Origin of the sequence: Achromobacter spanius, assembly GCF_003994415.1 — a bacterium.
GTDB lineage: Bacteria > Pseudomonadota > Gammaproteobacteria > Burkholderiales > Burkholderiaceae_B > Achromobacter > Achromobacter spanius_C.
In genome coordinates, this window is sequence record NZ_CP034689.1 from 3,579,464 (window position 1) to 3,634,687 (window position 55,224).

The 55,224-nt window shown below is 65.1% G+C and carries 56 protein-coding genes and 2 pseudogenes (2 of these 58 only partly in view); 35 read left to right on the forward strand and 23 right to left on the reverse strand.

All coding sequences use genetic code 11. The features are described from left to right. Window positions 1-881 carry the 5' portion of a metallophosphoesterase family protein gene (locus ELS24_RS16250; protein ID WP_127184703.1) on the reverse strand. The gene continues 244 nt to the left of window position 1, outside the view, so 881 of the gene's 1,125 nt are visible here — the first part of the coding sequence; the start codon lies at window positions 879-881; its stop codon lies beyond the left edge, outside the window. 75 nt (window positions 882-956) lie between these two features. Continuing rightward, a complete protein-coding gene (locus ELS24_RS16255) occupies window positions 957-2,258 on the reverse strand; it encodes a D-amino acid dehydrogenase (RefSeq protein ID WP_050446962.1) in 1,302 nt (433 codons plus the stop codon). A 134-nt stretch (window positions 2,259-2,392) separates the two neighbouring features. Between ELS24_RS16255 and ELS24_RS16260 the strand changes: the two genes are divergently transcribed. The 5 genes from ELS24_RS16260 (at window position 2,393) to ELS24_RS16280 (ending at window position 4,936) form a co-directional block, all read left to right on the forward strand. Next, on the forward strand, window positions 2,393-2,860 hold the full coding sequence (locus tag ELS24_RS16260) for a winged helix-turn-helix transcriptional regulator (RefSeq protein WP_050446963.1): 468 nt from the start codon (window positions 2,393-2,395) through the stop codon (window positions 2,858-2,860). A gap of 140 nt (window positions 2,861-3,000) precedes the next feature. Further along, a complete protein-coding gene (locus ELS24_RS16265) occupies window positions 3,001-3,678 on the forward strand; it encodes a DUF502 domain-containing protein (RefSeq protein WP_050446964.1) in 678 nt (225 codons plus the stop codon). Between the two features lie 33 nt (window positions 3,679-3,711). After that, window positions 3,712-3,939 carry an RNA-binding S4 domain-containing protein gene (locus ELS24_RS16270; protein ID WP_050446965.1) on the forward strand — a complete coding sequence of 76 codons (228 nt, stop codon included), beginning with the start codon at window positions 3,712-3,714 and terminating at the stop codon, window positions 3,937-3,939. Then, complete coding sequence (locus tag ELS24_RS16275) at window positions 3,936-4,511, forward strand: restriction endonuclease (RefSeq protein WP_127184704.1); 576 nt, start codon at window positions 3,936-3,938, stop codon at window positions 4,509-4,511. The genes ELS24_RS16270 and ELS24_RS16275 overlap by 4 nt, the downstream gene beginning before the upstream one ends. Window positions 4,512-4,555: 44 nt before the next feature. Beyond that, window positions 4,556-4,936, forward strand: a complete 381-nt coding sequence (locus tag ELS24_RS16280) for a DUF2784 domain-containing protein (protein WP_127184705.1) — start codon at window positions 4,556-4,558, stop codon at window positions 4,934-4,936. 72 nt (window positions 4,937-5,008) lie between these two features. On the opposite strand, the gene ELS24_RS16285 is transcribed toward ELS24_RS16280, so the two are convergent. Then, window positions 5,009-6,136: an acyl-CoA dehydrogenase family protein gene (locus ELS24_RS16285; RefSeq protein WP_050446968.1), complete on the reverse strand. Its 1,128-nt coding sequence runs from the start codon at window positions 6,134-6,136 to the stop codon at window positions 5,009-5,011. A gap of 237 nt (window positions 6,137-6,373) precedes the next feature. On the opposite strand from ELS24_RS16285, the gene ELS24_RS16290 reads away from it, so the two are divergent. Beyond that, window positions 6,374-7,276, forward strand: a complete 903-nt coding sequence (locus ELS24_RS16290) for an NAD(P)/FAD-dependent oxidoreductase (RefSeq protein WP_127184706.1) — start codon at window positions 6,374-6,376, stop codon at window positions 7,274-7,276. 509 nt (window positions 7,277-7,785) lie between these two features. Here the strand turns inward: ELS24_RS16290 and ELS24_RS31315 are convergent. Then, window positions 7,786-8,673: an alpha/beta hydrolase family protein gene (locus ELS24_RS31315; RefSeq protein ID WP_240669320.1), complete on the reverse strand. Its 888-nt coding sequence runs from the start codon at window positions 8,671-8,673 to the stop codon at window positions 7,786-7,788. A gap of 133 nt (window positions 8,674-8,806) precedes the next feature. Between ELS24_RS31315 and ELS24_RS31320 the strand changes: the two genes are divergently transcribed. Then, on the forward strand, window positions 8,807-9,127 hold the full coding sequence (locus tag ELS24_RS31320) for a hypothetical protein (RefSeq protein WP_240669321.1): 321 nt from the start codon (window positions 8,807-8,809) through the stop codon (window positions 9,125-9,127). Window positions 9,128-9,240: 113 nt separating this feature from the next. On the opposite strand, the gene ELS24_RS16300 is transcribed toward ELS24_RS31320, so the two are convergent. From ELS24_RS16300 to ELS24_RS16325, 6 genes are all read right to left on the reverse strand, one after another. Further along, window positions 9,241-10,971, reverse strand: coding sequence for an ABC transporter substrate-binding protein (locus tag ELS24_RS16300; protein WP_050446972.1), 1,731 nt, complete (start codon window positions 10,969-10,971; stop codon window positions 9,241-9,243). A 132-nt stretch (window positions 10,972-11,103) separates the two neighbouring features. After that, on the reverse strand, window positions 11,104-11,412 hold the full coding sequence (locus ELS24_RS16305) for a DUF2160 domain-containing protein (RefSeq protein WP_050446973.1): 309 nt from the start codon (window positions 11,410-11,412) through the stop codon (window positions 11,104-11,106). Between the two features lie 12 nt (window positions 11,413-11,424). Next, a complete protein-coding gene (locus ELS24_RS16310) occupies window positions 11,425-12,237 on the reverse strand; it encodes a carbohydrate ABC transporter permease (protein ID WP_050446974.1) in 813 nt (270 codons plus the stop codon). Next, a complete protein-coding gene (locus ELS24_RS16315; RefSeq protein ID WP_050446975.1) occupies window positions 12,230-13,120 on the reverse strand; it encodes a carbohydrate ABC transporter permease in 891 nt (296 codons plus the stop codon). Before ELS24_RS16315 ends, ELS24_RS16310 begins: the two co-directional genes overlap by 8 nt. Continuing rightward, window positions 13,117-14,205 carry an ABC transporter ATP-binding protein gene (locus ELS24_RS16320; protein WP_127184707.1) on the reverse strand — a complete coding sequence of 363 codons (1,089 nt, stop codon included), beginning with the start codon at window positions 14,203-14,205 and terminating at the stop codon, window positions 13,117-13,119. Before ELS24_RS16320 ends, ELS24_RS16315 begins: the two co-directional genes overlap by 4 nt. Next, window positions 14,205-15,302 carry an ABC transporter ATP-binding protein gene (locus ELS24_RS16325; protein WP_050446977.1) on the reverse strand — a complete coding sequence of 366 codons (1,098 nt, stop codon included), beginning with the start codon at window positions 15,300-15,302 and terminating at the stop codon, window positions 14,205-14,207. The genes ELS24_RS16320 and ELS24_RS16325 overlap by 1 nt, the downstream gene beginning before the upstream one ends. Window positions 15,303-15,512: 210 nt before the next feature. Between ELS24_RS16325 and ELS24_RS16330 the strand changes: the two genes are divergently transcribed. Both ELS24_RS16330 and ELS24_RS16335 read left to right on the forward strand, forming a co-directional pair. Further along, complete coding sequence (locus ELS24_RS16330) at window positions 15,513-16,331, forward strand: DeoR/GlpR family DNA-binding transcription regulator (protein ID WP_205736910.1); 819 nt, start codon at window positions 15,513-15,515, stop codon at window positions 16,329-16,331. Then, the gene (locus tag ELS24_RS16335; RefSeq protein WP_050446979.1) at window positions 16,328-17,923 is read left to right on the forward strand and encodes a glycerol-3-phosphate dehydrogenase/oxidase; all 1,596 of its coding nucleotides are present in this window, start codon (window positions 16,328-16,330) and stop codon (window positions 17,921-17,923) included. Before ELS24_RS16330 ends, ELS24_RS16335 begins: the two co-directional genes overlap by 4 nt. 211 nt (window positions 17,924-18,134) lie before the next feature. Here the strand turns inward: ELS24_RS16335 and ELS24_RS16340 are convergent, their stop codons facing one another. The 3 genes and pseudogenes from ELS24_RS16340 to ELS24_RS16350 all read right to left on the reverse strand — a co-directional run bounded on the left by ELS24_RS16340 (window position 18,135) and on the right by ELS24_RS16350 (window position 20,642). Continuing rightward, window positions 18,135-18,734, reverse strand: a complete 600-nt coding sequence (locus ELS24_RS16340; RefSeq protein WP_127184709.1) for an HD-GYP domain-containing protein — start codon at window positions 18,732-18,734, stop codon at window positions 18,135-18,137. Between the two features lie 165 nt (window positions 18,735-18,899). After that, window positions 18,900-19,579 (reverse strand): annotated as a pseudogene (locus ELS24_RS16345) (type 1 glutamine amidotransferase domain-containing protein). A gap of 25 nt (window positions 19,580-19,604) precedes the next feature. Next, the gene (locus ELS24_RS16350; RefSeq protein WP_127184710.1) at window positions 19,605-20,642 is read right to left on the reverse strand and encodes an NADP-dependent oxidoreductase; all 1,038 of its coding nucleotides are present in this window, start codon (window positions 20,640-20,642) and stop codon (window positions 19,605-19,607) included. Between the two features lie 237 nt (window positions 20,643-20,879). On the opposite strand from ELS24_RS16350, the gene ELS24_RS16355 reads away from it, so the two are divergent. From ELS24_RS16355 to ELS24_RS16400, 10 genes and pseudogenes are all read left to right on the forward strand, one after another. Further along, window positions 20,880-21,572: a TetR/AcrR family transcriptional regulator gene (locus ELS24_RS16355; protein ID WP_232312039.1), complete on the forward strand. Its 693-nt coding sequence runs from the start codon at window positions 20,880-20,882 to the stop codon at window positions 21,570-21,572. 11 nt (window positions 21,573-21,583) lie between these two features. Further along, window positions 21,584-22,552: an HlyD family secretion protein gene (locus tag ELS24_RS16360; protein ID WP_127184711.1), complete on the forward strand. Its 969-nt coding sequence runs from the start codon at window positions 21,584-21,586 to the stop codon at window positions 22,550-22,552. Beyond that, window positions 22,549-23,526, forward strand: a complete 978-nt coding sequence (locus tag ELS24_RS16365; RefSeq protein WP_127184712.1) for an ABC transporter ATP-binding protein — start codon at window positions 22,549-22,551, stop codon at window positions 23,524-23,526. The genes ELS24_RS16360 and ELS24_RS16365 overlap by 4 nt, the downstream gene beginning before the upstream one ends. Continuing rightward, the gene (locus ELS24_RS16370; RefSeq protein ID WP_127184713.1) at window positions 23,523-24,668 is read left to right on the forward strand and encodes an ABC transporter permease; all 1,146 of its coding nucleotides are present in this window, start codon (window positions 23,523-23,525) and stop codon (window positions 24,666-24,668) included. Before ELS24_RS16365 ends, ELS24_RS16370 begins: the two co-directional genes overlap by 4 nt. Window positions 24,669-24,782: 114 nt before the next feature. Then, window positions 24,783-26,257 (forward strand): annotated as a pseudogene (locus ELS24_RS16375) (efflux transporter outer membrane subunit). 210 nt (window positions 26,258-26,467) lie between these two features. After that, window positions 26,468-27,196 (forward strand): response regulator transcription factor, encoded by a 729-nt coding sequence (locus ELS24_RS16380; protein WP_050446985.1) that lies wholly within the window; start codon window positions 26,468-26,470, stop codon window positions 27,194-27,196. 106 nt (window positions 27,197-27,302) lie between these two features. Then, the gene (locus ELS24_RS16385) at window positions 27,303-27,785 is read left to right on the forward strand and encodes a YbaK/prolyl-tRNA synthetase associated domain-containing protein (RefSeq protein WP_050446986.1); all 483 of its coding nucleotides are present in this window, start codon (window positions 27,303-27,305) and stop codon (window positions 27,783-27,785) included. Window positions 27,786-27,807: 22 nt separating this feature from the next. After that, on the forward strand, window positions 27,808-29,814 hold the full coding sequence (locus tag ELS24_RS16390) for an FUSC family protein (RefSeq protein ID WP_232312040.1): 2,007 nt from the start codon (window positions 27,808-27,810) through the stop codon (window positions 29,812-29,814). A 3-nt stretch (window positions 29,815-29,817) separates the two neighbouring features. After that, on the forward strand, window positions 29,818-30,588 hold the full coding sequence (locus tag ELS24_RS16395; RefSeq protein ID WP_050446987.1) for an NRDE family protein: 771 nt from the start codon (window positions 29,818-29,820) through the stop codon (window positions 30,586-30,588). Window positions 30,589-30,740: 152 nt separating this feature from the next. After that, window positions 30,741-31,175, forward strand: coding sequence for a carboxypeptidase-like regulatory domain-containing protein (locus ELS24_RS16400; RefSeq protein WP_050446988.1), 435 nt, complete (start codon window positions 30,741-30,743; stop codon window positions 31,173-31,175). 4 nt (window positions 31,176-31,179) lie between these two features. Here the strand turns inward: ELS24_RS16400 and ELS24_RS16405 are convergent, their stop codons facing one another. From ELS24_RS16405 to ELS24_RS31725, 5 genes are all read right to left on the reverse strand, one after another. After that, window positions 31,180-31,554: an MAPEG family protein gene (locus tag ELS24_RS16405; RefSeq protein WP_050446989.1), complete on the reverse strand. Its 375-nt coding sequence runs from the start codon at window positions 31,552-31,554 to the stop codon at window positions 31,180-31,182. A 255-nt stretch (window positions 31,555-31,809) separates the two neighbouring features. Next, window positions 31,810-32,124, reverse strand: a complete 315-nt coding sequence (locus ELS24_RS16410; protein ID WP_127184714.1) for a hypothetical protein — start codon at window positions 32,122-32,124, stop codon at window positions 31,810-31,812. A gap of 202 nt (window positions 32,125-32,326) precedes the next feature. Next, entirely contained in the window at window positions 32,327-32,602 is a 276-nt protein-coding gene (locus ELS24_RS16415; RefSeq protein WP_127184715.1) for a hypothetical protein, read from the reverse strand. Window positions 32,603-32,940: 338 nt separating this feature from the next. After that, a complete protein-coding gene (locus ELS24_RS16420) occupies window positions 32,941-33,261 on the reverse strand; it encodes a pentapeptide repeat-containing protein (protein WP_127184716.1) in 321 nt (106 codons plus the stop codon). Between the two features lie 17 nt (window positions 33,262-33,278). Next, entirely contained in the window at window positions 33,279-33,377 is a 99-nt protein-coding gene (locus ELS24_RS31725; protein WP_083447374.1) for a pentapeptide repeat-containing protein, read from the reverse strand. Window positions 33,378-33,630: 253 nt separating this feature from the next. On the opposite strand from ELS24_RS31725, the gene ELS24_RS16430 reads away from it, so the two are divergent. Beyond that, window positions 33,631-34,479 carry a CPBP family intramembrane glutamic endopeptidase gene (locus ELS24_RS16430; RefSeq protein ID WP_127184717.1) on the forward strand — a complete coding sequence of 283 codons (849 nt, stop codon included), beginning with the start codon at window positions 33,631-33,633 and terminating at the stop codon, window positions 34,477-34,479. 49 nt (window positions 34,480-34,528) lie between these two features. Here ELS24_RS16430 and ELS24_RS16435 read toward each other — a convergent pair whose 3' ends face one another. The 3 genes from ELS24_RS16435 to arfB all read right to left on the reverse strand — a co-directional run bounded on the left by ELS24_RS16435 (window position 34,529) and on the right by arfB (window position 36,527). Then, entirely contained in the window at window positions 34,529-35,581 is a 1,053-nt protein-coding gene (locus tag ELS24_RS16435) for an alkene reductase (protein ID WP_050446991.1), read from the reverse strand. Between the two features lie 94 nt (window positions 35,582-35,675). Then, entirely contained in the window at window positions 35,676-36,029 is a 354-nt protein-coding gene (locus ELS24_RS16440; RefSeq protein ID WP_050446992.1) for an ArsR/SmtB family transcription factor, read from the reverse strand. Window positions 36,030-36,110: 81 nt separating this feature from the next. Then, a complete protein-coding gene (gene arfB, locus ELS24_RS16445; RefSeq protein ID WP_050446993.1) occupies window positions 36,111-36,527 on the reverse strand; it encodes an alternative ribosome rescue aminoacyl-tRNA hydrolase ArfB in 417 nt (138 codons plus the stop codon). Between the two features lie 76 nt (window positions 36,528-36,603). Between arfB and queE the strand changes: the two genes are divergently transcribed. The 11 genes from queE (at window position 36,604) to ELS24_RS16500 (ending at window position 47,893) form a co-directional block, all read left to right on the forward strand. Next, window positions 36,604-37,236 (forward strand): 7-carboxy-7-deazaguanine synthase, encoded by a 633-nt coding sequence (gene queE / locus ELS24_RS16450; protein WP_050446994.1) that lies wholly within the window; start codon window positions 36,604-36,606, stop codon window positions 37,234-37,236. 28 nt (window positions 37,237-37,264) lie between these two features. Beyond that, entirely contained in the window at window positions 37,265-37,708 is a 444-nt protein-coding gene (queD, locus tag ELS24_RS16455) for a 6-carboxytetrahydropterin synthase QueD (protein ID WP_050446995.1), read from the forward strand. Between the two features lie 361 nt (window positions 37,709-38,069). Then, window positions 38,070-38,555 carry a MarR family winged helix-turn-helix transcriptional regulator gene (locus tag ELS24_RS16460; RefSeq protein WP_127184718.1) on the forward strand — a complete coding sequence of 162 codons (486 nt, stop codon included), beginning with the start codon at window positions 38,070-38,072 and terminating at the stop codon, window positions 38,553-38,555. Next, entirely contained in the window at window positions 38,552-40,615 is a 2,064-nt protein-coding gene (locus ELS24_RS16465) for an FUSC family protein (RefSeq protein WP_127184719.1), read from the forward strand. Before ELS24_RS16460 ends, ELS24_RS16465 begins: the two co-directional genes overlap by 4 nt. Next, window positions 40,612-40,824, forward strand: coding sequence for a DUF1656 domain-containing protein (locus ELS24_RS16470; RefSeq protein WP_127184720.1), 213 nt, complete (start codon window positions 40,612-40,614; stop codon window positions 40,822-40,824). Before ELS24_RS16465 ends, ELS24_RS16470 begins: the two co-directional genes overlap by 4 nt. Window positions 40,825-40,826: 2 nt before the next feature. Then, entirely contained in the window at window positions 40,827-41,705 is an 879-nt protein-coding gene (locus ELS24_RS16475; RefSeq protein ID WP_127184721.1) for an efflux RND transporter periplasmic adaptor subunit, read from the forward strand. Further along, the gene (locus tag ELS24_RS16480) at window positions 41,702-43,129 is read left to right on the forward strand and encodes an efflux transporter outer membrane subunit (protein ID WP_127184722.1); all 1,428 of its coding nucleotides are present in this window, start codon (window positions 41,702-41,704) and stop codon (window positions 43,127-43,129) included. The genes ELS24_RS16475 and ELS24_RS16480 overlap by 4 nt, the downstream gene beginning before the upstream one ends. 250 nt (window positions 43,130-43,379) lie before the next feature. Next, complete coding sequence (locus ELS24_RS16485; RefSeq protein WP_127184723.1) at window positions 43,380-44,285, forward strand: hypothetical protein; 906 nt, start codon at window positions 43,380-43,382, stop codon at window positions 44,283-44,285. A gap of 44 nt (window positions 44,286-44,329) precedes the next feature. Next, window positions 44,330-46,057 carry a thiamine pyrophosphate-binding protein gene (locus tag ELS24_RS16490; protein WP_127184724.1) on the forward strand — a complete coding sequence of 576 codons (1,728 nt, stop codon included), beginning with the start codon at window positions 44,330-44,332 and terminating at the stop codon, window positions 46,055-46,057. Window positions 46,058-46,119: 62 nt separating this feature from the next. Beyond that, a complete protein-coding gene (locus ELS24_RS16495; RefSeq protein WP_127184725.1) occupies window positions 46,120-47,097 on the forward strand; it encodes a Bug family tripartite tricarboxylate transporter substrate binding protein in 978 nt (325 codons plus the stop codon). A gap of 1 nt (window position 47,098) precedes the next feature. Next, window positions 47,099-47,893, forward strand: a complete 795-nt coding sequence (locus tag ELS24_RS16500; RefSeq protein ID WP_100855990.1) for an SDR family NAD(P)-dependent oxidoreductase — start codon at window positions 47,099-47,101, stop codon at window positions 47,891-47,893. A 16-nt stretch (window positions 47,894-47,909) separates the two neighbouring features. Here ELS24_RS16500 and ELS24_RS16505 read toward each other — a convergent pair whose 3' ends face one another. Together ELS24_RS16505 and ypfH are read right to left on the reverse strand one after the other, a co-directional pair. Continuing rightward, complete coding sequence (locus ELS24_RS16505) at window positions 47,910-48,719, reverse strand: IclR family transcriptional regulator (protein WP_127184726.1); 810 nt, start codon at window positions 48,717-48,719, stop codon at window positions 47,910-47,912. Between the two features lie 93 nt (window positions 48,720-48,812). Continuing rightward, the gene (gene ypfH / locus ELS24_RS16510; RefSeq protein ID WP_127184727.1) at window positions 48,813-49,517 is read right to left on the reverse strand and encodes an esterase; all 705 of its coding nucleotides are present in this window, start codon (window positions 49,515-49,517) and stop codon (window positions 48,813-48,815) included. 176 nt (window positions 49,518-49,693) lie between these two features. On the opposite strand from ypfH, the gene ELS24_RS16515 reads away from it, so the two are divergent. The 4 genes from ELS24_RS16515 to ELS24_RS16530 form a co-directional block, all read left to right on the forward strand. Continuing rightward, the gene (locus tag ELS24_RS16515) at window positions 49,694-51,184 is read left to right on the forward strand and encodes an amino acid permease (protein ID WP_127184728.1); all 1,491 of its coding nucleotides are present in this window, start codon (window positions 49,694-49,696) and stop codon (window positions 51,182-51,184) included. An 84-nt stretch (window positions 51,185-51,268) separates the two neighbouring features. Next, window positions 51,269-51,973: a translesion DNA synthesis-associated protein ImuA gene (gene imuA / locus ELS24_RS16520; protein WP_127184729.1), complete on the forward strand. Its 705-nt coding sequence runs from the start codon at window positions 51,269-51,271 to the stop codon at window positions 51,971-51,973. Further along, on the forward strand, window positions 51,903-53,372 hold the full coding sequence (locus tag ELS24_RS16525) for a Y-family DNA polymerase (protein WP_127184730.1): 1,470 nt from the start codon (window positions 51,903-51,905) through the stop codon (window positions 53,370-53,372). Before imuA ends, ELS24_RS16525 begins: the two co-directional genes overlap by 71 nt. A gap of 10 nt (window positions 53,373-53,382) precedes the next feature. Next, window positions 53,383-55,224: the 5' portion of an error-prone DNA polymerase gene (locus tag ELS24_RS16530; protein WP_127184731.1), read on the forward strand. Its footprint extends 1,392 nt past the window's final position; only the first 1,842 of its 3,234 coding nucleotides appear in the window; its start codon is at window positions 53,383-53,385; its stop codon lies beyond the right edge, outside the window.

The window sequence follows — 55,224 nt, forward strand, 5'->3', positions numbered from 1 at the left end:
ACATCAAACGTTTCCATATTGACGTGGCCTTGCACGTCCAGCCGCAGCACCTCGTCAGCGCGCAAGGCCGCCAGGCGTTCGGCCAGGGCCTGCGCGTCGGTGGGCAGGCTGATGGTTTCCGTCCACGCCGACCAGCGGTACTTGCCGACGGCGATGCGTTCGACCACGGGCGCCGCCCCCGGCGCATCAATCTGCACGTCCAGCACGTAGCCGGGCTCGTTGCCGCGAAAGCGATCTTGTTCGGGCGTGCCGGCGTACCAGGTGTGCGCGTCAATGGACAGGCAGCCGTGCCAATCGCCCAGCGCCAGGTAGTCCAGGCGGGCACGGGCGGCGCGGTCGGGCGCGATGGGGTTGGTGGCGTCGATGGTGTCCGGCAAACGGCCCGCCACGCTGCCATGGGCCAGGCCCACGCGCACGCGGCCGGCTTCGGTGTCCAGCGTATCGAAGGACTGGGTCACGTCGTCGTAGGTATGGCGTTGGGTCAGCGGCGCGGCCAGCACGGCAAGGTTTATGGCAGGCAAGTCCACCACGCCGATGCGCGTGGGCATGTGTACGTTGGCGGGTATGCAGCCCAATTGCGCGGCGCGGCTCCAGACGCTGTCGGCCAAGGCGGCGTCGTGGTTGCCGGCGATCATGACCCAGGGGCCGGCATAGGCGGCCATGGCGGCGAAGAGCCGGCGGATAGTGCGATCGGACACGCCTTGCGTATCGAAGACATCGCCTGCGACCAGCACGGCATCCACGCGGCGTTCGGCGGCAAGCGCCGCGATACGCGCCACCACATCAAAGCGCGCCTCGGCCAGGATGGCGGCGTCGTCGGTTTCAAACTGGCCGTATTGACGGCCGATCTGCCAGTCGGCGGTATGCAGGAAATGAGTCATGCGCCGATTTTGGCATAAGCCGGCACCCGCGAAAGCAGCAGAGTGCCGAATCCGTCACGCCGTATCAGCGCCCGTTCAAGCGCCCTTGCCGTCCAACACCAAGGACGGGCTCGATGCCGCGCCGCGCTCGTAGCGCGAAATGCCCAGGCCGTCGGTGCGGATGGCGGGGCGCTGCCCCATCACCTGGTCGGCCACCAGCTTGCCGGAGCCGCAAGCCATGGTCCAACCCAGCGTGCCGTGGCCGGTGTTCAGGAACAGGTTGCCGTAACGGGTGGGCCCGACGATGGGCGTGCTGTCCGGCGTCATCGGGCGCAGGCCGGTCCAGAATTCAGCCTGGGCCACGTGGCCGCTGCCGGGGAACAGGTCGTTCACGACCAGTTCCAGCGTCTTGCGGCGCGCGTCCTTCAAGCGCAGGTCGAAACCGGACAGTTCGGCCATGCCGCCCACCCGGATGCGGTCGTCGAACCGGGTCACCGCGATCTTGTAGGTTTCGTCCAGGATGGTGGACACAGGCGCGGCGGCCTCGTCTTTCATGGGGATGGTCAGCGAATAGCCCTTGACCGGATAAACCGGCAGGTCCAGGCCCAGCGGTTCGAGCAGACCGCGCGAGTAGCTGCCGAAGGCGGCCACGTAGCGGTCGGCCGTCAGGACCTCGTTGCCCACGCGCACGCCGGTGATCTGGCCCCCTGCGGTGTTCAAGCCCGAGACCGTCTGGTTGAAGCGGAAGTCCACGCCCAGGGCAGCGGCCATCTCGGCCAGCCGTGTCGTGAACAGGCGGCAGTCGCCGGTTTCGTCGTTGGGCAGGCGCAGGCCGCCGGCCAGCTTGTGGATCGAGCGCGCCAGGGCGGGTTCGGCCGTGACCAGGCGGTTGCGGTCCAGCAGTTCGTAGGGCACGCCTACTTCTTCCAGCACCGCGATGTCACGCCGGGCGGCTTCCAATTGGGCGTCGGTGCGGAACAGCTGCAAGGTGCCCCGCGCACGCTCTTCATAATGAATGCCCGTGGACGTGCGCAGTTCGCGCAGGCAATCGCGGCTGTATTCGGCCAGGCGCAGCATGCGCTCTTTATTGACCGAATAGCGGTCGGCCGAACAGTTGGCCAGCATGGCGGCCATCCACTTCAATTGGTACAGGCTACCGTCCAGGCGTATCGCCAAGGGCGCATGCTTCTTGAACAGCCATTTGATGGCTTTTAGCGGAATGCCGGGCGCGGCCCAGGGCGTGGAATAGCCCGGCGAAACCTGGCCGGCATTGGCGTAGCTGGTTTCCTGGGCGGCGGCGGGCTGGCGGTCCAGGACCGTCACGCGGGCTCCCTGACGGGCGAGATAATACGCGGTCGTGGTGCCGATCACGCCGCTGCCAAGGACGATTACATGCATGATTCTTTCCGTATTTGGATTTACTCAGTTATTTCGGTAGTCTATGACTCCAATCGCAGTGAAAAGCACTGATTATTTTGCTTTAGCAGCGCTTTTTCTGGGGTGCCCCCTGTTTTCCGATCGGCAAAAGTGAAATGCGCGACCTAGACCGAATTGACCTGAAAATCCTGGAAATCCTGCAGCGCGAAGGCCGCATTTCCGTTACCGATCTGGCCGAGCGGGTCAGCCTGTCGGCCACCCCCTGTTCGGACCGGGTCAAACGGATGGAACGCGAGGGCGTCATCACGGGTTACCATGCGCGCGTCAATCCGGCGGCCTTGGGCAAGAACCTGCTGGTGTTTCTAGAGATCAAGCTGTCGGCGAAGTCCGGCGACGTGTTCGACAAGGTAAAGAAAGAGCTGCTGTACGTGCCCGAAGTGATGGAATGCCATCTGGTGTCTGGCGATTTCGATTACCTCGTGAAGGCCCGCCTGACGGAAATGAACGAATATCGGCGCCTGTTGGGCGAAATTCTTAAGCGCTTGCCGGCGTCGGCGGAATCCCGCAGTTACATCGTCATGGAAGAAATCAAGGAAACGCTGTATCTGCCGGTGGATCGGTAATTGACACACTGGCCTTGGGGCAAGCGCCCCACCGGATACGCGGATTGTTACGGGCGCGCGCGTGCGCGGCTGCTATGCTGGCGGCCCTCCGACCCGTGCCGCCCAGTTCTGGTCCGACCCCAATTCTTTAGTCCCAACCTATGACTCGCCTTTACAAATACTTCTTCCGCGGCCTGATTACCGTGCTGCCGCTGGCCCTGACCATCTACCTGCTCTACATCTTTCTGGCGTGGACGGAGGCCGTGGCGCTGACGTTTCTGCGCCCCTTCATTGGTGGCTTCTACGTGCCGGGCATGGGGCTGGCGCTGGGCATTCTGGGCATTTTGGCCATCGGCTATCTGGTGTCCAAGCAACGCGTGCAGAAGTTCCTGACCGTGGTGGAAATGCCCTTTACCAACCTGCCGGTGGTGAAGAGCATTTATTCGTCGCTGAAGAGCTTTGCCGACTATTTTTCGCCCAGTTCCAAGAACACGGCGCAACAGGTCGTTGTCCTGCGCTTGCCGGGGCAGCAACTCGAACTGGTGGGCCTGGTGACGCGGCGCAGCCTGGAAGGCCTGCCCGAAGGGTTTACACAGGGCGATCGCGTGGCCGTCTACCTGCCCATGGGCTACATGATTGGCGGCTACACCGTATTTGTGCCGCAAGACTGGGTACAGCCCATCCAGATGTCGGTCGAGGAAGCCATGCGCTCATCGCTGATCGCCTGGATGGCGCGCGCCGAGAACAACAGCCGCCCCACGGCCCCGCCCGTGCCGGACACGCCCGTGGCGCCCCCGCCGCCGCCGCCCGCCAACACGAATGGCGGCGACCCGGCCTGACCGGTTTTTCATCTATCCCTTTCCGCGCAATCCATGCCCATTATTGAATTCACGCTTGCCGAAGGCAGCCCCTATATTGAAATCAACCAGCTCCTGAAAGCCACCGGCGTCTGCGACAGTGGCGGCGCGGGCAAGATGATGGTGGCCGACGGCCAGGTCAGCGTGGGCGGCGTCATCGAAACGCGCAAGACCGCGAAGATCCGCGACGGCCAGATCGTCACTTGCGGCGACATCCGCATCGTTGTGCGAGGCCCGCAATGAAACTCAAGATGGCCAAGAACTCCATCTTCGCCGTGCTGCTGCGCTCGCCCTGGTGGATGAGCGCGGGCGTGGCCGTGCTGCTTAGCGCCGGCGGTTTCGCCGCGCTGCCGCTGGACTATGCGGCGATGGGCGTGTTCGCGGCGGTGCCGTTCGCGGTCATTGCCATCATGGCGGCCTACAAGCAGTTGCGGGCACCGTCGGAAACGCGCGTGCAGGCCGTGGCCGAAGCCGCCGCGGCCATGACGTGGGTCGAGTTCGCCAATACCGTTGAAGCCGGTTTCAAACGCGACGGCTGCGAGGTCCAACGCCTGCAGACACCCGGCGCCGACTTCGCCTTGAGCAAAGACGGCCACGTGGCGATCGTCAGCGCCAAACGCTGGAAAGCCGCGCGCGTGGGGGTGGAGCCGCTGCGTGAACTGCAAGCCGCGCGTGAAAAACGCGGCGCGCGCGAAGCCATCTACATCGCCCTGGGCGACGTCTCCGACAACGCCTGGCAGTACGCGAAGGCGCAAGGCGTGTCGCTGATGACGGCGCCGGAACTGGCCAAGTTGCTGCGCGACCTGAAGGTCTGAGCGGGCCGACATTTCGCGCCTTTCTGTTCGATCCGGATCTTTCGATGACCTATCGCATCCTTGCCGATCTGGTGCTTGTCGTGCACGGGCTGTTCGTTGCCTTCGTTGTATTCGGCGGGCTGCTGGCGCTATGGCGGCCGCGCATCGCTTACTGGCATCTGCCGGCGCTGGTGTGGGGCGCGGTGGTGGTGGGCATGGGCTGGATCTGCCCCTTGACGCCGCTGGAAGTGTCGCTGCGCCAACAGGCGGGCCAGCAAGGCTATGCGGGTGGTTTTATCGAACACTATCTACTGGGCCTCATCTACCCCGATAGCATCACCCGAACCACGCAGATGGTGCTGGCCGCGCTGCTGATCATCGGCAATATCATGGTGTATGCCCTGTGGGTGCGCCGACGCCGGCGTGCCAGGCGCGCCGCGCCGTAACGCCGGCACGCGCTACAAGCCAAGCCATCGCGCCAGGCTGATAAAGCACGCATCAAGGCCCAGCGCCCAAGCTTACAGACCGCGCGCGATCACCAGCCGCTGGATGTCGCTGGTGCCTTCGTAGATCTGACACACGCGCACGTCGCGGTAAATGCGTTCAACCGGAAAGTCTTTCAGATAGCCGTATCCGCCCAAGGTCTGGATGGCGGCCGAACACACTTTCTCGGCCATTTCCGACGCAAACAGCTTGGCCATGGACGCTTCCATCAACGCAGGTTTGCCGGCTTCGCGCAGCGCGGCCGCATGCAGCACCATCTGGCGCGCGGCGTGGATCTGCGTCGCCATGTCGGCCAGGCGAAACGCCACGGCCTGATGTTCCATGATGGGCTTGCCGAATGCCTGGCGGTCGCGGGCGTAGTCGCGCGCGCATTCAAAGGCGGCCCGCGCCATGCCCACCGATTGCGACGCGATGCCGATGCGCCCGCCTTCCAGGTTGGCCAACGCAATCTTGTAGCCCTGCCCTTCATCACCCAGCCGGTAGGCGGCGGGGATGCGCATGTCTTCAAACGCGATCTGGCAGGTGTCCGAAGCATGCTGACCCAGCTTGTCTTCGACCCGCAGCACTTGATAGCCCGGGGTGTCGGTGGGCACGATGAAGGCCGAGATGCCGCGCTTGCCGGCGTCGGGGTCGGTGACCGCGAAGACGATCACGGTTTGGCCGCTCTTGCCCGACGTAATGAATTGCTTGGCGCCGTTCAAGACGTAGTCGTCGCCGTCGCGGCGGGCGCGGGTGCGCAGACTGCTGGCGTCGGAACCCGCTTGCGGCTCGGTCAGGGCAAAGCCGCCGATGTGCTCGCCGCTTGCGAGCGGCCGCAGGAATTGCTCTTTCTGCGCGTCGTTGCCGAACTTCAGGATGGGCATGCAGGCCACCGAATTATGCACGCTCATGATGGTGGAGCACGCGCCGCTGCCGGCCGCGATTTCTTCCAGCGCCACGGCGTACGACACGTAACCGCTGTCGTTGCCGTCCCATTCCTCGGGCACCAGCATGCCGAAGAAACCCAACTGCGCCATTTCTTGAATGGCGTCGGCGGGATAGTGGTGGTCACGATCCCAGCGCTCGGCGTTGGGCGTCAGGCGTTCCGTGGCGAAACGGCGCGCCATCTCTTGAATACTGAGTTGCTCTTCGGTCAACAGCATGTTTTGTCTCCTGGGTTGCGCGGGCGGGCGGGCGCCGGATGGGCGCCGCTTGCCTTGTTCTGTCGTGCCGCGTTGGCGGGGTACGGACGAGGCACGGCATCGAGAATACACCGTCGTTCCCATGCGCGCGGGAAGGTTGTTCGCTTCAAGAACCTTTTAGTGTTGCGTGAAAACCGAGGATCGAATTATCATGCAACTTATTAAGTATCTTGATGAGACATGGAAAGGAGTTTGCGCATGAATTACGACGTGATCATTGTGGGCGGCAGCTTTGCCGGCCTATCGGCCGCCATGCAACTGGCGCGTGCCAGAAGGCGTATCGCGCTGATCGATGGCGGCCAGCCCCGCAACCGTTACGCTGCCCACTCGCACGGCTTCCTTGGCCAGGACGGCAAGACGCCGCAGGACATCGTGCAGCAGGCCCGCGAGCAGTTGGCCCACTATCCCACCGTGACATTCCTGGATGGCAACGCCGTAACGGCCAGTGGTTCAATCGGCCGCTTTGCAGTAACGATGGCGGACGGGCAGCAGGTGCAAGGCAAGCGCCTGATTTTGGCCACGGGGCTGCGCGACGAACTCCCCGCCCTGCCCGGCTTGAACGAGCGTTGGGGCAAGACGGTCTTGCACTGCCCTTACTGCCATGGCTATGAAGTGGCCGGCAGCCCGCTGGGCGTGATGGCGGCGCATCCGATGTCGGCGCACCAGGCCATGCTGCTGCCGGACTGGGGTCCCACTACGTTCTTCACACAAGGTGAATTTGAACCGGATGAGGAACAGGCCGCTTTGATGGCCAAGCGCGGCGTGCGTATCGAGCGCAGCCCTATCGTTGAATTGATGGGCACGTCCCCTAGCCTGGACGCTGTCAAGCTGGCCGACGGGCGGCGCATGGCAGTCCACGCGCTGTTCGTGGCCAGCAAGACGCACATGACCAGCCCGCTGGCTGCGCAGTTGGGTTGCGCGTTCAGCGACGGCCCCCTGGGTCCGTTGATACGTGTGGATGATCTGCGGCAGACAAGCGTCGAAGGCGTCTTCGCCGCAGGCGACGCCGCCATTCCCATGAGCAACGCCACGCTAGCCAGCGCGTCCGGCGTGATGGCGGGCGTGTGCGCGCATCGTTCGCTGGTGATGGATTGCTCGTAGTATGGGTGTAGCGCGCGATGCGTGGCGCAAGAACCCTGCCGAAGATCGCGCGCAACCCATCGCGCGGACGTTGCCGATGGGTTACGCGCGGCAGGCGCCGGTTTTCGCGGGCAGGCGGTGCCGCGCTACACCCATCCTACGCATCTTGGACAGCACGCCGGCCCGGCTCGTAGGATGGGTGTAGCGCGCGATGCGTGGCGCAAGAACCCTGCCGAAGATCGCGCGCAACCCATCGCGCGGACGTTGCCGATGGGTTACGCGCGGCAGGCGCCGGTTTTCGCGGGCAGGCGGTGCCGCGCTACACCCATCCTACGCATATTGGACGGCACGCCGGTCCCGGCTCGTAGGATGGGTGTAGCGCGCGATGCGTGGCGCAAGAACCCTGCCGAGAATCGCGCGCAACTCATCGCGCGGACGTTGCCGATGGGTTGCGCGCGGCAGGCGCCGGTTTTCGCGGGCAGGCATTGCCGCGCTACACCCATCCTACGCATCTTGGGCAGGAGGCCGGGTCACCGGTTGGCGGGCGTCGGTGTCGGCGGGATCACGGTATCGCGGATGCGCGCCTTGAAGAACGCCGCCATGCGGGCGTTCCAGGCTTGATGGAATTGGCGGCGGTCGAAGCCGGGCGCGTCCTGGCAGATGTCGGCTTGTGCCTGGTCGGGCGGGCAAGGTGCCAGGAACGCGAAGTGGCCCGCGCCTGCCACCACCTGATAATCCGGAGTGTGGCCCTGGCCCTGATCCTTATCCTTATCCTGATCCTGATCCTGATCCTTATCCTTATCCTTATCCTTATCCTGGCTTTGCTCCTGGGTCTGATCGTGGGTCTGCTCCCGGCTCTGATCCTGGCTCTGATCCTGGCCCTCACCCTGCCTTCGACCCAGCGCCAGCCCCACCGCTTCCACATCGGCCAGGCTTACACCGTCTCCGCCCAGCGCCGACGCCCAAAGCTGCACGGGGATCTTCACCGCTTGCAACGCATTGCCTGGAAAAACATTCAGCGGATCTGCAATGACCACCGCCTTGATGCGCGCATCTTGCACATAGGGCTGCTGAGGAATTTTCCCGGATGCGATATCTCGGCACATGGGAAGCGTCGGCGCTTCCTGACAAACCTCCAAGCCCGCCTGAAAATCTGGCTTGGCGCCGGCCAACACCAAGGCGGTATACGCGCCGCGCGAAAAACCGAAGGCGCCGATCTTGGTGGCGTCCACGCGCGCTTGCTGTGGCCAGGCGGTCGTCATGTAGTCGATTACGCGCCGTATCTCACGCGGGCGCGTCGAGAAGATTGACAGGTATCCCTGCCGCGAGCGGTCCTGCGCGTTGTCGCCCACGTGGTTGATGGCGACCACCACGAAGCCCGCATCCGCCAGCGCCGCGGCGGTGTCGTGATGGCTCAAGAATGAACCGGCCGACCCATGCGACATCACGATCAAGGGATGCCGACCGTCGGGCACGGCGCAGTTCAAGACGCCAGGGATGGTGGCGCGACCCAGTTTGATCTCCGTGGCGGGGGCGTTGCAAGGCGTCCAGATGCCGCCCGTGAGCGCCGGGCCGTTCATGTCCACGGGTATCGTCAGGCGCTGGAAGCCGGCAGCCCGGGCGGCGCTCGGCGTCAGGGTGCCGGCAAGACCTAGGGCAAGGACGGAAACAACAGCGGCGGCAGTGGTGGACGCGGTCGTGCAGCGCGCGCGCAAGAGGGAAAGAAAAGTCATGGTCGAACGGAACAAGGAAAAGGACGACGGGGCAAGCCGCACACCCATACCTGCGCAGCACGGTATCGACAATACCGGTCACGCACCCATACCGGTGCAGCGGGGTATCGACAATACCGGATTCGAACATGTCTTGTAGCGGCTACGGCGCGACGCAACCATGCGCTCGTGCATCAAACAACGGGATGGATGGGAATGCCGTAGCGCCACGGCCCACGCGGCGGCGCTACGGCTATCCATGGCATTGCCCCCTTACCGAACCTTGCCCTCCTTCCAAGCCGCCAGCAGTTGCTCATACGGAATGGTTTCGCCCTTGGGCTTCTCGTTGGTCAGCTTCTTCCACGGCGCGTGCTGGTCCGACAGCCACTTGCTGGGGTTGCTCTTCGGGTTCAGCTTGGGCGCGCATTGCGCCATGCCTGCCCGCTCCAGCCGCGCCATCACCTGATCCATTTCATTGGCCAGGCTGTCCATGGCGGCCTGCGGGGTCTTTTCACCGGTAACCGCCGTGGCCACGTTCTTCCACCACAACTGCGCCAGCTTCGGATAATCCGGCACGTTGTTGCCGGTGGGCGTCCATGCCACGCGGGCCGGGCTGCGGTAGAACTCGATCAGCCCGCCGTAGTTGGCGGCGTTCTTGGTGAAGAACTCGCTGTTGATGTCGCTGTCGCGGATGAAGGTCAGGCCGGTGATGGATTTTTTCAGCGATACCGACTTCGACGTGACGAACTGCGCATACAGCCAGGCCGCGGCCATCTTGTCGGGGTTGGTGGATTTGAAGAACGTCCACGAACCTACGTCCTGATAGCCGTTCTGCATGCCGTCCTTCCAGTACGGGCCGTAGGGCGACGGCGCCATGCGCCATTTCGGCGTGCCGTCGTCGTTCACCACCGGCAGGCCCTTCTTGGTCATGTCGGCGGTGAAGGCCGTGTACCAGAAGATCTGCTGGGCGATCTGCCCTTGGGCGGGCACCGGGCCGGACTCCGAAAACGTCATGCCCATGGCCTGCTGCGGCGCGTACTTCTTCATCCAGTCGATGTATTTCGTCAGCGCATAGACGGCGGCCGGGCTGTTGGTGGCCCCGCCGCGAGATACCGACGCACCGACCGGCGTGCACTTGTCATCCGCCACGCGGATGCCCCATTCATCCACCGGCATGCCGTTGGGCAGGCCCTTGTCGGCCGCGCCGGCCATGGACAGCCACGCATCGGTAAAGCGCCAGCCCAGCGACGGGTCTTTCTTGCCGTAGTCCATGTGGCCATAGACCTTCTTGCCGTCGATTTCCTTGACGTCGTTCGAGAAGAAGTCGGCAATGTCTTCGTAGGCGGACCAATTGGTGGGCACGCCCAGGTCATAGCCGTACTTGGCTTTGAACTTGTCCTTAAGATCTTGCCGGGCGAACCAATCCGCGCGGAACCAGTAGACGTTGGCAAACTGCTGGTCGGGCAATTGATACAGCTTGCCGTCGGGCGCGGTGGTGAATTTGGTGCCGATGAAGTCCTTGATGTCCAGGTCGGGGTTGGTCCATTCCTTGCCCGCGCCGGCCATGTAGTCCGACAGCGGCAGAATGGCGCCGTAACGGTAGTGGGTGCCGATCAGATCGGAGTCCGAGATCCAGCCGTCGTAGATCGACTTGCCCGACTGCATGGACGTCTGCAGTTTCTCGACCACGTCGCCTTCCTGGATCAGGTCGTGGTTGACCTTGATGCCGGTGATTTCACTGAACGCCTTGGCCAGTGTCTTGGATTCGTACTCGTGCGTGGTGATGGTTTCCGACACGACGTTGATTTCATTGACGCCCTTGGCCTTCAGCTTGGCCGCGGCGTCCATGAACCACTTCATCTCGGCCATCTGCTGGTCCTTGGACAGCGTGGAAGGCTGGAACTCGGAATCCACCCACTTCTTCGCCTCCGGTTCGCCGGCCCAAGCCCCTGATGTGCCGATCAGGGCGATAGCGGCCGCCATGGCGTGCATGCGCAATTTCATGACCTGTCTCCTCGAATACCCTTCCCCTTCTGTTCTGCTGCGGACCTCTGGCCGGGGAAGATGCGGGCCGCAGTCCTTCAAAACCATCCATCCCAACCTGCCAGGGGTCGACGCGCCCCTTCAGCCCTTTCTTCAGCCTTTTTTCATGATGAAAGCCAGCAACAGCATGGACACCACGAAGCTGATCCACACCGACGGCGGCTCGTCCAGTGACAGCCACTCCATCACCTTTTCGCCAAACCCCAGAAACGCCAGGTTGACCCAGGCCGCGGCCATCAATCCAATAAACAGCCTGTCGCCGCGCGTGGTGCGCAGCGGCAGAAAGCCCTTGCGTTCGACCGTGGGCGATTTCAATTCCCATACGGTCATGCCGATCAGCATCAGCACGATGCAGGTGAAAAACACGGCGACCGGCGTGGTCCATACCATCCAACTGAACATGTCGGCCCCCTTCTACACGCGGCCCATCGCGAAGCCCTTCGCGATGTAGTGGCGCACGAACCAGATGACGATGCCGCCGGGCACGATGGTCAACACGCCGGCCGCCGCCAGCACGCCCCAATCCATGCCGGACGCCGACACGGTTCGGGTCATGGTGGCCACGATGGGTTTGGCGTTGACGGACGTAAGCGTGCGCGCCAGCAGCAATTCCACCCAACTGAACATGAAGCAGAAAAACGCCGCCACGCCCACGCCCGACTTGATCAGCGGCAGGAAGATCGTGAGGAAAAACCGGGGAAAGGAATAGCCGTCGACATAGGCGGTTTCGTCGATTTCGCGCGGCACGCCGGACATGAAGCCTTCCAGAATCCACACGGCCAGCGGCACGTTGAACACCAGGTGCGCCAGCGCCACGGCCAGGTGCGTATCCATCAGCCCGAACGAACTGTAGAGCTGAAAGAACGGCAGCAGGAACACGGCGGGCGGCGTCATGCGGTTGGTCAGCAGCCAGAAGAACACGTGCTTGTCGCCGATGAAGCGGTAGCGCGAAAACGCGTAGGCCGCTGGCAGCGCCACCGCCAGCGAAATCACCGTATTGATGACGACGTAGATCAGGGAATTGATGTAGCCCGAATACCAGGCGGGGTCGGTGAAGATGGTGCGGTAATGCTCGAAGGTGAAGTCGCGCGGCCACAGCGTCAGTGTGCTGACGATTTCGGTATTGGTCTTGAACGACATGTTCAGCATCCAGTACAGCGGCAGCAGCGCGAACACCAGGTACAGGATCAGGAAGGCGGTACGCCACCAGGTGGATTGGTCACGCATGGGGATGCTCCTCGTCGACGCCGCCGGTCGTGCCCGCGCGCTGCATCCAGTTGTAGAGGATGAAGCACAGCAGCAGGATGATCAGGAAGTAAATGATGGAGAACGCCGCGGCGGGGCCCAGGTCGAACTGGCCCACGGCCTTTTGCGTCAGGTACTGCGAGAGGAACGTCGTGGCGTTACCCGGCCCGCCGCCCGTCAGCACGAAGGGCTCGGTGTAGATCATGAAGCTGTCCATGAAGCGCAGCAGCACCGCAATCATCAACACGCCGCGCATCTTGGGCAGTTGGATGTAGCGGAACACCGCCAGCCGCGACGCCCCATCGATGCGCGCGGCCTGGTAGTAGGCGTCGGGAATGGCGCGCAGGCCCGCATAGCACAGCAGCGCGACCAGCGGCGTCCAGTGCCACACGTCCATGACCAGCACGGTCACCCAGGCGTCCACGTCGTTGCCGGTGTAGTTGTAGTCCACCCCCAGCCACGACAAGGTCGCGCCCAGCAGGCCGATGTCGGTGCGGCCGAACACCTGCCAGATGGTGCCCACCACGTTCCAGGGAATCAGCAAGGACAGCGCAATGATCACCAACACGGCCGACGCGCGCCAACCACTGGCGGGCATGGACAAGGCCAGCAAGATGCCCAGCGGAATCTCTATGGCCAGCACCGCCAGCGAAAACCCGATCTGGCGGAACAAGGCGCCATGCAGTTCTTCGTCTTGCAGCACGGCGGCAAACCACTCCGTGCCCACGAAGACGCGGCGGTCCGGGGCAATGATGTCTTGCACGGAGTAGTTGACGATGGTCATCAGCGGCAAGATGGCCGAGAACGCCACGCACAACACCACGGGTAAAACCAGGAACCAGGCCCGGTGATCAATGGGTTTCATGGGATCAGCACCTCGTCGCGATAAAAGCAGGTGTGCGGATTCAGCACCGACAACCAGACGGTGCCGCCGACGGCGGCGGGCACGATATTGCTGCCCAAGCGGGCGCGCACGGGCGTGCCTTCGAAGTCGGCCACCAGCAAGGTGTAGGTGCCCACGTCCTGCACGCGCTCTACCCGCATGGGTACAGCGCCCGCCGTGTTCGCGTCTGTCAGGCGCAGGTATTCGGGGCGCACGCCCAGCTTGATGGGGCCGGCGTTAGCCAGCTTTGCGGCCACTTCGGGCGTGGCGCCTTGCACGCGCGTCTGCCCCACCCACAGCGCATCGTCGCGCCATTGCGCCGGCAGGAAGTTCATGCCGGGCGACCCGATGAAATGGCCCACGAAGGTATGCGCCGGCCGTTCGAAGAGATCGTCCGCGCTGCCCACCTGCACGGCGCGTCCGCGCGCCATCACCATGACCTGGTCGGCAAACGTCAGCGCTTCGGTCTGGTCGTGCGTCACGTAGATCAGCGTCAGCTTGAATTCGTGATGAATTTCCTTGAGCTTGCGCCGCAGCTCCCACTTCAGTTGCGGGTCGATCACCGTCAAGGGTTCGTCGAACAGAATGGCCGACACGTCATTGCGCACCAGGCCACGGCCCAGCGATATTTTTTGTTTGGCGTCGGCCGTCAGGCCGCTGGCGCGGCGGTCCAGCACGTGCGACATCTCCAGCATTTCGGCAATGCGGCCCACCCGTTCGCGGATGTGTTCGGGCGCAACGCCCCGGTTGCGCAGCGGAAAGGCCAGGTTGTCGGCCACCGTCATCGTGTCGTAGACCACGGGAAACTGGAACACCTGCGCGATGTTGCGCGCCTGCGGGGATTTGGCCGTGACGTCCTGGCCGTCAAACAAAATGCGCCCGTGCGAGGGGCGCAACAAACCCGATACGCAGTTGAGCAAGGTGGTCTTGCCGCAGCCCGACGGGCCCAGCAAGGCATAGGCGCCGCCGTCGCGAAAGGTGAATTGCAGCGGTAGCAGCGCGTAGTCGTCGTCGGTCTTGGGGTCGGCCACGTAGGAATGGGAAAGGTCCAGCTCGATCTGCGCCATCAGGCCGCCTCCCCGTTCATGCCCGGATGGCGCGGTGCGGCCAGAGGGGCGGCCAACAGCGCGCCGCCGGTGTTGAATGCATAGGTGTTGGCCGGGTCGAAATACAGTTGCACGCGCTCGTCCAAGGTATAGCGATGCACGCCCGGCAGTTGCGCCACCACGTCGCCCGCGGCCGTTTCCGCATGCACGAAGGTGTCGGAACCTGAAATTTCAGCTAGCTTCACCACGCCGGCCAGGCCCACATGACCGGGGCGCGGTTCCACGTCCAGCGCGCCCGCGCGCAGGCCCGCGGTGATGTCGGCGCCTGCCTGCGCAGGCAGGTCGCGGTCAACCGCCACCTGACCTTGCAGGACGAAACCCGTGTCCGTGCGCCGGGCCGCGAACAGGTTCATGGGCGGATCGCTGAATGCGCGCGCCACGCGTATGGAATTGGGGCGGTGAAAGACCTGGGCCGTGGGGCCGTATTGCAGCAGCTCGCCCGCATCCAGCACGGCGGTGTGGCCTCCCAGCAACAGGGCTTCGCCCGGTTCGGTCGTGGCGTAGACCACGGTGGAACGCCCTTCGGCAAACAATTCCGAAAGCTCGTCGCGCAGTTCTTCGCGCAGCTTGTAGTCCAGGTTGACCAGGGGTTCGTCCAGCAGGATCAGGGGCGCGTCCTTCACCAAAGCCCGGGCCAGCGCCACCCGCTGCTGCTGCCCGCCAGACAGTTCCGACGGGTAGCGCGCCAGCAGATGGTCGATGTGCAGCCGGGCCGCCATGGCGCGGACTTTTTCGCGGATGTCCTTTTCGCCGCGCAGCTTGAGCGGCGACGCGATGTTGTCGTAGACCGACATCGACGGGTAATTGATGAATTGCTGGTACACCATGGCGACGTTGCGCTGGCGCACGGGCACGCCCGTGACATCCACGCCGTCAACCAGTACGCGGCCTTCGGTGGGTCGGTCCAGCCCGGCCATGATGCGCATCAACGAGGTTTTGCCCGCCAGGGTCACCCCCAGCAGCACCGTCATGGCTCCCGGCACGGGGGCCAGGCTCATGGGAGTCAGGTGCGTTTGCGAGCCGGCCCGCAAACCTATCCTGTCCAAGGTCAGCTGCATCTAGTCTCCTCAACCTACTTATATGTCCCTGTTTTAAAACGGACTTCGGTATTCGGTACAGCGCCCCAGCCGCTACGCGCAATGGCGTAACAGGATGAGCATACTCTTTCAGGTATCTTTCGTTTTTTTTGCGTTTTACCCAAGAAGCGAACAAAAAACAATCTTGCAGTGCGGCATTATTTTTCGCTTTTGTTGTTTTATCATGCGAATATGACACTGAATCCACGACAGAGCGCGTTGGTCGAAATGGTGCGGGCCCAAGGCTCGGCCACGATCGAAGAGCTCGCCAAACGCTTTGACGTCACGCTGCAGACCGTGCGGCGCGACGTCAACATTCTTTCCGAAGCCGGCATGCTGTCGCGCTTTCATGGTGGCGTGCGCATTGAAGCGTCCACCATCGAGAACATTGCCTACCGCAAGCGCCAGGGGCTGCACGCCGCGGGCAAGCAACGCATTGCCGAAGCCGTGGCGCGCGCCGTGCCGGACGGCTGTTCGCTGATCCTGAACATCGGCACCACCACCGAGGCCATCGCGCGCGCCCTGCTGCGCCATCGCGGCCTGCGCGTCATTACCAACAACCTGCATGTGGCGGACATCCTGTCCGACAACCCGGATTGCGAAGTCATCGTGGCCGGCGGCGTGGTGCGTTCGCGCGACCGCGGCATCGTGGGCGAAGCCACCATGGATTTCATCCGCCAGTTCAAGGTGGATATCGGCCTGATCGGCATTTCGGGCATCGAAGCCGACGGCACGCTGCGCGATTACGACTTCCGCGAAGTGCGTGTGGCGCGAACCATCATCGAACAATCGCGCGAAGTCTGGCTAGCCGCCGACAGCAGCAAATTCAAACGCCAGGCCATGGTGGAACTGGCGCATATCTCGCAAATCGACCGATTCTTTACCGACGCGCACCCGCAGGAACCCCTGGCGCAGGTGCTGCTGGATTCCGGCGTGCGCTGCGAAGTCGCGGCCGCGCCCAATGGAGCCGGCGTAGAGACCCCCACGAATAATTCCGCATCCAACTTATGAACCAACCGCTCGCCAACGTCACCCCGCCCGATCGCAACCGCCTGCTGTCCACGCTGGACAACACGCCGTCCTGGGACGTCATCGTCATCGGTGGCGGCGCAACGGGCCTGGGCACCGCCGTGGACGCCGCCGCGCGTGGCTACCGCACCTTGCTGATCGAAGGCGCCGACTTTGCCAAGGGCACGTCCAGCAAGGCTACGAAACTGGTGCATGGCGGCGTGCGCTATCTCGCCCAAGGCAATGTCAGTCTGGTGCGCGAAGCGCTGCACGAACGCGGTCTGCTCAATCGCAACGCGCCGCACCTGGTGTGGCCGCTGGGTTTCGTGGTGCCCGCCTACAACCTGTTCGACCAGCCTTTCTATGGCATCGGCCTGAAGATGTACGACATGCTGGCCGGCAAGCTGAACCTGGCGCCCAGCCGCTGGTTGTCGCGCCGCGACACGCTGGCCAATGCGCCCACGCTGGCGGAAAACGTCAACGGGCGTGGCTTGAAGGGTGGCGTGCTGTATTACGACGGCCAATTCGACGACGCGCGCCTGGCGATGAGCCTGATGCGCACGCTGTTCGACCTGGGCGGCACGGCCGTGAACTACGTGCGCGCCACGGGCCTTAGCACCAGCAACGGCAAAATTGACGGCGTGACCGCGCAAGACGTGATCGGCGGCGCCAGCTTCTCGTTGCGCGCGCGTTGCGTGATCAACGCCACCGGTGTCTGGGTGGACGCCGTGCGCCGCATGGAAGACAAGAACGCGGCCACGATGGTGGCGCCCAGCCAGGGCGTGCACCTGACCTTGCCGCAAGAGTTCCTGCCCGGCAAACGCGCCATTCTTATCCCGAAGACCGACGACGGCCGCGTGCTGTTCGTGGTGCCATGGAACGGCCACACCATCGTGGGCACCACCGACACGCCGCGCGGCGATCTGCCGCTGGACCCGGAAGCCGGCGCGCAGGATGTGGACTTCATCCTGAGCACCGCCGCGCGCTACCTCAGCCGCAAGCCGACCCGCGACGACGTCACCAGCGTCTGGTCGGGCCTGCGTCCGCTGGTCAAGGCCACGGGCGAAGCGTCGACCAAGCAGTTGTCGCGCGAGCACACGATTTTGGTGTCCAACGCCGGGCTGGTGACGGTAACGGGCGGCAAGTGGACGACCTACCGCCGCATGGCGCAGGACGTGGTGGACACGGCGATTCAACATCACTTGCTGACGCAGGCGTCGTGCCGGACCGAATCGCTGCCGTTGCACGGCGCGGCGGGCCTGGCGCCGTCCGAAGAGCATGCGGGCACGCCAGACAGTTACTACGGCAGCGATCTTGCAGTGTTGAAGGCGTTGCCGGGCGCCGACCGCATGCTGGTCAAGGCCAGTGGTTTGTCGGAAGCGCACGTACGTTTCGCGGCACGCTTTGAGCTGGCGCGCAGCGCCGAAGACGTGTTGGCCCGCCGCAACCGCGCGCTGTTCCTGGACGCGGAAGCCGCAATGCTGGCCGCCCCCGAAGTCGCCCGCATACTGGCCGAAGAGCTGGGCCACGACGCCGCGTGGCAACAACGCACGCTGCAAGAGCTGGCTACGGTAGCGAAGACGTATCGGCTGTAGGATGGGTGCAGCGCGGGGACGCCTTCAAAAGAAACCAGGCGTACTACGCGCGAAACCCATCAGCACCCGTGAAGTTCTTGCCAACGTTGGAATGCATCCACGCTTGCTTGATGGGTTGCGCGCGGCATGGGCTGGCTTTCTATTGGCTGATTTCTCGCGCTACACCCATCCTACGAGCATCGATGCACGTTGCCCGCATGCCCGCAGCGATTCACGGCACCCGCAGCGTGCTCGTTTCTATCATCGCGTCGAACACGCGCAGCAAATCCGGGTCGCATTTTGAACCGGCTTCGCGATGCAGGATCCGCATGATCTCGCTATGCCCGCGCGCAGGGTGATACGGGCGCGCGTCGCCCAGCGCATCATACGAATCGGCCAGCGAAATAATGCGCGATAGCATCGGAATATCGTGGCCGTGCAGGCCAGCCGGATAACCCGAGCCGTCGAAATGCTCGTGATGGTGGCGCACCGCTTGCGCGATCAGGTCGCGTTGCGGCATCGCGCTATGCATGATGATATCGGCGCCAACCGCCGCGTGGGACTTCATGATTTCCCAGTCTTCGCCTTCCAGGCGATGCGGTGAAAACAGCACGCGGTCCGGCGTGCCGACCTTGCCCACGTCGTGCAGCCGCGCGGCCACGGCGGCGGCCTGTTGTTCGTTTTCGGACAGGCCACAGGCCTGTGCCAGCGCCACGCTTAGCGCGACCACACGGCCGCAATGTCGACCGGTGGCGGGGTCACGCGCCTGCATGGCGGCGAACAGCGCGGCCTCGCAGGAACTTGCTGGATACTCGGGTACGTCGGGAGGCATCAGGAAACGCGCGGCGCCTCGCTTGAGCGGCGCGCTTATGTCGGAAAGTCGCAATTCTGACACAATGCGCACCAATCTTTACGACACCAACGACCCGCTGGCCAGCGGCACCGGGGTTGGCTCAGCTTTCCCTGCCCCCCGCGCCGCGCGGCTATCCGAACAATTTCATTGCTTCAAGCGCGCCAACAGCGCTTCTGCCACGCCCACCGACGACGCCGGGTTCTGCCCCGTTACCAACAAGCCGTCGCAAAGCACATGGGGCTGCCAGTCCGGCCCACGGCTATACAAACCGCCCAACTGCGTCAGTTCGTCTTCCACCAAAAACGGCACCACATCGGTCAACTGCACCGCTGCCTCTTCGCTGTTGGAAAAGCCCGTTACCTGCCGCCCTTGCACCAGCGGCTTGCCATCGGCCGTCTTGGCATGGCGGAGTACGCCGGGCGCATGGCAGACGGCGGACACCGGCTTGCCGGCGGCCAGCATGGTTTCGATCAGCGCAACCGACTTGGCGTCTTCCGCCAGATCCCACAGCGGGCCATGGCCGCCGGGATAGAACACCGCGTCGAAGTCCGCCGCCTGCATGTCGGCCAGCGGCTGCGTGTTGGCCAAAACGCGCTGGGCGTCGGCATCCTGGCGAAAACCGCGCGTGGCGTCGGTCTGTGCGTCGGGATCATCACTCTTGGGGTCCAACGGCGGCTGGCCCCCTTGGGCGAGGCCAGCGTAACCGCCGCTCCCGCGTCGATAAAGGCGTAGTAAGGCGCTGCGAACTCTTCCAGCCAGAAGCCCGTCTTGCGGCCGGTGTCGCCCAGCGTGTCATGGGAAGTCAGCACGATCAGGATTTTCATGTTTCGCTCCGATTGCGGTACGCGCTTATTCATCCGAACCGACGCGCACGATGCGCTTGCCGGCGTTTTCGCCCTTGAGCAAACCGATCAGGCCGCGTGGCGCGTTTTCCAGGCCCTCGACCACGTCTTCGCGATACTTGATGCGGCCCTGCGCAACCAGCCCTTCCATGGCTTCGCGGAATTCACCATAGCGGTGGGCGTATTCGTTGAAGATGATGAAGCCCTGCACCTTCAGCCGCTTGGTCAGGATGTTGCGCATCAACAGCGCCAGGCGGTCCGGGCCATCGGGCAGGCTGGTCGCGTTGTAGGCCGAGATCAAGCCGCAGACCGGCACGCGGGCGCGTGGGTTCAGCAGCGGCAGCACGGCATCAAACACCGCGCCACCCACGTTTTCGAAATAAACATCAATGCCTTGCGGCACGGCGCGCGCCAGACGGCCAGGCAAGTCGGGCGACTTGTGGTCCAGGCAGTCGTCAAAGCCCAATTCGTCGACCACGTAGCGGCATTTGTCCGCGCCGCCCGCAATGCCAACCACCTTGCAGCCATGGATCTTGGCGATCTGCCCCACCACCGCGCCCACCGCGCCGCTGGCCGCGGCCACCACCACGGTTTCACCGGCCTTGGGCTGGCCGATGTCCAGCAGCCCCATGTAGCCCGTAAAGCCGGGCATGCCCAGCACGCCCAGCGAATACGACGGATGCTGCGGCTTGGGGCCCAGGCGCAACAGGCCGGCGCCGTCGGACAAGGCGTAGTCCTGCCAGCCGGACTGGGCCAATACCCATTCGCCTGGCTTGAAATCGGGGTGATTGGACGCTTGCACGCGGGTCACCGTGCCGCCCACCATGGTCTGGCCGATCTGCACGGGTTCGGCGTAGGACGGCGCGTCGCTCATGCGGCCGCGCATATAGGGGTCGAGCGACAGGTACACGGTGCGCAGTAATACCTGGCCGGGACCGGGCTGCGGGACCTCGCCCGTTTCCAGGCGGAAATCGCTATCGGTGGGCTCGCCATGCGGGCGAGCGGCAAGCACGATGCGGCGGTTGATCGACGGGGATTGCGTCATGAAGTCCAGCCTCCTGGGGAAGCCGCCCAGGCCTTGCAGGCAAGGCCCGGGCGGCGGATTGGGAAACCGATCCATTACACCATCGATGCCCGCTGCCCCGCGTTGCAACATTTAACGCCGACCCTGTTTTAATTAATTAAATACTTAATTAAACTGCGCGCCATGTGCCCGATTCCGCCTGCCCCCACCCGTCGCCCCGGCCGCCCCGCGCGTGCTTCGGGTCCTGACAACGCCGCCATGCGCGCCCAATTGCTGGACATCGCCACCGGCCTGTTCGCTGCGCAGGGTGTGGCGGCCACCACCATTGCGCAGATCGCCCAGCGCGCCAACGTCACGCCGGCGATGCTGCACTACTACTTCAGAAGCCGCGACCAACTGATCGATGCCGTGGTGCTGGAACGGGTGGTGCCGGTCATCGCCTATGTCTGGGCGCCGGTGCGACTGGCCTCGGAGTCGGACCCTGCTACCGCCATTGACCCCGACGCCGCGCCCGACACGGACCCCGCCACGGCGGCGCGCACCTACCTGACGGAAATCGTGAATCGCATCGTGCAAAGCGCCACGCAACGGCCGTGGCTGCCGGCGTTGTGGATGCATGAAGTGGTGAATGAAGGCGGGCAACTGCGTGAACGGGTGCTGCCCCACCTGCCGACCGACCGGCTGGCCGCCTTTGCCGGGATGATCGGCCAGGCCCAGCATCAGGGCGCCATCACGGCCGGCGTTGAACCCCGCTTGGTGTTTCTTTCCATTCTTGGCCTGACCCTGCTGCCGCTTGCCACGTCCAACCTGTGGCGCCGCATCTGGCAAGGAGACGCGCAGGCGCAAGCCATCGATACCCAAGCGATCGCGGCGCACGCCATTGCCATGCTGACCGGCGGCCTGTTCTCGCCGGCCGCCCCGCTTTCCCCGCCCCATTCCGCTGCCCGATAAGGATGCCGACCATGCGCACCCGCCCTGCTCTGCTTCGATTCCTGCCCGGTCTGCCGGTGCTGACGCTGCTATTGGCCGGCTGCGGCCCGGACAGCACGCCGTTCTACCAGGGGTATGTGGAAGGCGACTACGTCTACGTGGCCTCCTCCGAAGCCGGCCGCCTGGATGCGCTGGCAGTCAAGCGCGGGCAGCAGGTCAGCGCCGACGCGCCACTGTTTACGCTGGAGGCCACGCGCGAACGCGCCGCCCGCGATGAGGCCAGCGCGCAGTTGGCGGCCGCCACCGCGCAATTGGAAGACATCGCCACGGGCAAGCGGCCGGCGGAAATCGACGTCAGCCGCGCGCAACTGGCGCAAGCCGAGGCCGCCAGCCGCCGCTCGGCCGCGCAACTGCAACGCGATACGGCGCAGTTCCGCATCGGCGGCATAGCGCGCGCGCAGTTGGACGACAGCCGTGAACAGGCGCAGTCGGACGCCGCCCGCGTGCGCGAACTGCGCGCCCAACTGGAAGTGGCCAACCTGCCCGGCCGCGACGACCAGCGCCGCGCGCAGGCCGCCCAAGTCGCCGCCGCGCGCGCCGCGCTGGCGCAGGCGGAATGGACCTTGGCGCAAAAGCAGTTGGGCGCGCCGGCCGCGGGCCAAGTGTTCGACACGATGTACCGCGTGGGCGAATGGGTGCCCGCGGGCAGCCCCGTGGTCAGCCTGCTGCCACCCGGCAATGTGAAGGTGCGCTTCTTCGTGCCCGAAACCGTGGTGGGCACACTGAAGACCGGCCAAACGGCCACGCTGCGCTGCGACGGCTGCGGCGACCCGATACCCGTAAATATCGACTACGTGTCTGACCAGGCCGAATACACGCCGCCCGTCATCTACAGCCGCGAAAGCCGCAGCAAGCTGGTCTACATGGTGGAAGCGCGCCCCGCGCCGGACGCCGCCGCGCGGCTGCATCCTGGGCAACCGGTCGAGGCGACGCTGCCATGAACGCGACCGCCTCGTCCGACACGCAAAACGGTGCACCCGAACCCGGCAAGGCCGTGATTGACGTGCGCGGCCTGAACAAGCGCTTTGGCGACAAGCATGTGGTCAACGACGTATCGCTGCGTGTTCAAGAAGGCGAGATCTTCGGCTTTCTAGGCCCCAACGGCAGCGGCAAGACCACCTGCATCCGCCTGATGTGCGGCTTGCTGACGCCGGACTCCGGCAGCGGCACCTGCCTGGGCTACGACATTGTTCAAGACAGTGCCCAGATCAAGCGCCACGTGGGCTACATGACGCAGAAGTTTTCGTACTGGGATGACCTGACCATCCGCGAAAACCTGGACTTTGTGGCGCGCATGTACGGCATGCCGCAACGCAGGCAGGCGGTGGACCGCGCGCTGGAAGACCTGGGCCTGCACACTCGCGCCAACCAGTTGACGGGTTCGTTGTCGGGCGGCTGGAAGCAGCGCATGGCGCTGGCCGCCTGCCTGCTGCACGAGCCGCGCCTGCTGCTGCTGGACGAACCCACCGCGGGCGTGGACCCGACCGCGCGGCGCGACTTCTGGGAGCAACTGCACGAGCTGGCCGCGCGCGGCATCTCGGTGCTGGTCAGCACGCACTACATGGACGAAGCCGAACGCTGCCACAAGCTGGCTTATATCTCGTACGGCAAGCTGCTGACGCAAGGCACGGCCGAACAGGTGATTGCCGAACAGCGCCTGTCCACCTGGGCGATCCACGGCCACAACCTGGTGCCGCTGGGCCAGCGCCTGCGCAGCGCGCCGGGCGTGGACCAGACCGTGGCGTTCGGGTCGGCGCTGCACATCAGCGGCCAGGACGCCGATCTGCTGGAACGCACGCTGCGCGACGCCATCCGTGGCCAAGACCTGCGCCTGGAACGCATCGACACCAGCCTGGAAGACGTATTCATCTACCTGATGAACCGGTCCACCGACAACTTCGCGAGCCCCCCATGATGCGCGCCATGCAAGGCTTTTCCTGGGCGCGCTGGTGGAGCATGGTGCTGAAGGAATTTCTGCAACTGCGCCGCGACCGCATCACGTTCGGCATGATCGTGGGCCTGCCCATCATGCAGTTGGCGCTGTTCGGCTACGCCATCAACACCGACCCCAAGCAGATGCCCACGGCGGTCATCACGGCCGATCACAGCCCGTTCACGCGCAGCTTCATCGCGGCGATGAAGTCGTCCGACTACTTCCATATCACCGAAGAACTGGACTCCGAGGAAGCCGGCCGCGCCGCGCTGGCGCAAGGCCGTGTGCTGTTCGTGGTGACCATTCCGCCGGACTTTTCGCGACGGCTGTTGCGCGGGGAGCGCCCAGCGCTGCTGATCGAGGCCGACGCCACCGACCCCATGGCCACCGGCATGGCGATTGGCGCGGCCACACAACTGACGCAAGCCGTGGCGCAAAAAGACCTGACCGGGCCGCTAGCCGGCTTGGCGGGCGGGCAGCCGGCTTTCGACGTGCGCGTGCACCAGCTCTACAACGAAGAGCAGATCTCGCAATACAACACGGTGCCCGGCCTGATGGGCGTGATATTGACGATGACCTTGGTGATGATGACGGGCCTGGCCATGACGCGCGAACGCGAGCGCGGCACGATGGAAAACCTGCTGTCGATGCCGGTGCGCCCGCTGGAGGTCATGACCGGCAAGATCGTGCCCTACATCGCCATCGGGTTGATTCAGGCCACCATCATCCTGCTGGCCGCGCATTTCGTTTTTCATGTGCCGATCCTGGGCAGCCTGCTGTCTGTGTATCTGGCGGCGCTGCTGTTCGTGGCGGCGAACCTGACGGTGGGCATCACGCTGTCGTCGCTGGCGCAGAACCAGTTGCAAGCCATGCAACTGACCATGTTCTATTTTCTGCCCAACTTGCTGCTGTCCGGGTTCATGTTCCCGTTTCAGGGCATGCCGATGTGGGCGCAGTACCTGGGCAACCTGCTGCCGTTGACGCACTTCAACCGGCTGATTCGCGGCATCCTGCTCAAGGGCAACGGCTGGTGGGACTTGTGGCCCAGCATCTGGCCGCTGATGCTGTTCACCGCGGTCGTCATGACCGCCGCCGTGAAGTTCTACCGCCGAACTTTGGATTGATGCGCCATGCCACGCCTAGCCCTGAACCCTGTTTCATCGTTGCCCGCGACTGTCGGCCTGGCCTTGAGCCGGTGTGCCGCGCCGCACCGCCGCATCAAGCGCCTTCACATTGCCATGCTGGCCATCGGCCTGCCCGCCCTGATCGCAGGCTGCGCCGTCGGGCCAGACTTCAAGCTCCCCCCGGCGCCCGACGCCACGTCCTACACTGCCCACGACACCGATCCCTCCCCCCCGGCGCGCAACGCTTGCAGGCTGGCGTCGACATTCCCGCGCAATGGTGGCGGCTGTTCCAGTCCGACGCACTGGACCAACTGGTGCGCCAGGCGCTAGAAGCCAGCCCCACGCTGGCCCAGGCGCGCGCCAGGCTGCGCCAGGCCAGCGAAGACCTGGATGCCGAAACCGGCGGCCGGCTGTTGCCGTCAGTGGATGCGGACCTTTCCGTCAAACGGCAAAAGGTGGACCCATCGGCCTACGGTGTGCCGGTGGCGGAATTGCCGCCGCCCTTCACGCTCTACAACGCTTCGATCAATGTGTCCTACACGCTGGACGTGTTCGGCGGCAACCGACGGGCACTGGAAGGCATGGCGGCGCAGGTGGACTACCAGGCGCACGAATTGCAGGCCGCGCGCATGTCGCTGGCCGCCAATGTCGTCACCGCCGCCATCCGCCAGGCCGACCTGTCCGAACGTCTGGCCGCCACCCGCGACCTGCTGGCCGCGCAGGTGCGCCAGCAAGACATCATGCGGCAGCGCGTGGCAGCGGGCGGCGCCGCCCAGGCCGACCTGAGCAACCAGGAACTGCTGGTGGCCCAGACCCGCGCCACGCTGCCGCCGCTGGAAAAGCAGTTGTCGCAAACCACGCATCAGTTGGCGGTGTACCTGGGCCTGCCTCCCGCCGCGCTGCGCACGCCGCCCTTGCGGCTGGCCGACCTGAGCTTGCCCGCCGATATTCCCACCGGCGTGCCGTCCGCGCTGACGCGCCTGCGCCCGGACATCCTGGCCGCCGAGGCGCTGTGGCGCCAGGCGTCGGCCGATGTGGGCGTGGCCACCGCCAACCAGTACCCGCAGTTCACGCTGACGGCCAGCTTTGGCTCACAACGCACACGCGCGGGCGATTTGTCCGACGGCGTGAATGTGTGGAGCTTGGGGCTGGGGCTGGTGCAACCGCTGTTTCGCGGCGGTGAGCTACGGGCGCGCAAGCGTTCCGCCGAAGCGGCCTACGAGGCCGCGGCGGCCGCCTACCAGCAAACGGTACTGGACGGATTCCGCCAGGTGGCCGACGCCCTGCGCGCGGTGCAGACCGATGCCGACAGTTACGCCGCCTATGACGACGCCTGGCGCCGCGCCACCGACGCCGAACGCATCGCGCAAGGCCGCTACCAGGCAGGCGGCATCAGCCACCTAAGCCTGCTGGACAGCCAGCGCCAGCTGCTGCAAACGCAGATTTCTCGCACCGAGGCGGACGCGGCCCGCTACGCCGACACCGCGGCGCTGTTGCAAGCCTTGGGCGGCGGCTGGTGGAACGAGCCCGCCGCCGGACCGAGGGCAGCGCAATCCAGCGTGTCGCCCCCCCTGACCGCGAGCCCCTGACGAGCCCCGACGTTCAATTGAAGGTCAGGGTTGTAGCAGCAACCGCCGAATTCAAACATTGTTCGGTAACCACCCGACAATTGACCGCGATAGGCCGCCTGTAATCATGTCTGAGAATTCGGGTACGAAAGTGTCGTTGAGCGGGGTTAGGGAAACCGCCAATTCGTAGCATCATGCAAGCGCTCAAGCTGCACAGATCACTACGATTTCATGAATGACCTACTAGACCTGATCGTCTTCTCTCCCGATCCCGACCAACGCGTGCGCCGCAGCGACGCACTGGCCGAGATGGGATTCTCGCCACGCCGGTGCGAGGACTCCAATGGCCTGTTCCGCCTGTTTCAGGCGCGCCGCACGCCATTGCTAGTGATGGAGGCCGACCTTACCGATCTCTGCATGGCCGTCGCTGGTCTGCGCGCCATGGACACGACGGCGGGCATCATCGCCGTGTCCAACTTTGATACGCCTGAAAACCGCATTCTAGGCCTGCATTGCGGCGCCGACGCCTGCTTTCAGCACGACGTGGCCACCGCGGAAATCGCCGCCGCCTTGCAGGCGCTGGTACGCCGCGTGCCCGCCACCGGACGCCGCCCCCTGCTGACCGAGGCCGAGCCACGCGCCATTGCCACGCCACCGGCAGGCGACGTCGCGGGCAAGTGGCAGTTCCACGACGCCGCCTGGACGCTGGTCAGCCCGCAAGGCACGCGCGTGTCGCTTACCCTGGCGGAACGGGAATTCCTGCTGAAGCTGACCACATCGGCCGACAAGCGCCTGCCGCGCGGCGATGCGTCCGGCTCCGACGCGCAGGTCGGCCGTGAATCCGTCCGACGCACCGATGTGGTGGTCAGCCGGCTGCGGCGCAAGGCGCAGGACCTGAACGTGGAACTGCCGATCCGCACCGTCTGGGGTTGGGGCTACGCCTTCACGGGCGAGATCTGACGGCGGCTGGCGGGCGTATCATGCGTAGCGGGGCCGATGCCAGACATCTTGCGTCTGGCGCCCGTTGTTTGCATTCCCCCTTGTTCCCTACGCCACCGCCACCGATATGGAAGTTTTCGAACGCCTGCAAGCGCTGCTTGCCCAGCACCACGCGCGCCACCGCCTGATCAACCATCCCGCCGCTGGCCGCTCGGTGGAAGTGGCCGCCATCCGTGGCACCGACGTCAGCCAGGGCGCCAAGGCGCTGGTCTGCCGAGTGAAAATTTCGTCGAACGTGCGCAAGAACGTGCTGGCCGTTTTCCCCGCCGACAAGCAGGCCGACCTGGACGCTATCGCGCGCGCCGCGGGCGGCAAAAAGGCGTCGCTGGCCTCGCAGGACCTGGCCCGCGAGCTGACCGGCTGCGAAATTGGCGCCATCCCGCCGTTTTCCTTCAACCCTGACTTGCACCTGCTGGTGGACCCCAGCCTGCGCACGCGCCACGATGAAATCGTGTTCAACGCGGGGCGGCTGGATGCGTCCATTCTGCTGAACACGGAAGACTACTTCCGGCTGGCGGCGCCCCAGGAAGCGCCGCTGATCAAGGCCTGACTCCCGCCGCCACCACCCCACCATGACGCCCGCCGTGTTCCGCTCCAAGATTGCACGCGGCGCCAACATGCGCTGGCTGATGAGCCTGGCGCACATGGAGCCGTCGCCCGTCAGCCCGTGGGTGGCGCTGCGGGCGGCGCTGGCCATCGGCCTGCCCACGGCCGTGGGCCTGGCGCTGGACCAGATCGGGCCCGCCGCCTTGGTCGCCTTGGGCGCGCTGCCCGCCATCACCGGCGACAACGGCGGCCCTTACCGCAACCGGGCGCTGTCCATCGGCTGCACGGTGTTCGGCGGCGCCTTGGGTTACCTGCTGGGCAACCTGGTGGCCGGACACGGGCTGTGGACGTCCGCCGCCATGACCCTGCTGGTGCTCATCGCCAGCCTGGTGGGCACCTTCAACAACATCGCGGCGGTCGCCACGCTGCAATTCGCGGTGTACGTCATCGTGGGTTCCAGCCTGACGTCCACCCTGCCCGCCTGGCTGCCTTCGGTGCTGGTAGGCATGGGCGGGCTGTTTGGCCTGGCGCTGACGCTCGCGGGCTGGGTGGTGCACCCGATTGCGCCCGAACGCGCCGCCGTGGCGCAGGCGTATCGCAAGCTGGCCGCCTTGTTCGCCGCCATCGGCACATCGCGCACCATGGTTGCCCGGCGCGACATGGAAGCGGCCATGGCCACCGCCTACGACACGGTCTTGGCGGCCCGTGGCCGCGCCGCCGGGCCGTCGCCGCGCCTGGCCCGCCTGGCGGCCCAACTCCAGGCCTGCACTCCGCTGACCAATACGGCGCTGGCGCTGGCCCGCGCCGGCCGCGTCCTGCCGCCGGCCTGCGCGCGCGTCATGAACCATCTGGCGGACCGGGTCGAGCATGATCAGCCCCCCGCCCCCGGCGACGACATCACGGCCTTGCGCCAAGCCGGCATGCTGGAACTGGCGGATGCGCTGGCGCAGGCCGAACCCTTGCTGACGGGCGCCAAGACGCCCGACGCCGACCCCATGGCCCAGCTTGCGCCGGCGCCTCCGCGCACACCATGGCGGGTGCTTGCACGCACCTACCGCCCCGGTCGGACCACCGTGCGATATCTGATCCGGCTGGGCCTGTGCCTGATCGCCGCCGAGGCCGTGGCGCTGGCCGCGTCGCTGCCGCGTTCGTATTGGGTGCCCTTGATTGTGGTGGTGATCTTCAAGCCAAACTTCGGTTCGGTATTCGCGCGGGCGCTGCAAAGCTGCGGCGGCAGCGTGGTGGGCGTGGCCATCAGCGCCACCGTGCTGGCGGTGGACCAGAACGGCATTGCAAGCGTGTTGACGGTGGCGGCGCTGGCGGCCTTGCTGCCCTGGTCCATCCGCCGCAATTACGGGCTGTTTTCCGCCATTCTGGTGCCTATCCTGATGCTGCTGATCGGCGCCTTGCAGCCCGGCACCTGGGCTATCGCGCTGGCGCGCCTGCTTGATGTGGGCGTGGCGGCCGGCATCGTGCTGCTGGTGGGCTACCTGCCGTGGATCCGCATCGAACGCAATAACCTGGACCAGGCCGTGGCCACGGCGATGTCCACGCTGGCTGCTTACGTCAATACGGTGTTCCAGGCGGACCCCGCCAAGCGCCACGCCCTGCGCGCCCGCGCCTATGCAAGCTTGTCGGACCTGCGCATCGCGTTGCAGCGCGGCCTGTCCGAACCGCGTTTGGTCAGCCGCCGCGCGCTGGCCTGGTGGCCGGTGGAGGTGGCGCTGGAGCGCGTGGCCAACGCCGTGTCGGACACGGCCTGGTCGCTGCCTGCCGACCAGCCCACCCCCAGCGCCGCCGAAGTCGGCCAACTGGCGCACGCCTTGCACGCCATGAGCGTCGCGGTGGTGGGAGGCACGGCCGTACCGACCGCGGCCATCTCCGCCCCCATCCCGGCGCTGGCCGACGTGGCCGCCGAAATCGAAAGCTTGCGCGCCGCGCTGGCTGGGCCGGATTTTGCCGCCGCGCCCCTCGCCGCTTTGCCCAAGCGTCGCTCCACCCATCCCCTTACCCCTCCATCCAACCAGGTCTGAACCATGTGTCTTGCCGTATTGGCCCTGCACGCCTTGCCGGGCATTCCCGTCCTGATCGCCGCCAACCGCGACGAATTCCACGCACGCCCCACGCTCCCAGCCGCGCAATGGGCGGATGCGCCCGGCCTTTACGCAGGCCGCGACGGCCTGGCCGGCGGCAGCTGGATGGGCGTGACGGCGCAAGGCCGCTTTGCGCTGGTCACCAATTTCCGCGAACCCGGCAGGCACCTGGACCCTGCCCCGTCACGCGGCGCGCTGGTTGAAGATTATTTGCGCGGCAGCGATTCGCCGCAGGCATACCTGGCGCGCACGCACGAATCGGATCAGGCTTACAACGGCTTCAACCTGATCGTGGGCGACACCCGTCAGGCCTGGTATCTGAGCAACCGCGATGGCGCGCCGCGCCCGCTTGCACCCGGCATCTATGCCCTGTCCAACCATTTGCTGGACACGCCCTGGCCCAAGCTGGCCCGCACCAAGACGGCGTTTACCGAGGTACTGGGGCGTACGCCGCAACCTGACCTGCCCGCCTTGTTCGACGCGCTGGCGGATAGGCAGACGGCCACCGATGACGAGATGCCCGCAACCGGCCTGCCCCAAGACCGCGAAAGACTGTTGAGCAGCCCGTTCATCGTCAGCCCCGACTACGGCACCCGCGCCTCCAGCGTGCTGGTGCTGCGCGAGGGCGGCGCGGGCCAATTGGATGAAAGGCGCTTTGCGCCCGACGGCACGGTCAGCGGGGAAAGCCGGCTGGCTTTTTCCTGGCAAGGCTGAACGCGCGGGAATATGCTGTTTTGCGAGGCGGCAAGAAAACCAGCGGCAGAATCACGGTCACGGAAACAATCGGTTGATCTCCGAGACGCGCTGCCGCGAACTCCGTGCCGTCGCCCAGGTCGAAGCTCAATCATTCACGTCTGGAGAATCAGATGAAAAAACGCATTGAACGCTGCACCCTGTCCGCCATGATGGCCTTGGGCAGCATGGCCATTGCCGGCGTGCTGTCCACCGCGCAGGCGGCATTACCACCGGTCAAGCACCAGGGCTCGGTGCAATACGTCAGCGGCGGTATCGGCATCGATGAATCCGAAGCCATGAAAGCCGCCGCAAAAGATTATCCGCTGGCGCTGACTTTCGCGGCCCAGCGTGATGGCAAGGCCGATTATGTGGCCAGCGTCGGCGTCACCATCCTCGACGCGCAAGGCAAGGAAGTCTTGAAGGCCACGTCCGAAGGTCCCTACATGCTGGTCAAGCTGCCCGCGGGCAGCTACAAGATTTCAGCGACGTTTGAGGGCAAGAAGCAGGAACGCGCAGTGACCGTGCAAGGCACCGGCACCGCGCGCGCCGTCTTTGAATGGAAGTAAGCGCCTAGACCCCTGAAAACAGGATGGCGATGATGAAGCCCACGCTGATCGCCCAAGCCAGGGACCGCAGCGCTCCCCAGCCTGCCAGATACATCGCCAGATAGCCCAGGCGCACGCCCAACCAGCACGCCATCAGGGTGGCCACATGCGCGGGCGACGCCTGCGTATACAGCGCGAACAGCACCGCCGCAAAGAAGAACGGCAGCGCTTCAAAGGCATTGATCTGCGCCGCGTTGGCGCGCGCCCGCCAGCCTTCCTGGCGAGCAAGCCACGCGCGAGGGTCATTGTTGTCGAACTTCTTTCCCCCCGCCTTGGCGATGATTGTCGACACCAGCGGCAGCAGTGCCGCTGCCAACATCAACCACGCGATCATTTTCATACTGACTCCAGGTGCGCAAGATAAGGCGGCTCGCGTTTGGCGCCGCTGCGGCAGCGGTCGCCTGAAAGCGGAAGAAATGAAAAACCAGGCACATTGAACTGACCCGTAAGCACCCCTGTCAAGCAGGCATTGGCGGATAGATGATCGGAGTCAGGGTTAACCGAGGGATGAATTGCACCGGCGGGAGGCCACACAGCGACCGGAGGGCAGTCGATATGGATTGGGATTGACCAACCTTCTTCCCGAGCACATCTGTCACTTCGATCCATTTGAATCATATTCTTTCTCTTCACTTTTCGGCTGGCGCCCTTTAAACCACCCGCGAGGATATGAAGAAGCCTCAAACGGGCGAATGCCCAATTGATGTGCCCTAGCGGCATAACCACCGACACCCCCGACCACAAAACCGACTATATATAACCAACCCGTCCGCCAGATATCCAGATCGAGGAAAACCAATCCACCGCCAACGATCACAAAAACAAATCGAAATATGGACCGGAAATTTCCATCATGAATAAATACTATTTTTAGTGCTTTTAAAATTCTCGCAAACCAATTAATTTTCATAATGAGCAGGAGTTATATCCCTCTGAGGCCCAGCAGCGCAAGGCGCAGTAATACAGTACTGAGTCGTCGGAGATCGTTCCTTAGCGGCCAACCCGAGTCTGCCATTGAGTGGCCGCGCTGGGGCTATCAATGTAGGAATACCCACTCGGAATCGGGCCTCCGCTATCGTGGGAAACGATAGAGCTCTGAATCTGCCCGGAACTCACTTGCTTTCCTTGCGTACGTCAGGCTCGCTGGCCTGAGTTGGCTTTCTTTCGGCCAGCCATTCCGGCGGATATGGCGGCTTATCAAATGGGCGAATTTTTAAAACATAAGCTTGCGCGGAGTAGCCACCAAAAGCCCCAATACCCAAACCCACGATATACAACCACCCGGTGTGCCAGTGATACAGATCGATCAACAGCATCCACACCCCTACAAAAGCGCAAATCAGAACATATACGTAGCGCAAATGACCGTCGCGGACTGCATATTTCATAAATAATTCTTCTAGTCTATGCTTCACTTCGCGCACCTTGATTTCAATTACTCGCCAATTTCATTAAGCTCTGCGGCGCGATCCCATATATGGCGTGGGCCTTAGCTCGATATTCGCCAGACTTGGCATCATACAGACGAATGACTACGCGCACGTTCGGTGAATATTGCTGATAGCCGGCAAATTCATTGGGATCATTGACCTAACCCACCCTCAGTGCAGTCGATAGACAGTCTATTCAGACTATTTATGCTGATGTCCATTTAATAACTTCCTATATACCTAGGTGGTATGGAAACGATATACCTCTACCGCTGTGCTGGACCCGCGCGATATATCTATGGCATTTTTTTGGACCCTGCCTCTCCCGGATCGGGGTTTGACGGCCAAATAGTGTTTTCGTCATCAGGCGCACCATGCCATGATGCATCTTCCGCATTTTTTACTCTAACGTCTGCCCCAACAAGCTTCGTCCTTTCCAGACTGGCAAAACGAACATCTAAGTTGCAAAGCGTTGCCCCCGTAAAATCTCCATTTGAAAAATCAGCACAAATCGCAATTGCGTTTGTAAAATCGGAGTTTCTGGCAATCACACGCATGAAGTATGAATTGATAAGCCAGGCTTCCACCATTTTCACGCCAGACAGTTTGGATCCCACAAACCCAATATCCTGAATTAAGAACGGGAAAAATCGGCGGCCTGCAAATCCATATCATCAAACATCAAGCGATGGAAGTTCGCGCCACGAAAATCTGCCCGAACCAAGGCATCCATATTCAGAGCAAGTCACTTGCCCGTTTGATATTTAAGAACAATCAATGCCCCCCCAAAATCTGCAGAATCAAATTCCGACACCTTAAATAGGATCCAGGTGCGCCGCCCCAAGGTGGGGCCGGACAGGGTGACGGGCATTTCGCCGCCGCTGCGGCATGGTCGCCTGAAAGCAAAAAAATGAAAAGCCGCGCGCTGGGACGAACCGCCATGCGCGCTTACACTTTGCGCTCCAAGTTTTGCGCCCGCTTGCCTGATGACCTTGCTGAGCCCCTGGCCCCCGTTATTTCTTGCCGCCGCCCTGCTCTGGCCCCCCGCAACGCGGCGCTGGGCGCTGGCGCCGTTGATGCTTGCCTGGGCGTGGGGCTGGGCCGATGGCGTGATAGACCCCGTGGCGTTCGTCGCGCCGGCGCTGCTGGTGTTGGCGGCGGCCTGGGTGCGGCCGGGGTCTGGTGATGCCGTGCGGATGGCCGGCCACGGCTTGTTCCTGCTTCTAGCCGCAGCGCTCTTCCTGCATCTGCTGCCGGGCTTTCACAACCCGCTGGTGATTGCGCCCGCCCCGCTGAGCGCGGACGCCGTGGCGTTTGGCATGTATCTGAACCTGGACAAGCCGCTGGTTGCCTTCTGGGTGATCTTAGCCCTGGCCCCGCCCATGTCGGGCGTCGACCTGCGGCGCACGGTGCTGGCGGCCAGCCTGGCTTGCGGCGCGGCGGTGCTGGCCTGCCTGGGCATTGCGCTGGCGTTGGGCGTGGTGGGCTGGGCGCCCAAGTGGCCGGACTCGGGCTGGATCTGGCTCATCAACAATGCGTTGCTGGTCACGCTGGCTGAAGAAGCGCTGTTTCGCGGCTATGTGCAGCAGCAGTTGGCCACGCGCTGGCGGCATCATCCCTGGGGCGCCTGGGCCGCGCTGGGCGTGGCTGCGGTGCTGTTCGGGCTGGCGCATTTTGCGGGCGGCTGGCAATGGATGTTGCTGGCCGCCATCGCCGGCGCCGCCTATGGCGTGGCTTACCGCTACGGCGGACTGGCGGCGGCGGTGCTGGCGCATCTGGGCTTGAACGCCGCGCACTTCGGTTTATTTACCTACCCGATGCGCGCGGTGTTCTAGCGTGACGTTCTGGTGCGCAGCCGCGCCGTATTCCCGCACGGCAGGTGGCTTACGCCAGCGCCGGATAGTCGGTGTACCCCGTCGGACCCTGCGCGTAGAACGTGGACGGTTCGGGCTTGTTCAGCTCGGCGTTCAATTCAAACCGGCGCGCCAGATCGGGGTTGGCGATGTAGGGCACGCCAAACGCCACGGCGTCGGCGCGGCCGGCCTTGATGGCGGCTTCGGCCGATTCCCGCGTGTAGCCCTCGTTGCCGATGTAGACGCCGCCAAAGGCCGCCTTCAAGCGCGGGCCCAGGCTGTCTTCCGCTTCACGCTCGCGCACGCAAAGAAAGGCGATGCCGCGCTTGCCCAGTTCGGTGGCCACATACAGGAAGGTGGTGGCCAGATCGGAATCGCCCATGGTGTGAATATCGCCGCGCGGCGACAGGTGCACGCCCACGCGGTCCGCGCCCCAGACGGCCACGCACGCATCCACCACTTCCAGCAGCAGGCGGGCGCGGTTTTCCAGCGATCCGCCGTATTGGTCGGTGCGCTGGTTGGTGCTGTCTTGCAAGAACTGATCCAGCAGGTAGCCGTTGGCGGCGTGCACTTCCACGCCGTCGAAACCCGCTTCCATGGCCATTTGCGCGCCATGGCGGTAGGCCTCGACCACGCCAGGCAGCTCGGCCGTTTCCAGCGCGCGCGGGGTGACGTAGGCACGCTTGGGACGCACATGGCTGACATGGCCGCCGGCCGCGATGGCGCTGGGCGCAACGGGCAGTTCGCCGTTCAGGAAGATGGGGTCGGAAATGCGGCCCACGTGCCAAAGCTGGGCCGCGATCAGGCCGCCTTTTTCGTGGACGGCGGCGGTCACTTTGCGCCAGCCCTTCACTTGTTCGGTGGACCACAGGCCGGGAGTGTCGGCGTAGCCCACGCCTTGCGGGGTCACGGCGGTGGCTTCGGTCAAGATCAGGCCCGCGCCGGCGCGCTGGGTGTAGTACTCGACCATCAAATCATTGGGAACGCGGCCTTCGCTGGCGCGTTGGCGCGTCAAGGGGGCCATGACAATGCGGTTGCGCAGCGTCAGCGCGCCAACGCGCAGGGGTTCAAACAGGGTGCTCATGCAAAGTCCTTCCGCCCCGGGGCGATGGGGCGCGATGTGCAGCGGCATACAAGGTGGCGTAGTGCGGTGTGGGGGGCACACGCCTGCCGGCTGACTACATATCCTGGTTCAACTGCCGCAGGAACGCGGCAATCGTGGCTTCATTGCGACGGAAAAAGACCCACTGCCCCACTTTGGTCGACGTAATCAGGCCCGCGCGTTGCAAGACGGCCAGGTGCGAAGACACGGTCGACTGCGACAGCCCGCAGCGGTCATCGATGTGGCCCGCGCACACCCCATGTTCAAAGGAGTGGCCCGGACGTTCCTCGAAATACGCATGCGGCGTCTTCAGCCATGCAAGGATGTCACGCCGCACCGGATTGGCCAGCGCCTTGATGATGGCGTCGGTATCAATCCCGGGTTCTGCGCCGGTCTGATCGGAGGACGAAGCGGAAGCGGAGCGAGTCATATTTGTATATCGCAATTTATCGAATCTTAAATCGAAAGTATTCGATATATAGTCATGCCCCTGAGGACAACGAGGTTTTGCCTAGTCGCCTTGCACCTTCCCACGCAGACGCTTGACCTCGCCGTGCAGGACTTTGCGTTGCACGCGGCGGCGTTGGGAAGATCGTGTGGGCTTGGTGGCGCGGCGCGGCTTGTCGACCTGGATGGCGTTGCGAACCATGGTCACCAGCCGTTCGATGGCTTCGGCCCGGTTTTTCTCCTGGCTGCGAAACGACTGCGACTTGATGACAATAACGCCCTCTTTCGAGATGCGGTGATCGCTCAGGGCGCACACGGCGTCCTGCACCTCGGGCGGCAGGCGTGAAGCCCGCACGTCAAAGCGCAGGTGGACGGCGCTGGACACCTTGTTGACGTTCTGGCCGCCCGCGCCCTGGGCGCGGATCATGCTGAACGTCAGGTCGCGTTCGTCGATATACAGGGAATCTTGGACATGAAACATAGGGCGGGAGTCTATACCAAGTAAAATAATCCGCTTTTGCCCGATTTTCGCGGCGCCTCCGGCCGCCAGCAACCTTATGACCTACTCCGCCAAAGAAATTTTCAAGACCCTGCAAGGCGAAGGCGCCCACGCAGGCCGCGCGGCGGTATTTTGCCGGTTTGCGGGCTGTAACCTCTGGACCGGCCGCGAAAGCGACCGCGCCAGCGCCGCCTGCACGTTCTGCGACACCGACTTCATCGGCACCGATGGCGAAGGCGGCGGCAAGTTCGCCACGGCCGACCTCTTGGCCGACACCATCGCCACCACCTGGGGCCCGGGCACGCAAGACCGCTACGTGGTCTTCACGGGCGGCGAACCCCTGCTGCAACTGGACGCGGCGCTGCTCACCGCCATCCATGCGCGCGGCTTCACCGTTGCCATTGAAACCAATGGCACCGTCAAGCCGCCCGCCGGCATCGACTGGATCTGCGTCAGCCCCAAGGGCACGGCGCCGCTGGTCATCGAACGCGGCGACGAGTTAAAGCTGGTCTACCCCCAGTTGAACGCCTTGCCCGAGACCTTCGCCCACCTGGATTTCGAGCATTTTTTCCTGCAACCCATGGACGGCCCCGCGCGCGTGGCCAACACCGAGCGTGCCGTTCAGTACTGTATGCAGCATCCGCAATGGCGGCTGAGTTTGCAGACCCATAAATACATAGGCATTCCATGATGACCCCCCACGCGCGGCGGATCGCGCGATGATTTCCGTTACCCGCAGGCTGGAATTCGACGCCGGCCACCGTATCCCCGATCACCGCAGCCAATGCCGCAATCTGCATGGCCACCGCTATGTGCTTGAAATCACCCTGACGGGCGACGTGGTGCAAGCCCCCGGCGAATCCGACAACGGCATGTTGATGGATTTTTCCGAGATCAAGCACATCGCCAAGACCCACATCGTGGACGTCTGGGACCATGCTTTCCTGGTGTACGAAGGCGACGCCGCCGTGCGCGGCTTTTTGGACACCCTGCCCGACCACAAGACCGTGGTGCTGGACCGCATTCCCACGGCGGAAAACCTGGCCAAGATCGTGTTCGACACGCTGGCGCCGCACTACCACGGCCACTACGGCGCCGACCTGCGCCTGTCCCGCGTACGCTTGTACGAAACCCCGAATTGCTGGGCAGACTGCAACGGCTGAGGGTTGGCGGCGAGATGGGCCGCGGATAGATCGCGGATGGATCCCCCCATCGTAGGATGGGTGCAGCGCGCAAGAAAAGGCACAAGAACCCAATTGCCGTTCGCGCGAAACCCATCAATCAACCCCGGAACCCGAAATAATCCGGCCACATCCTGGCGGTGGTTCGATGGGTTACGCGCGATCAACGGAGGCGTCCTTGCCACGGGTCATTTCGCGCTGCACCCATCCTACGTGCCTTGCCGCGTGATCAGTACAGCGCGCGCAAGAAAAGACACAAGAACCCACCGATTAAAAATTCCTATCGACCCATTCGGCACATTCAATCATTAGTAAGCTAATAGATAGGATACAATCGATTTCCATGAACCCTCCTTCAGACTCCCAACTCATGGCCACCACCGCTCACTTGATGGTGCTGTCGCGTGCCTATCGCGGGGCGGCTGACAAAGCCCTGGCCGACTACGGTTTATCGCAAGCCACCGCCTGGCCCGTCATCCTGGCCGGACGCCTGGGCGACGGCGTACGCCAAGGCGCGTTGGCCGAGGCGCTGGGCGTCGAAGGCCCCTCCCTGGTTCGCGTGCTTGACCAACTCGTCGCCGCCAGCCTGATGGAACGCCGCGAAGACGCCCATGACCGCCGCGCCAAGACCCTGCACCTGACCGACGCCGGCCATGCCTTGCGCGCCCAGGTTGAAGACGTGCTGGTGGAACTGCGCCGGCGCTTGTTCAGCGGCGTCAGCGAAGCCGACCTGCAAGCCTGCCTGCGCGTCTTCGACGCCTTGAATGTGTCCTTGGGACGCGGCGCGGCCAGCGCGCAGCCACAGCAGCAACAGGACAACGCATCGTGAAATTGCCCAACGTCCGCGAAACCCTTTTTTCGCTCAAGAGCTACCTAAGCGCCATCATGGCGCTTTATCTGGCCTACAGCATGGGTTTGCCGCGTCCGTTCTGGGCGATGACCACCGCCTACGTCGTGGCGCAACCTTGGTCTGGCGCCGTGCGTTCCAAAGCGCTGTACCGGCTGGTGGGCACCTTTGCCGGGTCGGCCGCCACCGTCTACCTGGTGCCGCGCCTGTCGAATTCACCCGTCATCATGACCGCTGCCATGGTGCTGTGGGTGGGCGTCTGCCTGTATATGTCGGTGCTGGACCGCACGCCGCGTTCGTACCTCTTCATGCTGGCGGGCTACACCGCCGCCATGATCGGCTTTCCCAGCGTGACCGACCCGTCGTTGGTCTTCGACACCGCGCTTGCCCGCGTCGAGGAAATCACCCTGGGCATCGTCTGCGCCACGCTGGTCCACAGCATTGTGCTGCCGCGTGGACTGGCGCCTGCCTTGACGCTGCAACTGGACAAGGCCGTGCGCGACGCTCGCAACTGGATGCACGACACGCTTAGCGGCAAGACCGCCGAACAGCGCGACCGCGACCGCCGCGTGCTGGCCAACGACATCACCCAATTGCGGCTCTTGTCCACCCATGTGCCGTTCGACACCAGCAACCTGCGCTGGACGTCCGGCGCCGTGCGCGCCATGCAGGACCAGATTTCAGCATTGACGCCAGCGGTGTCGGCCGTGGAAGACCGCCTGCGGGCGCTTCAGGCCAATGACCAAGCGTTGCCCGAACCCGTGTCCGCGCTGCTGAACGATATATCGGAATGGATCAATGCTGGCGCCCAGGCTTCGCACGACACCGCCGTAGCATTGCGTGCCGCCGTATCGCGGCTGACCCCCGCCATCGACAGCCATTCCCCCTGGCGCGACGCGCTGCTGGCCAGCCTGATGACGCGGCTGCGCGAGTTGATCGACACCTATGACGAATGCCTGGCCCTGCGCCGCGAAATCCACGCCGGCTTGGCGGGCGCACCACAACGGGCTTCGGCACATAAAGCCCACGCTGCCCGCGACCCCAACGCCGCGCTGCACCGCGACCATGGCATGGCGCTGCTGTCCGCGCTGGCCGCGGGTGTGGCCATTTCGGTGTGCTGCGCGTTCTGGATCGGCACGGCCTGGAGCAACGGCGCCACCGCCGCGTTGATGGCCGCCATCTTCAGCTGCTTCTTTGCGTCGCAAGACAACCCCGTGCCGGGCATCATGCAGTTTCTGACGTACACGGTGTATTCGATTCCGCTGTCGGCGCTGTACCTGCTGGGGATCATGCCGGCCATCCATTCCTTTGAAATGCTGGCCCTGGCGATGCTGCCCACCGCCTTCGTGCTGGGCATTTTCATTGCGCGGCCCGCCAGCACCGGCAAGGGCATGGCGATGCTGTTCGGTTTTCTGGGCACCATGGCGCTGCAAGACACCCACACCGCCAACGTGGTGTCGTTCATCGACACGCAGGTGGCGCAGTGCATGGGCGTGGCCACCGCCGCCATCATTGCCGCCGTGTTCCGCACCGTCAGCGTCGACTGGAGCGCCCGCCGCATCCAGGCCGCCAACTGGAAGGAACTGGCGACGCTGGCCGCCTCGCCGCGCGCGCCGTCGCGCCACACCTACACCGCCCGCATGCTGGACCGCATCGGCCTGTTGCAACCGCGCCTGGCGCTGGCCCAGCGGCCCGATGACCTGGTGGCCGCCGATGCGCTGAAAGACCTGCGCGTGGGCCGTGACATTACCGAATTGCAGCGCGCCCGCCGCCATCTGCCGATGGCCGAGGCCACCATCCAACCCGTGCTGACCAGCCTGGCGCAGTTCTTCCGCGCCCGCTCGGCGTGGCGCGTCGGCGAAAAAACGCCCGAGTTCCTGGCGCAGATCGACCGCGCACTGTGCAGCGTGGCCGCCACGCCGCAAGGCCTGGCCGCCCGTGACCGCGCGGTGGTGGCGCTGGTGGGCATCCGCCGTGCCTTCTTTCCCGACGCCCCCGACTACCAACCCGCCCATCCCGCCATGGAGGGCCACGCATCATGATCGGTGAATTCAATTTCTACGGCATTTACTTCCCCTGGCTGCTGGTGCTGGGCGTCGTCACGCTCGGCGTGGCCTGGGCGGTGCGCCGCGTGCTGGCCCGCGCCGGCCTGTACCGCCTGGTATGGCACCCCGCGCTGTTTGATCTGGCGCTGTTCGTGGTGCTGCTGTATGGCGTGTCCCTGATTTCCCCATATTTTTTACAGAGATAGGTATGAAACTCCCCAACGCCCTTCGCCCTGCTGCTATCGGCAAGTTCGCGGTGACGGCCATCGTCGTCGCCGCCGCCGCTTACGCCGGCTGGCAGCTTTGGGTGCACTATGAAGTTGAACCCTGGACGCGCGATGGCCGCGTCAAGGCCTATGTGGTGCAGGTGGCGCCCGACGTCTCGGGCCTGGTGACGAGCGTGCCCGTGCACGACAACCAGGACGTGAAGGCCGGCGACCTGCTGTTTGAAATCGACCGCGCCCGCTTCCAGTTGGCGTTCGACCAAGCGCAGGCAGCTGTGCGATCGCAGCAAGTGGCGCACGACCAGGCGCTGCGCGACGCCAAGCGCAACCGTTCGCTGGGCCAACTGGTGGCTGCCGAAGCGGTCGAGCAAAGCCAGACCAAGGTGCAGCAGACCGAAGCCGCGCTGGCGCAGGCGCAAGTGCAACTGAACACCGCGCGCCTGAACCTGGAACGCAGCCGCGTGCTGGCCGTAAGCGACGGCCGCATTACCAACCTGGACTTGCGCGCGGGTTCCTACGCCACCGCCGGGCGCGGTGTAATGGCTTTGGTCGACGCCGGCAGCTTCTACGTGGAAGGCTATTTTGAAGAAACCAAGCTGCCTGGCATCCACGAAGGCGCCCCCGTCACGGTGACGCTGATGGGCGATACGCACCACATCCGTGGCCATGTGGAAAGCATCGCCATGGGCATTGCCGATCGCGACCGCAGCACGGGCGCCAATCTGCTGCCCAACGTGAACCCCACCTTCAACTGGGTGCGCCTGGCCCAACGCATTCCGGTGCGCGTGAAGATCGACGCCGTGCCCGACGGCGTGCGCCTGGTCGCTGGCCAAACGGCCACCGTGTCGGTGGACCCGGCATGAACGCCCGGCACTTTCTACCCCCGCTGTTGGCTGTGGCGATAGCGCTGGCCGGCTGCACCACCGTGGGCCCGGACTATCAAACGCCCGCCGGGTCCGCCGTGCAACGGCCCAGCGCGCAAGGCGCCTTCATCGAAGCGCAGCCCGGCGTGTATCAGCAAGAGCCGGTAGCCGGGCACTGGTGGCGGCTGTATAACGACCCGGTGCTGGACGGCCTGATCGACAAGGCCCTGTCGGCCAACACCGACCTGCGCGTGGCCAGCGCCAACCTGGAACGCGCGCAGGCCGCCGTGCAGGAGTCCCAGGCGCAGCAGCAGCCCAGCATCGGCGTGAACGCATCGCCCACCTTTGGCCACGTATCGGGCTTGCAGGAACTGCAACCGGGCGTCAACCCGCCCAGCCGCTGGTCGTATTCCACCGGCGCCAGCGTGTCGTACCAACTGGACCTGTTCGGCCAGATTCGCCGCGCCATCGAAGCCGCCAGCGGCGACGCCCAGGCTGCGCAAGCCGCCTACGACGCCACCCGCGTCACCGTCGCGGCCGAAACCGCGCGCGCCTACGCCAATATGTGCGCGGCGGGCATGCAGTTGGCCTCGGCCCAGCATTCGGTGCAGGTGCAAAAAGAATCGCTGGATGCCGTCAGCCGCTTGCAACGCGCCGGCCGTGGCACCACGCTGGACGTCACGCGCGCGCGCAGCCAGCTTGAACAGTTGCAGGCCAACCTGCCGCCGTTCCAGGCGCAGCAGCGCACGGCGCTGTACCGTCTGGCCACGCTGACGGGGCAGACGCCGAACGACATACCCGCGTCGCTGCTGCAATGCGCCGCCGCGCCGCGCCTGACCCGCACCATTCCCGTGGGCGACGGCGCCGCGCTGTTGCGCCGCCGGCCCGACATCCGCCAGGCCGAGCGCACCTTGGCCGCGTCCACCGCCCGCATCGGCGTGGCCACCGCCGACCTGTACCCCAAGGTCACGCTGGGTTTGTCCGCCGCGTCGGGCGGCCCCGCCGCCATGTTGGGCGATCGGGGCACCTTCAGCTGGAGCGTGGGTCCGCTGATCTCGTGGACGATTCCGAACACGGGCGCGGTGCAGGCCCGCATTGCCCAGGCCGAAGCCAACACCAAGGCCGCCGTGGCGCGCTTTGATGCCACCGTGTTGAATGCGCTGCGCGAAACCGAAAGCGCGCTGGTGGTCTACGCGCGGCAACTGGATCGCGACGCCGCCTTGCGCGCCGCCCGCGACCAAAGCGCCGAAGCCGCCTCGCAAGCGCGGCGGCTATTCCAGTACGGCAAGACCGACTACCTGACCGTGCTGGACGCCGAACGCACGCTGGCCAGCAATGAGAGTGCACTGGCGGCCTCGCAAGCCGAACTCAGCAACGACCAGATCGCGGTGTTTCTGGCGCTGGGCGGTGGCTGGGAAGACTAGCCAGCGGATGCCCCGCATCGGCGCCCCTACGCGGGGCGCTTTTTTTTTGCTTGGCGTTTGACGCTTCAGTTTCTTTTCGCGGCCTCTTTGCTAAATCCATTTCCATAATATGGATGCCGCATTGCGGTGCATGTTTCCCGGCCCTTAGAATAATTCCGAGACAAATCAGTTGAAACCAATTGAGCGCAAATGCTCAACGCCGTCCGCAGGCACACATGGCCGGCAAACGCACAAAACAAAAATCCATAATATGGAATACACAGAACGCGTCGACGCACGAGTGCTCGACAGCATTACCAAGCTTGGCGACGCGGATATCGGCCGGGTCGTGATCGCGGGATCCCATGGCGGCCGCTATGCGGCTTATTGCGCCGCCCGGGGTCGGGTTCACGCCGTGGTGCTCAACGATGCGGGCGTGGGCTGGCAAGAAGCCGGCATCGCAGGCCTGCAAGACCTGGAACTCTGGGGCGTGCCCGCCGCCACGGCCGATTACCGCAGTTGCCGCATCGGCGACGGCGCCGACATGCTGCGCCGTGGCGTCATCAGCCATTCCAACCCGCTGGCTCAGGCCTTGGGTTGCCAGGCCGGCATGCGCGTTGCCGAATGCGCCGCGCTTTTGGGTCAGTCTTTGGGTCAGTCTTTGGGTCAGTCTTTGGGTCAGTCTTTGGGTCACCCTTTGCACCAATCCTCTTCACCGCATTCCCCAGCACGGCCCGCACCGCCCGCCGAGCGCGAAGAATCCCGCATGGTGCTGCGCACCGCCGCCGACGGCACGCCGTGCGTCATCGGCGTGGACTCGGTGTCGCTGCTGGACGAACGCGACAACGGCCTGATTGCCGTCACGGCATCGCATGGCGAGCGCCTGGCCGGGCTGCCGACCGACGGCGTCAAGGCCACGCCCAGGCTGGTGACGTTCAACGACGCGGGCATGGGCCAGGACGGCGCGGGCGTCGGCCGCCTGCCGCTGCTGCAACAGCGTGGCATTGCGGCATTGACGGTGTCGGCCCATAGCGCCTGCATTGGCGACGCCAGATCCTGCTACGACGAGGGCGTGATTTCCTGCGCGAACGCGCGCGCCCGCGAACTCGGCTGCCGTGTCGGCACGCCATTGAAGACCTTTATCGACGCCCTCTTGAACGGGCGCGTCAATCAATAGAACCGATCACTAAAACAAACACGAGAAACGAGGAGCACATCCGCATGTCGGAAAAACTGGAAATCACAGGCGGCGAGGCCATCGCCCGCATGTTCGCCGCGCATGACGTCGGCCTGATGTTCGGCATGGGCGGCTTTCAACTGCTGCCCTTCTACGACGCCGTGCGGCGCTTGAAGCTGAATCACAACCTGATCAACGACGAGCGCTGCGCCGTGTTCGCGGCAGACGCCTACACCAAGGTCAGCGGGCGGCCCGGCGTGTGCGACGCCACCTTGGGGCCGGGCGCCACCAATCTGGTCACCGGCCTGGCCGAAGCCTTCAACGCCGGCACGCCGCTGGTGGCGCTGGTGGGCGATTCGCACCGCCTGCATTCGTGGAAGAACATGACGCAGGAAGCGCGCCAGCTTGAAGTGCTGCGCCCCGTGGTCAAGGACGTGCTGCGCGTGGAGATGATCGAGCGCATTCCCGAACTGGTGCGTCGCGCCTTCGCGGTGGCCACCAGCGGCCGCCCCGGCCCCGTGGTGCTGGACGTGCCCGAAGACATCGCGCACGCCATCCACGCCTTTGACGCCGACGAGTTCTATTCCAGCGCCAACGCCCGCCGCGCCCCCGCGTTGCGCTGCCGCCCCGCCGCCGATGACCTGGCCCAAGCCGCCAGCATGTTGGCCGGCGCCGCGCGCCCCCTGATGCTGTGTGGCGGCGGCGTGCACATCAGCGAGGCCGCCTTGGCCGTCGAAGCCTTCGCGCGCCGCTTCAACATCCCCGTGGCGCACACCATGAGCGGCAAGGGCGCCATTGCTTGCAGCGACCCGCTGAACGCCGGCCTCTTCGGCCGCTATAGCCGCATCGCCAACGACCTGATCGCCAAGGCCGACTGCCTGTTCGTCGTCGGCTGCAAGCTGGGTGAAGTGGCCACCCGGCGCTATGACCTGCTGAACGCGGGCGTGCCGGTCATTCATCTGGACATCGTGGCCGAAGAGTTCGACCGCACCACCACCCCTGCCCTGCGGCTATGGGGCGACGCGCGCGCCACGCTTGAAGAATTGGGCGAACGCATGGCGGCGCAAGCCTCGCAAGCCGACCGCCAGGCATACGCGGATGAAGTCGGGCAAGCCATGCACGCCTGGCGCGAATCCGTGCAGGGCAAGCTGACGTCTTCCGACAGCCCCATCGGCATGGCGCGCCTGATGCATGAGATCAACGCCACGCTGCCCGAAGACGGCATCCTGGTGGCCGACGGCGGCTTTGCGGCGCATTGGGGCGGCCTGCTGTTTGACACCAAGCGCGCGGGCCGGGGCTTTGTGCCCGACCGCGGCTTTGCCTCCATCGGCTACGGCATTCCGGGTGCAATCGGCGCCGCCGCCGCCGCGCCCGGGCGGCAAGTCGTCAGCCTGACGGGTGACGGTGGCTGCAATATGTCGCTGGGTGAATTGGAAACGGCGGTGCGCATGGGCCTGGCCTTCACGCTGGTGGTGGTGAACAACGCGGCGTCGGGCTATATCAAGGCGTTGCAACACCTGATGTACGGTGGCGGCAACTATCAATCATCCGATCTGGTGGAAACCAACTACGCCAACGTAGCGCGCGCGCTGGGCTGCAACGGCATCCGCGTGGAAGACCCCGCCGACATCAAGGCGGCCCTGGCCAGCGCCTACGCCTGCAAGGACCGCCCCACCATCCTGGACGTCGTGGTCACGCGCGACCCGGCACACATGTTGCCGGGCGTGGACAGCCGCGCCGCCAAGATCAAGCCGGGCGACCGCATCGCCTGATATCAGTCAGCAACTACAACAACGACAACACGCACAACAAACCAAAGCGAGGAGACAACACCATGAAGAGAAGAACCTGGATGAACTTGGCGGCCGCAACGCTGGCCCTGTCGCTGACGGGCGCCGCCACGGCGCAAGGCAGCTACCCCGACCGCCCCATTCGCCTGATCGTGCCCTTTCCACCGGGCGGCACGTCCGACGTGGTGGGCCGCATCTTTGCCGAGGCGCTGGGCAAGCAGTTGGGCCAGACGGTGGTCGTGGAAAACCGGGGCGGCGCGGGCGGCACCGTCGGCACGCGCGCGGTGGCGTCCGCCGCGCCCGACGGCTACACGCTGCTGCTGGGCACATCCAGCACCAACGGCACCAATTCGGCGGTGTACAAGAACCTGTCTTACGACGCCGTGAAAGACTTCACGCCGGTCACGCAGATCATCCGCGTGCCGGGCGTGATTGTGGTCAACAAGGATTTCCCGGCCAAGGACTACGCGCAATTCTTCGCGCTGGTCAAAGGCGCGCCGGGCAAGTATTCGTATGCGTCCTCGGGCAATGGCGGCGCCACGCACATGGCCATGGAGTACTACAAGTCGCTGTCGGGGCTGGACATGATGCATGTACCGTATCGCGGCACCGGCCCGGCATTGAACGACGTCATCGCAGGCCAGGTACCCATCTTGTGGGACACGGCGGCGTCGTCCATGGCGCACATCCAGTCGGGCAATTTGCGGGCGATCGTGGTGGCGGCCAAGACGCGCTTGCCGCAACTGCCCGACGTACCCACCTTCGCGGAAATGGGCCTGCCTGACTACGACGCCGAAATGTGGAATGGCCTGCTGGCCCCAGCCGGCCTGCCCAAGGACGTGCTGGCCAAGCTGAGCGACGCATCGCGCAAGGCCCTGGCGGACCCGGACGTGCAGGCCAAGTATGCGGGCGTGGGCGCCTATGTGGTGGCCGACACGCCCGAGGAGTTTGGCGCGATGATCAAAGCCGACGTGGCCAAGTGGAAGAAGGTGGCCGACTTCGCCAACATCTCGGTGCAATAGCATGGGCCAGCGCGTAAAAGACAAGGTCGCGCTGGTGTTCGGCGCGGGGTCGTCGGGGCCGGGCTGGGGCAACGGCAAGGCGGCCGCCGCGCTGTATGCCCGCGAGGGCGCGCGGGTCTACGCCGTGGATGTGCGCGCGGAAGCGGCCGAGGAAACCCGGCGCGTCATCGAAGCCGAAGGCGGGCAATGCGCCGCGCTGGTGGCCGACGTGACGCAGTCCGCGCAGATTCAGGCGGTGGTGGCGCGCGTGCTGGACGAAGCCGGCCGCATCGACATCCTGCACAACAATGTGGGCATCACCGAAATGGGCGGCCCCATCGAGGCCAGCGAGGAAAGCTGGCACCGCGTGCTGGACACCAACCTGACCGGCGTGTTCCTGACCTGCAAGCACGTGCTGCCCGCCATGCTGGCGCAAGGCGGCGGCAGCATCATCAATATCTCGTCGCTGGCGTCCATACAGGTCAACACCTACCCGTACACGTCCTATTACGCGGCCAAGGCGGGGTTGAACCATCTGACCCGGTCTCTGGCCGTGCGCTATGCGCCGGACAACATCCGGGTCAACGCGGTGCTGCCGGGCGTGATCGATACGCCCTTGATCTACCAGCAAATTGCCGGCCAGTTCCAGGACGTGGAAGCGATGCGCCAGCGTCGCAACGCCGCCAGCCCGATGGGCCGCATGGGCGATGCCTGGGACGTGGCGCACGCCGCGCTGTTCCTGGCCAGCGACGAAGCCAAGTACATCACCGGCGTGTGCCTGCCGGTGGATGGCGGCAAGGCCTGCGCGGGGCGCTAGTCCCTCCGGCGCACGTTCAAGGACGCGGCAGCAGGTCCGCCGACAACTCGGCCGCCGCGCGTTGCAATGCCGCCACCACGTCATGCAGGCGCGCGCCGGACAGGCGTGAGCGGATGGCCGCCACGCTCAAGGCGGCCACCACGTTCTGCTCGCGGTCCAACACCGGCACGCCCACGCCCAGCATGTCGGGAATGATGCGACCCGGGTTCAGCGCATAGCCCTGTTTGCGGGCGGCGGCAATGTCGTCGCGCAGCATGTCGGTGGATGGCAGGTCGGGCGCGGTGGTGGCGTCATAGCGGGCCAGCACCCGCTCGATATCGTCATTGGGCAGAAACGCCAGCAGCGCCAAGCTGCCCGCCCCCACGCCCAAGGGCCGCCTGTGCCCCACTTCCAAGGTCAGGATCTTGATGGGAAAGTCGCCCGTCTTGCGGTCCACGCACACGGCCTCGTGGCCGGAACGCACCGACAGGAAACTGGTGTCGCCGGTGGATTGGGCCAGCCGCAGCACGGCGGATTCGGCAATCGCCTTGATGCCGTGGCGGCTTTCGGCGGCCAGGCCCAGGATGTAGGACTCACGCCCCAGGCTGTACGTTTTCAGCTTGGCGTTCAGCGACAGAAAGCCTTCCTGCAACAAGGCCGCCAACATGCGATGCGCCGTGGGCGGGGTCAGGCCCAGGTCGCGTACGACGTCGCTCAAGGCCACGCCACGCGCGGGCGCGGCTCCCACATATTTCAGCAGGCGCAGCACGCGGAAAATGCTTTGCGCGCCACCGACCGCATCGGCGGCGCGCGGCGGAGCCGGCACGGAAGAACGGGCGGTGCTCATTGGATGCGGATCATCGGGGCATGGGTCATCGGGCTGTGGGTCATCGGGCTGCGGGTCATCGGGCTCTGCTCACGGGCTGTGTTCATCCCGCAATCAATGCACGGTGGTGCCATCGGGCGGTGTCTGGTTCAGCCCCAGGGCCGCTTCCCAGCTTCGCAGCGGCACGCAGGTCTGCAAGCGGACGATGGCGCGTTCGATCAGGGCGGGATGCAGTTCGTGGCCGACGTGGCTGGCGATGTCGATGGTGGAATCTCCGTGCAGCGCTTCCAGCCGGGCTTGCGCGGCCTGGATGTGGGACACGTTCATGACCGGGTCGTCGGCGCCGTGCAGCAGGTGCAAGGTGGTGAATTGCGGCGCAGCCTTTGGCAATTGCGCGTAGCGGCCCGAAAACGCGATGACGCGCCCGGCCATGCCGTCGTGGGCCTGCACCAGTTCCAGCGCCATGATGGCGCCCTGCGAAAAGCCCGCCACCGCGGTGTCCGATTGCAGCAGATTGAAGCGCGCTTGCGCCTCGCGCACATAGGCTTCCAGGGGCGGCATGGCCGCCGCCACGCGCTCGGCGCGGTTGTCTTCGCTGATGCCGCGTACCGAAAACCACTGGCGCCCCGCGCCGCCGCCATCAAAGGGTTCGAAGCCTTCGGGCGCCAGCACCGCCGCCATCGGGAAGGCCGCGCGCACGGCGTTGGCCAATGGCCGCAGGTTATCGGGTGACCCGCCCACACCGTGCAGCAGGATGAACAACTGGCGCACGTCGACGCCCGCCTCGGGTAGGAATTCAAGTGAACCGGTAGATGCCATGAAACTGCTCCGTGCTGGCTGGGGCTGCGGGACTGCGCCGCTGTCACAGCATTGTAAAATGCGCGGCGTTGGCCCTGGCCCCCTTTTGTTCCCGGGGGATGCCCTTGCCCCTCTTGGCAGCCCCCATAGCGGACCCTGCCTGAATGCCGCCGCGGCGGCCACTTTTCCCCCTTGCAATGCAAACACCGATTTCCGATTCTGGCGCCACCCCCGCCAGCCAGAATCAGCTGCACCGCGTGCTCAAGGCGCGCCACCTGACGATGATAGCGCTGGGCGGAGCCATCGGCACCGGCCTGTTCGTGGCCTCCGGCGCGGCCATTGCCGAAGCGGGTCCGGGCGGCGCCCTGCTCGTGTACCTGGTAATTGGCCTGATGGTCTACTTCATCATGACGAGCCTGGGCGAACTGGCCACCTTCATGCCAGTGTCGGGCTCGTTCTGCACCTATGCGTCGCGCTACGTAGACCCCGGCTTCGGCTTCGCGCTGGGGTGGAATTTCTGGGTCAGTTGGGCCACGGTCGTTGCCGTGGACGTGGTGGCCGCCCAACTGGTCATGGCGTACTGGCTGCCGGATACGCCGGGCTGGATCTGGAGCGTGGCGTTTTTAGCGCTGACATTCGGGCTGAACGCCTTTTCGGCGCGCAGCTTCGGCGAAGCCGAATACTGGTTCGCCCTGATCAAAGTGGTGGCCGTGCTGTGCTTCATTGCCGTTGGCCTGGGCATGCTGGTGGGCATCATCCACGGCGGCGACCAGGTCGGGCTGGCGAACTGGACCATCGGCGACGCGCCTTTCGTGGGCAACGCGGCCACCTGGGTGGGCGTGGCGATGGTGGTGGCCTATTCCTTCCAGGGCACCGAATTGGTGGGCGTGGCAGCAGGCGAATCCGAAAACCCGCGCCGCAACGTGCCACGCGCCATCAATAGCGTGTTCTGGCGCATCCTGCTGTTCTACGTGCTGGCCATTCTGATCATCGGCCTGCTGCTGCCCTATACCGACCCGCAATTGCTGCGCAACGACGTCGAAGACATCGCTGTCAGCCCGTTCACGCTGGTGTTCCAGCATGCGGGGCTGCTGTCGGCCGCCACCGTGATGAACGCGGTGATCCTGACGTCGGTGCTGTCGGCCGGCAATTCGGGCATGTACGCCGCCACCCGCATGCTGTTCAACATGGCGGCCGAAGGCCAGGCCCCGGCAGTGTTCAAGCGGCTGACGTCCAGGGGCGTGCCGCTGTACGCGCTGCTGGCCACCACGGCGCTGGCCTGCCTGTGCCTGTTCAGCGTGGTGTACAGCCCGAAGGCCGTCTATATCTGGCTGCTGAATTTTGCGGGCATGACGGAATTCATCGTGTGGCTGAGCATCGCGATGAGCCATTACCGGTTTCGCCAGGGCTACGTCAGGCACGGCTACGACACGGCCGACCTGCCCTACAAGGCCGGCCTGTTTCCCTTCGGCCCGGTGCTGGCCTTTGTGCTGTGCCTGGTGGTGACGCTGGGGCAGAACTACCAGGCGTTCCTGCAAGATCGCATTGATTGGATCGGGGTGGTGTCCACGTATCTGGCCATTCCGCTGTTCCTGGCGTTGTGGATCGGGCACCGCCTGGTGAAGAAGTCGCGCTGGGTGCGCTACGGAGACATGCGCTTTTATGGGCTGGATCGGGGCCACGGCTAGGCGCTGCTCCGCCCTTTCTGGTCACAAAGTCGCTACAAAAGCAGCGACAAAAACAGGGCTACAATACTGTATATTCATACAGTAATGATGACCCCTGAACGCATCCATCCCGCGTTGTGGCGCGCCACCCAGTTGGCCAAAGGCGCCGCGCGCACCCTGCCCACCGGGCACGCTTCGCTTTCCGCCGAGCTGCCGGACGGCGGCTGGCCGCTGGGATCCCTGATCGAACTGCTGACCCCGCACCCCGGCGTGGGCGAAATCCGCCTGTTGCGCCCAGCGTTGGCCCAATTGGAAACGCGTCGCCCCATTGCGCTGGTGCAACCGCCGCACGTGCCCCACATCGCCAGTTGGATGAGCTGGCGGCTGGATCCCCGGCAATTGCTGTGGGTGGCGCCGCAAAAACCCGTCGACACCCTCTGGGCCACGGAACAAATCCTGAAAAACGGCAGTTGCGGCGCGCTGATCTGCTGGCTGCCGCATGTGCGCCCTGAATCCCTGCGGCGGCTGCATCTGGCGGCCCAGGCCAGCGACCTGCTCTTCATTGCCATCCGCCCGGCCAAGGCCGCGCAGAATGCCACCGCCGCCCCCTTGCGGCTGGCGCTTGCGCCCGCCCCGGGCGGTTTGTCCGTCCATATTCTGAAGCGCCGGGGGCCCGTCTGCGACACCCCGCTGTACGTGGGCCTGGAGCCCGGCGCGCCGACACCGTCTTCCCCCCACCATGCGCCTCTGGATCGCCGCCTTCCTGCGCTGCCTGCCGCTGGACGTACTACGCCCGCACTGGCCGCATGAGGAACACGCCTTCGCCGTCCTGGACCAGGAACGCGTTGCCGCCCTCACCCCCGCCGCCCGCCAGGCTGGCGTCAAGCCGAGCATGCGCCGCGCCGGCGCCGCGGCCATCGCCCCGCAGGTGGAACTCTTGCCGCGCCAGCCGCAAGCCGAAGCCGACACCCTGCACGGCGCGGCGCTGGCGCTGCTGCAATACACCCCTGAAATTGCCTTGGGCGATAACGACACCGTGCTCTTGAACGTGGGCGCCAGCCTGATGTTCTTTGGCGGCCCACGCGCGCTGGCCCGGCGCATACGCGCCACCCTGCAAGCGCTGGACCTGCGTGTGTCCCTGGGCATGGCGTCCACCGCCCGGGGCGCCTGGCTGCTGGCGCACCGCCCCGGTCGCCGCGTGCCCCGGCGCACGCTCACCCTGCCCACTCTGGCCCGTCGGCTGGACGCACTGCCGTTGGCGCTGCTGCCCCAGGCCCAGGCGCGGCTGGACTGGCTGGGCGACATCGGCTGCCACACGCTGGCCGACCTGCGCGCCCTGCCGCGCGCCGGCCTGCAACGCCGCAGCACGCCGGATCTACTCCCCGCCCTGGACGCCGCCTACGGCCAGGCGCCCGAACTGTATCGCTGGATTGAACCGCCCAACCAGTTCTCCCGGCGCATCGAACTCATGGATTACGTCGAGCACACCGACGCCGTGCTGGCGGTGGCGCGCCGCCTGGCCGAACAACTGGGCGGCTGGCTCACCGCGCGGCAACTGGCGGTGCGGCGCGTGGTGCTCAGCATGGAACACGAACGCGGCCGCCATGCCCGCCCGCCCACCGAACTGGAACTGGCGCTGGCGCAACCGGTCTGGCAGGCGCCGCAAATCCTGCACCTGCTGCGCGAAAAACTGAACCACGTCACGCTGGAAGCCCCCGTCATCGCCGTGTCCCTATTGGCGCCCGACACCGTTGAGCAACCCGCCGTCAGCACCACGCTGTTTCCCGAACCCGGTGGCACCGCGGCCGACCACGCTCGGCTGCTGGACCTGCTGGTGGCCCGGCTGGGCCGCGATCAGGTGCGCCACGCCCATCCCACGCCCGACCACCGCCCCGAAGCCGCGAATTCCTGGGGCGACGCGTTGACTGCCCCGCGCCCGCCCCAGCCCCTGCCCCCCTTGCTGGACCGCCCCTTCTGGCTGCTGGAAACGCCGCTGGCCCTGAAGCTGTCGGGCCATCGCCCCCAATACGGCGGCCAGCCGCTGCGGTTGGTGCGCGGGCCGGAACGCATCGAAAGCGGTTGGTGGGACCCGGCCCTGACCGTGCGCGACTATTTCGTTGCCGAAGACGCGGCGGCCGCGCGCTACTGGATCTACCGCGAACGCGACGCGGAACACGCGCGCTGGTTCCTGCACGGGCTCTACGCCTGAGGCTGGCCACATGCAAGACGATCCCTACGACGCCCCCGATCCGTCCGAACTTTTGGCAACGCTACCCGGCTACGCCGAGCTGCAATGCCAGTCGAACTTTTCCTTCCTGCAAGGCGCCTCGCACCCGGAAGAGCTGGTCGCGCACGCCGCCGAACTGGGCTACGCCGCGCTGGCGCTGACCGACGAATGCTCGCTGGCCGGCGTGGTGCGCGCCCACATGGAAGCCAAGACCCAGAAGCTACCGCTGATCATCGGCGCCACGTTCCAGTTGCGCGCCGCGCCCGACGCCGCCCCGCTGGGGCTGACCCTGTTGGCGCAAACCCGCGAAGGCTACGGCAACCTGTCCGAACTCATCACGCTGGCCCGCACCCGCGCCCCCAAGGGCGAATACCGCTTGGCCCCCGACGACCTGACCCATCCGCCCCAGGGCTCCGAGCACCTGCGCCAAGTACCGGAATGCCTGGCCATCCTGACCCCCGCCTATGGCACCGACACCGACCGCCTGGCCGAGCAGGCACGCTGGTTGGCGCGTGTATTTCCCAACCGCGCCTGGGTCGGGCTGAACCTGCTGTACCGGTCACGCGACGACCAGCACCGCGCCGCCGTCGAACACGCCGCGCGCCAGGCCGATCTGCCCATCGTGGCGGTGGGCCAGGTGCAGATGCATGTGCGATCGCGCAAGCCCCTGCACGACACGCTGGCCGGCATCCGCACGCGCCAGCCCGTGGCTCAATGCGGCTACGAATTGTCTGAAAACGCCGAACAGCATCTGCGCACCCGCATGCGCCTGGCCAACCTGTATCCGCCCGACGCGCTGGCGCAAACGCTGGTGGTGGCCCGCCGCTGCGCGTTTTCACTGGACGAACTGCGCTACGAATATCCCGACGAGGTCGTGCCGCCCGGCCACACGCCCGCTTCCTATCTGCGTCAGGAAACCCTGGCCGGCGCCGCCCGTCGCTTTCCCGCCGGGGTGCCGGAAAACGTGGCCGGCCAGATCGAAAGAGAGCTCGACCTGATCGGCGAACTGCACTACGAAGCCTATTTTCTGACCGTCTACGACATCGTCCAATACGCGCGCCGCCAGGGCATCCTGTGCCAGGGCCGGGGGTCGGCCGCCAACTCCGCCGTCTGTTATTGCCTGGGCATCACTGCCGTCGATCCGGTCCGAGGCAACAACCTGTTTGAACGTTTCATCAGCAAAGAGCGCAACGAACCACCCGACATAGACGTAGATTTTGAGCACCAGCGCCGCGAAGAAGTCATCCAGTACATCTATGACAAATACGGACGCGACCGCGCCGCCCTGACCGCCGTGGTCATTTCGTACCGGCCACGCAGCGTGCTGCGCGACACCGGCAGCGCGCTGGGTGTGGACCTGGGCGTGATCGACGCCGTGGCGCGCGCGCACCAGTGGTGGGACGGCAAAAAGGAAATGCTGCGCACGCTGGGCGCCTGCGGGCTGGACCCGGAATCCCGCGTGGCGCGGCAATGGGCGTCGCTGGCGCAAACCATGATGGGCTTTCCGCGCCACCTGTCGCAGCACCCGGGCGGGTTCGTGATTTCACGCGGCAAGCTGTCGCGCCTGGTGCCCATTGAAAACGCCGCCATGCGGGACCGCAGCGTCGTGCAATGGGACAAAGACGACCTGGACGCGCTGAAACTACTGAAAGTGGACGTGCTGGCGCTGGGCATGCTGTCGGCCTTGCGCCGCACCCTGGAGCTGGCCGGCCAGCGTCGTGGCAAGCCGCTGGCCTTGCAAGACATACCCGAAGGCGACGAAGCCACCTACGACATGATCTGCGACGCCGACACAGTGGGTGTGTTCCAGATCGAATCGCGCGCGCAGATGACC

Excerpts from the sequence above, each read along its gene's own strand:
- ELS24_RS16320 (WP_127184707.1), bottom strand. The coding sequence starts at position 14,205 with ATGGCGCAGATCGAGCTGGACCTTTCCCATTCCTACGTGGCCGACCCC.
- ELS24_RS16395 (WP_050446987.1), top strand. The coding sequence starts at position 29,818 with ATGTGTCTTGCCGTATTGGCCCTGCACGCCTTGCCGGGCATTCCCGTC.
- ELS24_RS16430 (WP_127184717.1), top strand. The coding sequence starts at position 33,631 with ATGACCTTGCTGAGCCCCTGGCCCCCGTTATTTCTTGCCGCCGCCCTG.
- ELS24_RS16515 (WP_127184728.1), top strand. The coding sequence starts at position 49,694 with ATGCAAACACCGATTTCCGATTCTGGCGCCACCCCCGCCAGCCAGAAT.
- ELS24_RS16405 (WP_050446989.1), bottom strand. The coding sequence starts at position 31,554 with ATGAAAATGATCGCGTGGTTGATGTTGGCAGCGGCACTGCTGCCGCTG.
- ELS24_RS16500 (WP_100855990.1), top strand. The coding sequence starts at position 47,099 with ATGGGCCAGCGCGTAAAAGACAAGGTCGCGCTGGTGTTCGGCGCGGGG.
- arfB (WP_050446993.1), bottom strand. The coding sequence starts at position 36,527 with ATGTTTCATGTCCAAGATTCCCTGTATATCGACGAACGCGACCTGACG.
- ELS24_RS16470 (WP_127184720.1), top strand. The coding sequence starts at position 40,612 with ATGATCGGTGAATTCAATTTCTACGGCATTTACTTCCCCTGGCTGCTG.
- ELS24_RS16350 (WP_127184710.1), bottom strand. The coding sequence starts at position 20,642 with ATGACGCAATCCCCGTCGATCAACCGCCGCATCGTGCTTGCCGCTCGC.
- ELS24_RS16480 (WP_127184722.1), top strand. The coding sequence starts at position 41,702 with ATGAACGCCCGGCACTTTCTACCCCCGCTGTTGGCTGTGGCGATAGCG.
- ypfH (WP_127184727.1), bottom strand. The coding sequence starts at position 49,517 with ATGGCATCTACCGGTTCACTTGAATTCCTACCCGAGGCGGGCGTCGAC.
- ELS24_RS16415 (WP_127184715.1), bottom strand. The coding sequence starts at position 32,602 with ATGAAATATGCAGTCCGCGACGGTCATTTGCGCTACGTATATGTTCTG.
- ELS24_RS16435 (WP_050446991.1), bottom strand. The coding sequence starts at position 35,581 with ATGAGCACCCTGTTTGAACCCCTGCGCGTTGGCGCGCTGACGCTGCGC.
- ELS24_RS16400 (WP_050446988.1), top strand. The coding sequence starts at position 30,741 with ATGAAAAAACGCATTGAACGCTGCACCCTGTCCGCCATGATGGCCTTG.
- ELS24_RS16485 (WP_127184723.1), top strand. The coding sequence starts at position 43,380 with ATGGAATACACAGAACGCGTCGACGCACGAGTGCTCGACAGCATTACC.
- ELS24_RS16340 (WP_127184709.1), bottom strand. The coding sequence starts at position 18,734 with ATGCCTCCCGACGTACCCGAGTATCCAGCAAGTTCCTGCGAGGCCGCG.
- ELS24_RS16475 (WP_127184721.1), top strand. The coding sequence starts at position 40,827 with ATGAAACTCCCCAACGCCCTTCGCCCTGCTGCTATCGGCAAGTTCGCG.
- ELS24_RS16270 (WP_050446965.1), top strand. The coding sequence starts at position 3,712 with ATGCCCATTATTGAATTCACGCTTGCCGAAGGCAGCCCCTATATTGAA.
- ELS24_RS16410 (WP_127184714.1), bottom strand. The coding sequence starts at position 32,124 with ATGAAAATTAATTGGTTTGCGAGAATTTTAAAAGCACTAAAAATAGTA.
- ELS24_RS16285 (WP_050446968.1), bottom strand. The coding sequence starts at position 6,136 with ATGCTGTTGACCGAAGAGCAACTCAGTATTCAAGAGATGGCGCGCCGT.
- ELS24_RS16300 (WP_050446972.1), bottom strand. The coding sequence starts at position 10,971 with ATGAAATTGCGCATGCACGCCATGGCGGCCGCTATCGCCCTGATCGGC.
- ELS24_RS16390 (WP_232312040.1), top strand. The coding sequence starts at position 27,808 with ATGACGCCCGCCGTGTTCCGCTCCAAGATTGCACGCGGCGCCAACATG.
- ELS24_RS16260 (WP_050446963.1), top strand. The coding sequence starts at position 2,393 with ATGCGCGACCTAGACCGAATTGACCTGAAAATCCTGGAAATCCTGCAG.
- ELS24_RS16355 (WP_232312039.1), top strand. The coding sequence starts at position 20,880 with ATGCGCGCCCAATTGCTGGACATCGCCACCGGCCTGTTCGCTGCGCAG.
- ELS24_RS16490 (WP_127184724.1), top strand. The coding sequence starts at position 44,330 with ATGTCGGAAAAACTGGAAATCACAGGCGGCGAGGCCATCGCCCGCATG.
- ELS24_RS16265 (WP_050446964.1), top strand. The coding sequence starts at position 3,001 with ATGACTCGCCTTTACAAATACTTCTTCCGCGGCCTGATTACCGTGCTG.
- ELS24_RS16290 (WP_127184706.1), top strand. The coding sequence starts at position 6,374 with ATGAATTACGACGTGATCATTGTGGGCGGCAGCTTTGCCGGCCTATCG.
- ELS24_RS16335 (WP_050446979.1), top strand. The coding sequence starts at position 16,328 with ATGAACCAACCGCTCGCCAACGTCACCCCGCCCGATCGCAACCGCCTG.
- ELS24_RS16315 (WP_050446975.1), bottom strand. The coding sequence starts at position 13,120 with ATGAAACCCATTGATCACCGGGCCTGGTTCCTGGTTTTACCCGTGGTG.
- ELS24_RS16305 (WP_050446973.1), bottom strand. The coding sequence starts at position 11,412 with ATGTTCAGTTGGATGGTATGGACCACGCCGGTCGCCGTGTTTTTCACC.
- ELS24_RS16360 (WP_127184711.1), top strand. The coding sequence starts at position 21,584 with ATGCGCACCCGCCCTGCTCTGCTTCGATTCCTGCCCGGTCTGCCGGTG.
- imuA (WP_127184729.1), top strand. The coding sequence starts at position 51,269 with ATGATGACCCCTGAACGCATCCATCCCGCGTTGTGGCGCGCCACCCAG.
- ELS24_RS16380 (WP_050446985.1), top strand. The coding sequence starts at position 26,468 with ATGAATGACCTACTAGACCTGATCGTCTTCTCTCCCGATCCCGACCAA.
- ELS24_RS16310 (WP_050446974.1), bottom strand. The coding sequence starts at position 12,237 with ATGCGTGACCAATCCACCTGGTGGCGTACCGCCTTCCTGATCCTGTAC.
- ELS24_RS16495 (WP_127184725.1), top strand. The coding sequence starts at position 46,120 with ATGAAGAGAAGAACCTGGATGAACTTGGCGGCCGCAACGCTGGCCCTG.
- ELS24_RS16330 (WP_205736910.1), top strand. The coding sequence starts at position 15,513 with ATGACACTGAATCCACGACAGAGCGCGTTGGTCGAAATGGTGCGGGCC.
- ELS24_RS16275 (WP_127184704.1), top strand. The coding sequence starts at position 3,936 with ATGAAACTCAAGATGGCCAAGAACTCCATCTTCGCCGTGCTGCTGCGC.
- ELS24_RS31320 (WP_240669321.1), top strand. The coding sequence starts at position 8,807 with ATGCCGCCCGTGAGCGCCGGGCCGTTCATGTCCACGGGTATCGTCAGG.
- ELS24_RS31725 (WP_083447374.1), bottom strand. The coding sequence starts at position 33,377 with ATGGATGCCTTGGTTCGGGCAGATTTTCGTGGCGCGAACTTCCATCGC.
- ELS24_RS16255 (WP_050446962.1), bottom strand. The coding sequence starts at position 2,258 with ATGCATGTAATCGTCCTTGGCAGCGGCGTGATCGGCACCACGACCGCG.
- ELS24_RS16280 (WP_127184705.1), top strand. The coding sequence starts at position 4,556 with ATGACCTATCGCATCCTTGCCGATCTGGTGCTTGTCGTGCACGGGCTG.
- ELS24_RS16325 (WP_050446977.1), bottom strand. The coding sequence starts at position 15,302 with ATGCAGCTGACCTTGGACAGGATAGGTTTGCGGGCCGGCTCGCAAACG.
- ELS24_RS16460 (WP_127184718.1), top strand. The coding sequence starts at position 38,070 with ATGAACCCTCCTTCAGACTCCCAACTCATGGCCACCACCGCTCACTTG.
- ELS24_RS16525 (WP_127184730.1), top strand. The coding sequence starts at position 51,903 with ATGCGCCTCTGGATCGCCGCCTTCCTGCGCTGCCTGCCGCTGGACGTA.
- ELS24_RS16370 (WP_127184713.1), top strand. The coding sequence starts at position 23,523 with ATGATGCGCGCCATGCAAGGCTTTTCCTGGGCGCGCTGGTGGAGCATG.
- ELS24_RS16505 (WP_127184726.1), bottom strand. The coding sequence starts at position 48,719 with ATGAGCACCGCCCGTTCTTCCGTGCCGGCTCCGCCGCGCGCCGCCGAT.
- ELS24_RS16385 (WP_050446986.1), top strand. The coding sequence starts at position 27,303 with ATGGAAGTTTTCGAACGCCTGCAAGCGCTGCTTGCCCAGCACCACGCG.
- queE (WP_050446994.1), top strand. The coding sequence starts at position 36,604 with ATGACCTACTCCGCCAAAGAAATTTTCAAGACCCTGCAAGGCGAAGGC.
- queD (WP_050446995.1), top strand. The coding sequence starts at position 37,265 with ATGATTTCCGTTACCCGCAGGCTGGAATTCGACGCCGGCCACCGTATC.
- ELS24_RS16440 (WP_050446992.1), bottom strand. The coding sequence starts at position 36,029 with ATGACTCGCTCCGCTTCCGCTTCGTCCTCCGATCAGACCGGCGCAGAA.
- ELS24_RS16365 (WP_127184712.1), top strand. The coding sequence starts at position 22,549 with ATGAACGCGACCGCCTCGTCCGACACGCAAAACGGTGCACCCGAACCC.